General features: G+C 69.0%; 38 protein-coding genes. 18 read left to right on the top strand and 20 right to left on the bottom strand.

All coding sequences use genetic code 11. The features are described 5' to 3' along the window. On the top strand, window positions 1-651 hold a 651-nt coding region (locus IH45_RS0128835), incomplete at its 5' end, for a GntR family transcriptional regulator (RefSeq protein WP_030674826.1). Then, window positions 648-1,973, top strand: coding sequence for an MFS transporter (locus IH45_RS0128830; protein WP_030674824.1), 1,326 nt, complete (start codon window positions 648-650; stop codon window positions 1,971-1,973). The genes IH45_RS0128835 and IH45_RS0128830, both read left to right, overlap by 4 nt. A 70-nt stretch (window positions 1,974-2,043) precedes the next feature. Here the strand turns inward: IH45_RS0128830 and IH45_RS0128825 are convergent, their stop codons facing one another. Beyond that, window positions 2,044-2,868: a maleylpyruvate isomerase family mycothiol-dependent enzyme gene (locus tag IH45_RS0128825; protein WP_030674821.1), complete on the bottom strand. Its 825-nt coding sequence runs from the start codon at window positions 2,866-2,868 to the stop codon at window positions 2,044-2,046. A 143-nt stretch (window positions 2,869-3,011) separates the two neighbouring features. Between IH45_RS0128825 and IH45_RS0128820 the strand changes: the two genes are divergently transcribed. Next, window positions 3,012-3,800, top strand: a complete 789-nt coding sequence (locus IH45_RS0128820) for a carbon-nitrogen family hydrolase (RefSeq protein ID WP_030674818.1) — start codon at window positions 3,012-3,014, stop codon at window positions 3,798-3,800. A 34-nt stretch (window positions 3,801-3,834) separates the two neighbouring features. Here IH45_RS0128820 and IH45_RS0128815 read toward each other — a convergent pair whose 3' ends face one another. After that, window positions 3,835-4,329: an LURP-one-related/scramblase family protein gene (locus IH45_RS0128815; RefSeq protein ID WP_030674815.1), complete on the bottom strand. Its 495-nt coding sequence runs from the start codon at window positions 4,327-4,329 to the stop codon at window positions 3,835-3,837. Between the two features lie 146 nt (window positions 4,330-4,475). On the opposite strand from IH45_RS0128815, the gene IH45_RS0128810 reads away from it, so the two are divergent. Next, on the top strand, window positions 4,476-4,664 hold the full coding sequence (locus IH45_RS0128810; protein WP_030674812.1) for a hypothetical protein: 189 nt from the start codon (window positions 4,476-4,478) through the stop codon (window positions 4,662-4,664). Between the two features lie 118 nt (window positions 4,665-4,782). Next, the gene (locus IH45_RS0128805) at window positions 4,783-6,630 is read left to right on the top strand and encodes an NHL domain-containing thioredoxin family protein (RefSeq protein ID WP_030674809.1); all 1,848 of its coding nucleotides are present in this window, start codon (window positions 4,783-4,785) and stop codon (window positions 6,628-6,630) included. Between the two features lie 43 nt (window positions 6,631-6,673). Here the strand turns inward: IH45_RS0128805 and IH45_RS0128800 are convergent, their stop codons facing one another. From IH45_RS0128800 to IH45_RS0128795, 3 genes are all read right to left on the bottom strand, one after another. After that, window positions 6,674-7,333 carry a DUF4232 domain-containing protein gene (locus IH45_RS0128800; RefSeq protein WP_030674806.1) on the bottom strand — a complete coding sequence of 220 codons (660 nt, stop codon included), beginning with the start codon at window positions 7,331-7,333 and terminating at the stop codon, window positions 6,674-6,676. 277 nt (window positions 7,334-7,610) lie between these two features. Then, window positions 7,611-7,802: a DUF397 domain-containing protein gene (locus tag IH45_RS1000000147045; protein ID WP_078897830.1), complete on the bottom strand. Its 192-nt coding sequence runs from the start codon at window positions 7,800-7,802 to the stop codon at window positions 7,611-7,613. Between the two features lie 11 nt (window positions 7,803-7,813). Beyond that, window positions 7,814-8,665 carry a helix-turn-helix domain-containing protein gene (locus IH45_RS0128795; RefSeq protein ID WP_030674803.1) on the bottom strand — a complete coding sequence of 284 codons (852 nt, stop codon included), beginning with the start codon at window positions 8,663-8,665 and terminating at the stop codon, window positions 7,814-7,816. 272 nt (window positions 8,666-8,937) lie between these two features. Here IH45_RS0128795 and IH45_RS0128790 point away from each other — a divergent pair, with 272 nt between their 5' ends. From IH45_RS0128790 to IH45_RS0128775, 4 genes are all read left to right on the top strand, one after another. Then, window positions 8,938-9,423 (top strand): ATP-binding protein, encoded by a 486-nt coding sequence (locus IH45_RS0128790; RefSeq protein ID WP_030674800.1) that lies wholly within the window; start codon window positions 8,938-8,940, stop codon window positions 9,421-9,423. 609 nt (window positions 9,424-10,032) lie between these two features. Beyond that, on the top strand, window positions 10,033-14,697 hold the full coding sequence (locus IH45_RS0128780) for a DUF6531 domain-containing protein (protein ID WP_158813309.1): 4,665 nt from the start codon (window positions 10,033-10,035) through the stop codon (window positions 14,695-14,697). Further along, complete coding sequence (locus IH45_RS1000000147035; RefSeq protein WP_078897829.1) at window positions 14,657-15,160, top strand: Imm50 family immunity protein; 504 nt, start codon at window positions 14,657-14,659, stop codon at window positions 15,158-15,160. Before IH45_RS0128780 ends, IH45_RS1000000147035 begins: the two co-directional genes overlap by 41 nt. Beyond that, entirely contained in the window at window positions 15,147-15,560 is a 414-nt protein-coding gene (locus IH45_RS0128775) for an Imm50 family immunity protein (protein ID WP_030674795.1), read from the top strand. Before IH45_RS1000000147035 ends, IH45_RS0128775 begins: the two co-directional genes overlap by 14 nt. A gap of 136 nt (window positions 15,561-15,696) precedes the next feature. On the opposite strand, the gene IH45_RS0128770 is transcribed toward IH45_RS0128775, so the two are convergent. Continuing rightward, on the bottom strand, window positions 15,697-15,927 hold the full coding sequence (locus IH45_RS0128770) for a DUF6458 family protein (RefSeq protein ID WP_030674793.1): 231 nt from the start codon (window positions 15,925-15,927) through the stop codon (window positions 15,697-15,699). 97 nt (window positions 15,928-16,024) lie between these two features. Then, window positions 16,025-16,744, bottom strand: a complete 720-nt coding sequence (locus tag IH45_RS0128765) for a DUF4232 domain-containing protein (RefSeq protein WP_030674790.1) — start codon at window positions 16,742-16,744, stop codon at window positions 16,025-16,027. Between the two features lie 390 nt (window positions 16,745-17,134). On the opposite strand from IH45_RS0128765, the gene IH45_RS0128760 reads away from it, so the two are divergent. Beyond that, entirely contained in the window at window positions 17,135-17,617 is a 483-nt protein-coding gene (locus IH45_RS0128760) for a peptidoglycan-binding domain-containing protein (protein WP_030674788.1), read from the top strand. Between the two features lie 102 nt (window positions 17,618-17,719). Here the strand turns inward: IH45_RS0128760 and IH45_RS0128755 are convergent, their stop codons facing one another. The 4 genes from IH45_RS0128755 to IH45_RS0128740 form a co-directional block, all read right to left on the bottom strand. Beyond that, entirely contained in the window at window positions 17,720-19,651 is a 1,932-nt protein-coding gene (locus IH45_RS0128755) for an AfsR/SARP family transcriptional regulator (RefSeq protein WP_030674786.1), read from the bottom strand. A gap of 1 nt (window position 19,652) precedes the next feature. After that, on the bottom strand, window positions 19,653-20,948 hold the full coding sequence (locus IH45_RS0128750) for a M18 family aminopeptidase (RefSeq protein WP_030674784.1): 1,296 nt from the start codon (window positions 20,946-20,948) through the stop codon (window positions 19,653-19,655). 339 nt (window positions 20,949-21,287) lie between these two features. Continuing rightward, window positions 21,288-23,114: an acyl-CoA dehydrogenase gene (locus tag IH45_RS0128745; protein ID WP_030674782.1), complete on the bottom strand. Its 1,827-nt coding sequence runs from the start codon at window positions 23,112-23,114 to the stop codon at window positions 21,288-21,290. Between the two features lie 162 nt (window positions 23,115-23,276). Then, window positions 23,277-23,735 (bottom strand): hypothetical protein, encoded by a 459-nt coding sequence (locus IH45_RS0128740; protein ID WP_030674779.1) that lies wholly within the window; start codon window positions 23,733-23,735, stop codon window positions 23,277-23,279. 128 nt (window positions 23,736-23,863) lie between these two features. Here IH45_RS0128740 and IH45_RS0128735 point away from each other — a divergent pair, with 128 nt between their 5' ends. The 3 genes from IH45_RS0128735 to IH45_RS0128725 all read left to right on the top strand — a co-directional run bounded on the left by IH45_RS0128735 (window position 23,864) and on the right by IH45_RS0128725 (window position 26,768). Further along, window positions 23,864-24,334, top strand: coding sequence for an SseB family protein (locus IH45_RS0128735; protein ID WP_030674776.1), 471 nt, complete (start codon window positions 23,864-23,866; stop codon window positions 24,332-24,334). 172 nt (window positions 24,335-24,506) lie between these two features. After that, complete coding sequence (locus IH45_RS0128730; protein WP_030674775.1) at window positions 24,507-25,463, top strand: pirin family protein; 957 nt, start codon at window positions 24,507-24,509, stop codon at window positions 25,461-25,463. A 168-nt stretch (window positions 25,464-25,631) separates the two neighbouring features. Next, a complete protein-coding gene (locus tag IH45_RS0128725; protein WP_030674772.1) occupies window positions 25,632-26,768 on the top strand; it encodes an AI-2E family transporter in 1,137 nt (378 codons plus the stop codon). On the opposite strand, the gene IH45_RS0128720 is transcribed toward IH45_RS0128725, so the two are convergent. Next, window positions 26,681-28,912 (bottom strand): ATP-binding SpoIIE family protein phosphatase, encoded by a 2,232-nt coding sequence (locus tag IH45_RS0128720; protein ID WP_030674769.1) that lies wholly within the window; start codon window positions 28,910-28,912, stop codon window positions 26,681-26,683. The genes IH45_RS0128725 and IH45_RS0128720 overlap by 88 nt on opposite strands. A 173-nt stretch (window positions 28,913-29,085) precedes the next feature. Here IH45_RS0128720 and aspS point away from each other — a divergent pair, with 173 nt between their 5' ends. From aspS to IH45_RS1000000150225, 5 genes are all read left to right on the top strand, one after another. Then, complete coding sequence (gene aspS / locus IH45_RS0128715; protein WP_030674766.1) at window positions 29,086-30,849, top strand: aspartate--tRNA ligase; 1,764 nt, start codon at window positions 29,086-29,088, stop codon at window positions 30,847-30,849. A 182-nt stretch (window positions 30,850-31,031) separates the two neighbouring features. Beyond that, window positions 31,032-31,589, top strand: a complete 558-nt coding sequence (locus tag IH45_RS0128710) for a Uma2 family endonuclease (protein WP_234440715.1) — start codon at window positions 31,032-31,034, stop codon at window positions 31,587-31,589. 3 nt (window positions 31,590-31,592) lie between these two features. Next, on the top strand, window positions 31,593-31,802 hold the full coding sequence (locus IH45_RS0128705) for a type II toxin-antitoxin system VapB family antitoxin (protein ID WP_030674760.1): 210 nt from the start codon (window positions 31,593-31,595) through the stop codon (window positions 31,800-31,802). Between the two features lie 54 nt (window positions 31,803-31,856). Beyond that, window positions 31,857-32,240: a Uma2 family endonuclease gene (locus IH45_RS1000000145505; RefSeq protein WP_234440714.1), complete on the top strand. Its 384-nt coding sequence runs from the start codon at window positions 31,857-31,859 to the stop codon at window positions 32,238-32,240. Continuing rightward, a complete protein-coding gene (locus tag IH45_RS1000000150225; protein WP_234440713.1) occupies window positions 32,237-32,404 on the top strand; it encodes a hypothetical protein in 168 nt (55 codons plus the stop codon). Before IH45_RS1000000145505 ends, IH45_RS1000000150225 begins: the two co-directional genes overlap by 4 nt. A gap of 73 nt (window positions 32,405-32,477) precedes the next feature. Here the strand turns inward: IH45_RS1000000150225 and metG are convergent, their stop codons facing one another. The 8 genes from metG to IH45_RS1000000145920 form a co-directional block, all read right to left on the bottom strand. Beyond that, the gene (metG, locus tag IH45_RS0128695) at window positions 32,478-34,187 is read right to left on the bottom strand and encodes a methionine--tRNA ligase (RefSeq protein WP_030674756.1); all 1,710 of its coding nucleotides are present in this window, start codon (window positions 34,185-34,187) and stop codon (window positions 32,478-32,480) included. 42 nt (window positions 34,188-34,229) lie between these two features. Next, complete coding sequence (locus tag IH45_RS0128690; protein ID WP_078897828.1) at window positions 34,230-35,168, bottom strand: class I SAM-dependent methyltransferase; 939 nt, start codon at window positions 35,166-35,168, stop codon at window positions 34,230-34,232. A gap of 70 nt (window positions 35,169-35,238) precedes the next feature. Continuing rightward, the gene (locus IH45_RS0128685) at window positions 35,239-36,765 is read right to left on the bottom strand and encodes an MFS transporter (protein ID WP_030674750.1); all 1,527 of its coding nucleotides are present in this window, start codon (window positions 36,763-36,765) and stop codon (window positions 35,239-35,241) included. A 343-nt stretch (window positions 36,766-37,108) separates the two neighbouring features. After that, window positions 37,109-37,537 carry a hypothetical protein gene (locus IH45_RS1000000148975; RefSeq protein WP_158813307.1) on the bottom strand — a complete coding sequence of 143 codons (429 nt, stop codon included), beginning with the start codon at window positions 37,535-37,537 and terminating at the stop codon, window positions 37,109-37,111. Further along, complete coding sequence (locus tag IH45_RS0128675) at window positions 37,521-42,314, bottom strand: putative T7SS-secreted protein (protein ID WP_050515261.1); 4,794 nt, start codon at window positions 42,312-42,314, stop codon at window positions 37,521-37,523. Before IH45_RS0128675 ends, IH45_RS1000000148975 begins: the two co-directional genes overlap by 17 nt. After that, window positions 42,314-42,931, bottom strand: a complete 618-nt coding sequence (locus IH45_RS1000000145500; protein WP_050515260.1) for a hypothetical protein — start codon at window positions 42,929-42,931, stop codon at window positions 42,314-42,316. Before IH45_RS1000000145500 ends, IH45_RS0128675 begins: the two co-directional genes overlap by 1 nt. Continuing rightward, window positions 42,928-43,368, bottom strand: a complete 441-nt coding sequence (locus IH45_RS0128665; RefSeq protein WP_050515259.1) for an SseB family protein — start codon at window positions 43,366-43,368, stop codon at window positions 42,928-42,930. The genes IH45_RS1000000145500 and IH45_RS0128665 overlap by 4 nt, the downstream gene beginning before the upstream one ends. A 217-nt stretch (window positions 43,369-43,585) precedes the next feature. Beyond that, window positions 43,586-44,738, bottom strand: a 1,153-nt coding sequence (locus IH45_RS1000000145920; RefSeq protein WP_030674740.1) for a vWA domain-containing protein, incomplete at its 5' end; no start/stop codon positions are given.

The following is a 44,738-nucleotide window of genomic DNA, read 5'->3' as shown; positions in this document are numbered from 1 at the left end:
ACCCCCACCCCCGCCAAAGCCCCGCCCGCCGCCGAGCGCGTCTACGCGTACGTCAAGCAGGCCGTACTGGAACGGCGCTATGAGGGCGGCATGCTGCTCACCGAAGGCGAGCTGGCCGAGGCGGTCGGCGTATCGCGCACGCCCGTACGGGAAGCGCTGCTGCGCCTTGAGGTCGAAGGGCTGATGAAGCTCTACCCGAAGAAGGGCGCCTTGGTCCTGCCGGTCTCCGCGCAGGAGATCGCGGACGTGGTGGAGACCCGTCTGCTGGTCGAGGAGCACGCGGCCCGCAAGGCCGTGCCGGCCGCTCCGGCGCTCATCGCCGAGCTGGAGGAGCAGCTCGCGAAGATGGAGGAGCTGGCCGCCTCCGGCGACCTCGCCGCGGTCTCGGTCGCCGACCGCTGCTTCCACGCGGCGATCGTGCGCAGCGCGGGCAACCAGATCCTGGACCGGCTCTACGAGCAGCTGCGCGACCGGCAGCTGCGGATGGGCGTCGCCGTGATGCACGCCAACCCGGACCGCATCGCGAAGAACATCGCCGAGCACGGGGAGATCCTCCAGGCCCTGCGCGCCGGGGACGCCGCCGCGGCCGTGGACGCCGTGCACCGGCACGTCAGCTGGGTGCGGAACCTGGCACAGGGAGATGTCCGATGAGCGGCGGAACGACGGCCGGGTCCCGTGGCGCCCTGCTGCCCGGCGACCCGCCCGGCGGCCGCAAGGCCATGGCGGTCTGGGGCATCGGCGTCGCCGTCTACTTCGTGGCGATCACCTACCGTACGAGCCTCGGCGTGGCCGGACTGGACGCGGCGGAACGTTTCCACATCAACGCCTCCGCGCTGTCCACCTTCTCCATCCTCCAACTGCTCGTCTACGCGGGCATGCAGATACCCGTCGGCCTGCTGGTCGACCGGCTCGGCACCAAGAAGGTGCTGATCCTGGGCGTGGTGCTGTACACCGCCGGCCAGTTCGGCTTCGCGCTGTCGCAGTCGTACGCCATGGCGCTGGGCTCGCGGGCGCTGCTCGGCTGCGGCGACGCGATGACGTTCATCAGCGTGCTGCGGCTGGGCGCACGCTGGTTCCCCGCCCGGCGCGGCCCCCTGATAGCCCAGATCGCCGCCCTCATCGGGATGGCGGGCAACCTCATCTCCACCCTCGTCCTCGCCCGGCTGCTGCACACCTTCGGCTGGACCCCGACCTTCGCCGCCAGCGCGCTCGGCGGCATCGTCGTCCTCGTCCTGGTACTGGCCTTCCTCAAGGACCACCCCCAGGGTTACGAGCCCGCCCCGGCGCCCGCCACACACACCGGAGCCGCCTTCGTCCGCCGCCAGATAGCCGACGCCTGGCGCGAGCCGGGCACCCGGCTGGGCATGTGGGTGCACTTCACCACCCAGTTCCCGGCGATGGTCTTCCTGCTGCTGTGGGGCCTGCCGTTCCTCGTGGAAGCCCAGGGCCTGACGCGCGGTGAGGCAGGCGAACTGCTCACCCTCGTCGTGCTGTCCAACATGGCCGTCGGCCTGGTCTACGGGCAGGTCATCGCCCGCCACCACGCCGCCCGTACGCCGCTGGCGCTCGGCACCGTCGCCGTCACCGCGCTGCTGTGGGCGGCCACGCTGGCCTGGCCGGCCGACCACGCCCCCGTATGGCTGCTGATCGTGCTGTGCACGGTGCTCGGCTCCTGCGGCCCCGCCTCGATGATCGGCTTCGACTTCGCCCGCCCGGCCAACCCGCCGGAGCGCCAGGGCACCGCCTCCGGCATCGTCAACATGGGTGGCTTCACCGCGTCGATGACGACGCTGCTGGCGATCGGCATCCTGCTGGACGCCACCGGCGACAACTACCGCGTCGCGTTCGTCTCGGTCTTCGTCCTCCAGGCGCTCGGCGTCACGCAGATCCTGCGGCTGCGCGGCCAGGCGCACCGGCGCGAGCGGGAGCGGCTGGTGACGAGCCGGGTGGAGGCGGTGCACGTACCGGTGTGAGGGGCGCGGGGGCACCGGCCGGCGCGCACTGCCGTACGCGCGGCGGCGACCGGCTACGGAGCGCCCGTCCTCACGGCGTGATCGCGAAGTGCTCCAGAATCGCCTCCGCCAGCGCCCGTTCGCCGTCGATCTTGACCTGGTCGGCGACGGCGGCGGGCCGCACCCGCCCGCAGGCCAGCCGGAGGAAGATCTCCCAGTCCATGGAGAGCGTCACGGCCGGGCCGAGCGAGACACTCTCGTCGATCGTGCCGTTGCCCTGCGCGTCGATCCGGACCGTCCGCATGAACTCCAGCGCGCCGCTCACATCGAACACGACGGCCGAACCGGCGGGCGCGCCCGCCTTCTTGGCGACCACCATCGGCAGCGCGAGCAGCAGCAGGTCGCGGGTGAGCTGGCCACCGGGGGAGTCGAGGTTGCCGGGCAGGTGCAGCGCGTGGCGCAGGTCCTGTTCGTGGACCCATACGTCGAACGCCCGCTGCCGCAGGGCGTACGCCAGCGTGCGCTCCTCGCCGAGCGGGGTGCGCAGCACCGTCTCGGGGTCGCGGGTCTCGTTGCGCAGCGACCGCGCCCGACGGATGATCATGTACTCCAGCTCGGCGGTCATCTCCGGACCGGTGTGGTGCCGCCGCACGTCCACCTGGAGCTCCATCCGGCGGGCGAAATCCGTGCGTACGTGATAGAGGTCGCGCGGCAGAGAATGGATGGGCCGGGGGTCCCCCAGCATCTCGCTCTCCAGGCCGATGATGTGCGAGACGACGTCGCGCACGGACCACCCCGGAAGGTCCGTCGCCCGGTTCCACTCGCCTTCGACCAGTGGCTTGACCAGCTCGGATATCGCTTCGATGGAGTGCGTCCAGGCGTCGATGGAGGGCTGCAGGCTGGGATGGACGGTCACGGAACCCCTCGGACGGTCGTACGCGGGCTGCTGTCTGTGCAGTTAAGTTACGCTGCGCACGGGCACCCCGGCAGTGCTTTCGGGTGACCATCGTAGGTCGATTTTTGACGGCGAACCGGCTCGAATGCTTAGGCGGTGGTACTGTGCGCGCTTCACTGATCCAGCTTCATGTGGATACGGCGGAACCGGTCAACGCACGGCGGGAGCGGACCGGTTCACTGGTCCGCGAGCGCGCGACCAGCGATCTCGTCGTCCTCCCCGAGCTGTGGCCGGTCGGCGCCTTCGCGTTCGAGACGTTCGCCGACCAGGCGGAACCGTTCGAAGGGCCCACATATCAGGCGATGTCGGAAGCCGCCCGGGACGCCGGAGTCTGGCTGCACGCCGGCTCCTTCGTGGAGCGGGCCGCCGACGGCACCCTCTACAACACCTCCCTCGTCTTCTCCCCGGACGGCGGGCTCGCCGCCTCCTACCGGAAGATCCACCGCTTCGGCTTCGACAAGGGCGAGGCGGTCCTGATGGGCGCCGGTGACAAGCCCGTCACCGTTCCCCTCCCCGACACCACCCTCGGCCTGGCCACCTGCTACGACCTGCGCTTCCCCGAACTCTTCCGCCAGTTGGTGGACGCGGGCGCGCAGACCCTCGTCATCCCCGCCGGCTGGCCCGCCCGCCGCCGCGCGCACTGGTCGCTGCTGGCCCGCGCCCGCGCGGTGGAGAACCAGAGTTACGTACTGGCCTGCGGCACCGCGGGCACGAACGGCGGCGTCGAGCAGGCCGGCCACAGCGTCGTCGTCGACCCGTGGGGCGAGGTGCTGGCGGAGGCCGGCCCGTACGAGGAAGTGCTGACCGTGGAGCTGGATCCGGCCAAGGTGAGCAAGACCCGATCCGACTTCCCGGCGCTGCGCGACCGGGTGCTGGGTCTGGAGACCCCGTAACCGTGGGTGAGGCCGTAACCGGGGACCCCGGGCCTCAATCCTCCCCCCGCTCCCTCTCCGCCAGCCGGATGACACACACCGCGACGGCGATCAGCAGCGACGGATCGGCGTCCTCCCGCACCACCTGCACCGCGTAGGTGTCCCGTACGGACAGCCAGCGGCGCGAGATGTCCGCCAGCAGTTCGCCGTCGTACTCGACGGCGAACTCGCGGTCCAGGATCTTGCCGCTGACGTCCAGCTCGGTACCGTCCACCAGCTCCACGCGGTAGTGGTTGCGCAGCAGCGACAGCCGCTTGCGCCGGATGGTGGCCAGCGGGCGGTCGTCCCGCTCGATGGTCATGGTGTCGCGCAGGGCGAGCCACTTCTTGCGGATGGTCACCAGGACGCGGCGCTGGGGGTCCTTCAGCTCGAAGGTCTCACGCAGCCGCAGCGCCTTTCCGTCAACGAGATAGGCGTGCCGCCCATGCTCGTCATCGATCCAGTAATCGTCACCGATGCCGAAAATCCGGTCGTGCACGAGAAACCTCATGCCGGACATGTTCCCGGCCCCCACCCGGCAACGCCCCGCACCCCGCCCCGACACGCCGCCGCCCGGCCCGTACAGGCAGGTGGCCTTGCCCGCCCTCTGCGCGGGTCCTTCGCCGCCTTGAGGCACCGCGCACGGACCATGGCTTCATGGCAGACGCGGCGACCGAACGACGCTTCACCCCGGAAGCCGGCTGCGCCCGGTGCACTCAGCTGGACCGGGCCCGCCGCCGGGCAGCAGCCGCCTACGACCACAGCGCCGAGACGGACGCCCGGGTGCTGATCAGGCACCACATGCGCGCGGAACACGGAAGGGAGCTGGAGGTGGGGTGGATGTAGGGGCGGCCACGGGCTGTGGCCGTGAGGGCGGCCCGGGGCCGTGGACGTAAGAGCCTCCCGGAGCCGCGTGTCGTACACCCGTGACCGCGTGTTCATGCCCAGGTGGCACCCTTGAACCATGAACGACGCCGCCCCCGCCCCGCACACCCCGCGCCGCGCCCGTGTCCGCGCCCCCGAGCTGATCGGCAAGGGCGGCTGGCTGAACACCGGCGGCAAGGACTACACCCTTGCCGACCTGCGAGGACGCATCGTGATCCTCGATTTTTGGACCTTTTGCTGCGTGAACTGCCTGCACGTCCTCGACGAGCTGCGGAAGCTGGAGGAGCGGCACCGGGACACCGTCGTGATCATCGGGGTGCACTCGCCGAAGTTCGTGCACGAGGCCGAGCACCAGGCCGTGGTGGACGCCGTGGAGCGGTACGAGGTCGAGCACCCGGTGCTGGACGACCCCGAGCTGGCCACCTGGAAGCAGTACGCGGTACGGGCCTGGCCGACCCTCGTCGTCATCGACCCCGAAGGGTACGTCGTCGCCCAGCACGCCGGTGAGGGGCATGCGCACGCCATCGAGACGCTGGTGGCCGAGCTGGAGGCGGAGCACGAGGCGAAGGGGACGCTGCGGCGCGGGGACGGGCCGTACGTACCGCCGGAGCCGGTCGCCACCGACCTGCGCTTCCCCGGCAAGGCCCTGCGCCTGCCCGGCGGCACCTTCCTCGTCTCGGACACCACCCGGCACCAGCTCGTCGAGCTGGCCGCGGACGGCGAGACCGTACTGCGCCGGGTCGGCAGCGGTGAGCGCGGCTTCGGCGCGGACGCCTTCAGTGAGCCGCAGGGCCTGGCGCTGCTGCCGGACGGCAAGGTCGCGGTCGCCGACACGGTCAACCACGCCATCCGTACGTTCGACCCGGAGACCGGCGAGATCGCGACCGTGGCCGGGACCGGCAAGCAGTGGTGGCAGGGATCGGCGACCTCCGGCCCCGCCCTTGACGTCGATCTGTCCTCGCCCTGGGACGTGGCCTGGTGGCAGGACCGGCTGTGGATCGCGATGGCGGGCGTACACCAGCTGTGGACGTACGACCCGGCGACCGGGACCGTCGAGGCGGCCGCCGGTACGACCAACGAGGGCCTGGTGGACGGGCCGGCCGCGGAGGCGTGGTTCGCGCAGCCGTCCGGTCTCGCCGCGGCCGGTGACCGGCTGTGGATCGCGGACTCCGAGACCAGCGCGGTGCGCTGGCTGGACACGGACCTCGTCGTGCACACCGCGGTAGGCACCGGCCTGTTCGACTTCGGCCACCGCGATGGCGCGGCATCCCAGGCCCTCCTCCAGCACCCGCTGGGCGTCACCGCGCTCCCTGACGGCTCGGTCGCCGTCTCCGACACGTACAACCACGCGCTGCGCCGCTACGACCCGGCGACCGGCGAGGTCAGCACGCTCGCGACCGACCTGCGCGAGCCGTCCGACGCGGTGCTGGTGGGCGGCGAGGGCTCCGGCGACCCGGAGATCGTCGTGGTCGAGTCGGCCCGGCACCGGCTGACCCGGCTGCGGCTGCCCGAGGAGGCCGTACGGGTCGAGTCGGTCGCCCACCGCACCCAGCGCGCGGCGACCGAGGTGGGCCCCGGCAAGCTCCGCCTCGACGTCATCTTCCAGGCCCCCGCGGGCCAGAAGCTGGACCTCCGGTACGGCCCGTCCACCCGCCTGCTGGTCAGCTCCACCCCGCCCGAACTGCTGGCGTCCGGCGACGGCGCGGACACCGACCTCAGCCGCGATCTGGTGCTGGCGGACGGCGTGACGGAGGGCGTGCTGCACGTCTCCGCGATGGCGGCGTCCTGCGACGACGACCCGGCGATCGAGTACCCGGCCTGCCATGTGCACCAGCAGGACTGGGGCGTTCCGGTGCGGGTTGTCGAGGGCGGGACGGAGCGGCTGGCGCTGGTGCTGGCGGGGATGGACGAGGCGGCCGCCGAGTGACGACGGGCCGGCCCGGCATCCCCGGGCCGGCCCGCCCGCCCCCCTACCCCTTCGGCTTCGTGTAGCTCTCCGCCCGGTTCAGCGTGCTCTGCCAGTACGTGACCTGGGAGGCGCCGACCGCCACCGGCGCGTTACGGAAGTCGACGCGCTGCGGCGGCCCCTTCGGGGAGCCGTTCAGGTCACTGCCGCTGAATTCGATCGTCGCGTAGGTCTTCTTGCCGCTGCCCTTCTGGGCGGCGGTGGCGGTCGGAATGCTTGCCCAGACCGTCCCCTTGGGCCGTACGGTCTCCACGTCGCCACCCATCACATTGCTGTCCTTGAGCAGCGGCAACGGGTCCTTGGCGCCGTTGAAGCGGATCAGCGGGTGGTTGTAGACCAGGCAGGAGCGGGTGCTGCTGGTGTTCACGGCCTTGATCACGACATGATCGTTGGGCGCGTGCGAATAAATCTCGAACCGGAACATCCCGGGCCCGCACGCCCGCGCACCACGCGACCCGGCCGCCGCACCGGCGCCCGCCCCGGCTGCCGCGCCACCACCGATGATCTTTTTCTTCTTGCTCTTGGACGAGGACTTCGACGACGACTTCTTCGAGGTTTTGCTGCTCTTCGAATTCCCGGAACAGCCGGTCAGAGCGACCGACCCGGCCATCGCGACGGCGAGTGCCGCGTACGCGGCGGGGCGGCGGGAGCGGCGTGCGGTCATGGGGTCCCCCAGTGGTGTCACTGCGTTCGGTGGTGCGGGTTGGGCGGGGCGTGTGTGGGTGGCATGGCAACGACACCATAGCGAGTGGGGCGCGGGGCGCCAGCGGCGTCATGTAGCGCCCGTATGAGCCTTAATGGGTATTTCTGGGCAGGCGGACGGGGCGCACGTGGTAACAGGTAGGCCCGGTCCTTGTTCACTCGCTGTCGAACGCGGTCGATGACCAGGACATGGCCGTGTGGCTCGCCCAGGGCACTCTCGCCTTACAGGTCGCCCATCCCTATCGAGTGCCGACTACGTCGGTCTTTATGCCGATGAGTAGGCCTCGGAACGCGCTGGGGCCGGTCATGATGGTGCGGGTGCTGTCTTCGCTTTCGCGGAGCGCTATGTGGCTGTTGGTCGAGGCGATTTCGACGCAGTTATTACCGGATGCCTCGGAGAACGAGGATTTGAGCCACTGCGGTTCGTGCACGGTCGCTCCTCCTAAAGGGTAGCGGCGATGGAGAGGATGAGATCCCTCGACTTCTTCGGATTCAACGCCACTCCTTCGACACAGTCCATACGTCGACGGAAGTTGGCCAGGTGAGTCGGTGAATCGAAGAAGATGGCGCCGACGGGCGAGTCCACTTCCACGGTGTCCAGGTGAGGGTTCGCAGCCGAGGCGTAGATCAGGGAGCCCTCGGCCATGGGGAAGCCGCCGGCGTCGAAGGGAATCACCAGCATCCGGACGTTGGGGCGTTCGCTCTCCTGCAGGAGATGCCTGAGCTGTTCCTTGGCGGTCTTCCGCCCTCCGATCTGCATACGCAGGGCTGTCTCGTGGATCGTTGCCACGTAAGGAATGCCCGGCTCCCGCGCCACCACACCGTGCCGTGCCAGGCGGTGGGCCACCCGCAATTCGATCTCCAACCGGGGCAGCGCGGGGATGTAGAGGTCGAACAGCGCCCGCGCGTGATCCTCGGTCTGGAACAGGCCGGGAATGTGCACCGTCTGCAGCGTCCGCAAGCTCGTCGCGTGGTGTTCCAGTTCCGCGACGTCCAGGAAGTCCGGCGGGATCTTGCCCCGGTACTCGTCCCACCAGCCCTTCGACCGGCCGCCGGTCATCGCGGCCAGGGCGTCGACCAGTTCGGGATCGTCGCATTCGTAGATGCTGGCCAGGCGGCGCAGACGCTCTTCGCTGATGCCGAACCGGCCCGCCTCGATGTTGGAGATCATCGTGCGGTCCGCGCCCAGCCGTTCGCCGGCCACCGGGGCGGTCATGCCGACGGCCTCGCGCAGGCGCCGTAGTTCGGTGCCGAATCGGCGTTGGCGGACGGTGGGGACTTGGCGTGGGGCCATGGGGCAACTCCTTGCTCGGGTGCCACAGCGTCTCGGCAGCCGATGCAGGGTTTCCATCGAATTCGATGGAAACACTCGTTGGAGTGACAGTGGTAGCACTCGTTAAGAAGCCGCCACTACGGTGTGTCCTACGTCACCAGATCGCCCGGTGCCGGCTCCACGGAAGTGCACCGCGCCCACAGACGCGGCAATGCCACCGCCCGCCCCCGAGCGTCACGACCCGTACGGAACGTATGTCCCGTACTCCTTCGCGCCCCGCATGGAGGTGCCCCGTGAACGTCGAACCGTGGCCCCCGAACCCCGAACCCCTCGCTTTCACCGATCCGTGGGAGTACGAACTCGCCTTCCCCGGCGACCCGCGCGGCCCAGGCATCGCCCGTATGACCCTGCGCGCGGTGCTGGCCGCCCACGGAGTGCCGGAACTCATCGAACGTGCCGAGCTGTTGACCTCGGAGCTGGCTACCAACTCCGTACGGCATGCCAAGGGCGCCGCAAGTGTCCGTCTCTGCTGGACGCATCCCGTCCTGCGGGTCAGCGTCTCGGACACGGCTCCATTCCTGCCCGCCGCGCTGCGGCCGCCCTCGCTGGAGGCAGGCAGTGGACGCGGCCTGTTCATCCTCGACCGCGTGGCGGATCGGTGGGGCGGTTGCGCGCTTGGGGACACGTTGCTCGGGCCGGGCGGCAAGAGCGTGTGGTTCGAATTGGCGGTACGTACCGGACCACCGCCCCCCGAAACGTCGCCCGCGCTGGCGGTCTGACCCGTAGCGAAAGGGCCGTGAGCCGTGAACACAACTCAGGGCGACATGAGCCGCCCGCCCGTACCCGTACCAGGCTGTGAGACGTGCGCCGCCCTCGCCGCGCAGCGCGCCGAGGCCCGGTCACGATTCGACGGCAGCGCACAGACCGACGCCAACGTTCTCATGCGTCAGCATCAGCGACGGGAACACCGCCGATGACCCGGCGGACCTTCCGATACGTGCCCTTCACCATCGTCCAAGACCGAACGGCAGAGCCGGAGTACGAGGACCGTTGCGTGTCCGGAGACGAAATGGAGTGCGGTGCGGACAACGCACCGAGGCCGGTCGAGTAGTGGCAGCGGGAGCATGCGCAGGAGTCGGGTCACCGGCTATACCGCCGTAACTTCGGCAATTCCTCGGTATACGGCCTCCGCCCGGCTTTGCCGGACTCGTGCTGTCGGCCGACGTGGGCGCTCGTAAGGGCGAGCGGACTGACATGGCTCACCTTAGGTGATCGGCACACCGCTGGGTGCATACCGTCCCGCAGGTGATTCGGCGCTGTGTTTCCCAGGTGGGAGAGTGCGGTGAGAAACTCCTGCTACAGGATGTTCATTAGGGGGCGGGTTTCGCGTGGGTGTTGTGCTGCCGGGGTGGGCAGATGAGCTGCTGGACCTGATCGGTGTGTCGTGGCCGAACGTGGACGAGGACGACTATCGCGAGATGGCCACCGCCATGCGCGAGTTCGCCGGCGACATCGACGAGGGAGCCAACGAGGCGCATGACGCGATTCAGGGACTGGTGGGGTCAGCTGGCGGATCCCTGGCCGTCGAGGCCCTGAACGCGCATTGGGGAAAGGTCAACGGCAGTCACCTCAAGGGGCTCGCCGACTGCGGCCGACTCGCGGCGACGGCAATGGACGGTGTGGCCGTCCTCATCGAGGGCGCGAAGATCGGTGCGCTCGTCCAGTTGGGCATCTTGGCGGCCGAGGTGATCGCAGCGCAGGCCGCGGCTCCGTTTACCTTCGGGCTGTCGGAGCTGGGAGCTCTTGGGGCGACGCAAGCGACCCGGTTGATTTTGAAACGCCTGTTCAAAGAGGTCTGCCAGCAGGTCGCCGAACAGGTGGTCAGCATAGCCCTCACACCGGTTGAGGAAGCACTCGGTGCGATGGTCGGAGACCTGGTGGTTCAGCTGGGGGCCAATGCCCTGGGTGTCCAGGACGGTGTCGATCTCGGCCGAACGGCCAAGGCAGGAAAAGAAGGCTTCGGCCAAGGCGTACAGGACGCCAAGGATGCTGCCAAGTCAGCTGCCGACAACCCGATGTCTCTGCTCAGCGCGGGTGGCGGCACCGGCAGCGGGGGTGGTAGCGCCGGCAGCGGTGGCTTCACTTTCGACAAGGATGAGCACGACCGGGTCGTCACGAGTTTGCAGAGTGCGGGCGGTACGTTCCGTAACAAAGCCGGCGGGAAGATCGGTAAGGCCAGAGGGCACCACGGTCGGACGCGGGGCAAGGACGCCATAGCGGACGCGGCCAACGTGATGCTGGACAAAGTCATCGAGGGCATCGAGGACGGCGTAAAGAAGGCAGCCAAGCACCTCGACGACAACATGACCCGCGGCATCAAGCAGATGGCCAAGAATCATCACGAGAACGACCGGAAGCTTTCCGACCACTTCCACGGCCTCCGCAAAGGAAGCAGCGACACCACTAAAGGCCCGGGCGGAGGCGGCGAACTCAGGAAAGCTGTCCGCGGCAAGGGGCCTGGCCGGGGTAATTCGCAAGCGCGCCCTGCCTCGCTGCGCAAGGGCGCAGGTGAGCCGCGCGAACATGCCACCCCGACCCGCGGTCGTTGCCTCAACGGCGACCCGATTGACATGGTCACCGGTGAGATGGTGATGAGCCAGACCGATGTGACCCTTCTCGGTCGGATGCCCCTGCTTCTGCGCCGCACGCACCTTTCTTCCTACCGCTCGGGGCACTGGTTCGGTCGTTCCTGGGCCTCGACTCTCGACGAGCGCCTGGAGATTGACGCGGAGGGTGCAGTATTCGCCTCCGAGGACGGGATGCTGCTGGTATATCCGGTGCCGCAGCCCGGTGGGGAAGTATTCCCTGTAGAGGGGCCGCGCTGGCCCCTTGAATGGGACATCGTCCGCAGGGATCGTTTTACGATCACCGATCCGGTGACCGGAATCTCCCGCCTCTTCTCGGCTCCTGAACAAGGCTGGCCCGCTACCGGACCGGCCTATCAGCTGCCCTTGCGATCGTTGGAAGATTGCAACGGTCAGCGTATCGATCTGATACGGAGCGAGAACGGTGATCTGTGCGAGATCAGCCACAGTGGCGGCTACCGCATCAAGGTGAGCGTCCAGCAGAGCCGGATCACGGCATTCCACCTGCTGGAAGCTGATCCGTCTGGGCCCGGCACGCTGCTGCTCAACTTCGCATACGATGCGGCCGGAAACCTCACGGAGGTCTACAACTCCGCTGAGCAGCCTTTTCGCTTTACCTATGATGACGACGGAAGAGTCACCTCGTGGACCGACCGGAACGACTCCGGATATCAATTCTTCTATGACTCGCAAGGGCGCGTCAGTCGCGGACTCGGGCCCGATGGTTTCCTGTCTGCCACCCTCACGTACCACGATGCGCAGCGCACAACGATCTACACTGACTCTCTCGGGCATAAAACGACGTACGAGTACAACGAATTCGGCCAGGTAGTCCGGGAGACCGACCCGCTCGGAAACTCCGTCGTATCCGAGTGGGACCGGTACGACCGCCTGCTGAGTCGCACCGATCCGCTGGGGCGCACCACCCGCTACGAGCACGACATCGATGGCAACGTCGCAGCGGTCACGCGCGCAGACGGCACGCGGACGTCCGCGACGTTCAACGACTTCCGAAAGGTACTTACCGCCGTCGCACCCGATGGCGCCACCTGGAGGTACGCGTACGACTCCCGCGGCAACCGCACAGCAATCACTGATCCAGTCGGCGCGGAGACCACGTATTCCTACGATCAATACGGTCACATCAAGGACCGAATCGACGCTCTTGGCAATACGACGTCGGTCACCACCAATTCGGCCGGCCTCATCCTCACCCGCACCGACCCTCTCGGCAACACCACCCGGTGTGCCCGTGACTCTTTCGGCCGTGTGACCACCGTTGCCGACCCACTCGGCAACAGCACCCACACGCAATGGAGCATCGAAGGAAAACCCATCTCACGCACCGCCCCCGACGGCACGAGCGAATCCTGGGACTGGGATGCTGAGGGAAACCTCCTCACGCACGTGAACGCGTCGGGTGGCGTCACGCACCTCGAATACACCCATTTCGGCCTCATTGCGGCCCGCACCGGGCCGGACGGGGTCCGTTACGAGTTCACCTATGACTCCGAGCTACGGCTCATCCAGGTGGCCACGTCGCACGGGGGTACGTGGAGTTACGAATACGATCCGGCCGGCCGCCTTGTCGCCGAAACCGACTTCAACGGACGGGTTCTCGGTTACCGGCACGATGCAGCCGGACAACTGGTGTCGCGTGTCAATGGGGCCGGCCAGTCCATTTTTTACCATCGCGATGCGCTCGGCCGTGTGTGCGAGCGACGCCTTGAGTCCGGGGAGCGCACCACTTTCTCCTACGACGCGGCGGGCCGGCTCGTCCAGGCAGAGAACCCAGAGGCTCGGATTGGCTTCAAGCGGGACGCGCTCGGCCGGACCCTCGCAGGTACCTCCAACGGGCGCACCATTACCTACGCGTACGACCTCCTCGGCCACCGCACTGCGCGCCGTACACCCAGCGGCGTGCTCTCGGAGTGGACCTGTGACGCCGGTGCCCGTACCGCCACGCTCACCTCGGCAGCGGGCAGCATGTCCTTCGCCTACGACGCAGCCGGGCGTGAGACCAAGCGCATCCTCGGACCAGGCCTTCAGCTGACTCACAGCTGGGATGCCGTGAGTCACCTGCGCACCCAGGAACTCACCACCCCCGATGGCGAAGACCTCCTGCACCGAGCCTACGAGCGCCGCGCAGACGGCCACATCACATCGATCAACGACAGCGGCGGGCGGCGCGCCTACGAACTTGACGCCATCGGCCGCATCACCGGTGTGCATGCCGACCAGTGGAGCGAGAGCTATGCCTATGACGCCGCGGGAAACCTCATCCACGCGACCACCCCTGTCGGTGGCGAAGCGAATGGAGACCGCCTACACGCCGGAACCCTGGTGCTGCGGGCCGGCCGCGACTCCTATGAGCACGATGCGCAGGGGCGCGTCGTCAAGCGCACACGGCGAATGCTCAACGGGCAGACTCATATATGGACGTACACATGGAACGCTGACGACCGGCTTACCGACCTGACCACCCCGGACGGCGGTCGCTGGCACTACCAGTACGACCCCTTGGGCCGCCGCACGGCTAAACAGCGGCTCGCGCCCGACGGTGTGACCGTACTCGATCAGACCGAATTCACCTGGGACGGCACCACCCTGGTGGAGCAGGCCGAGGCAACAGGCCAGGTGACGACCTGGGACTACCTGCCCCGTACCAGGAAGCCGATCGCCCAGACCGAGACCCGGGCAGGGGACGGCACATCCTTTTACGCGATCATCTCCGACCTCGTTGGTACGCCCGGCGAACTGGTCACCCGCGAAGGCCGCATCGTCTGGCGGCAACGCACGACCGTATGGGGGGCTCCGCTCCCCCCGGCGGGTCATGAGGCGGTATGCCCACTGGGATTCCCGGGCCAGTACCATGATGACGAGTCCGGGCTGAGGTACAACTACTTCCGGTATTACTCGCCCGAAACCGCTTCATATCTGAGCCCGGACCCGCTCGGCCTGGCACCCGCCCCGAACCACCATGCATACGTACTCAATCCGCTGTCGTGGACCGATCCACTGGGTCTGGAGTGCCCGGACGCGGACCGCCACTACGACGAGGCGCGGCGCCAGGCATTTCGCGACGCCGGCATCCCTGAGGGTGCGGAGTGCTACGACTCGTGGATGGACCCGTACACGACTCCGGAATACGCGGGAAGCAAGCAGATCCTCGATGAGAATTATAACCCCATCTATTTTCCCGCGGAATTGCACCTGACCGAGTCTGGTGATGAAGTAATCTTCCAGGATCACTACACGGGGCACCGCAATCCGGGTGAAGAGGGGTACCAGCCCCCGCACCTTCACATCAGGCCGGCAAGTGACCCTCGAAACGGCGTGTACGAAGGATGCGAGGAGCACTATCCGTATGATCCAAAACTGGGCAGACCTCATTCACAATGGGGATAAACTCGGCGAGTTCTTCACGTCGATCCCGCCTCTGGAGCAAGTGCTGTTGCGGTCGGTTCACTTCAGCCGGTTTGGGCCCACGGTGATCCTTCGCCTGGACCTGCCGCGATTTCCCGACCGCCCGCTCCCCGAATGGGTGGAGCGCGGGTGTGACCGCCTCCAGTGTCACGTGCGGTTTCTGGCCGTGGACAACGTGTCGATGCGCCGATGGGAGCCGCCAGTGGTGGCTGACGTGCAACTGACGCCACTGGAACGGCGCCGCATCAAGGTGCGAGTCGCAAGTGACCAAACCAGCCTCGAATTCACGAGCAGCGATTCCTTGACCGTAGGGAGGGTGAGCGCATTTCGGTCACCCGGCTGCGGGCCGGATCGGGTGCGGCACTACTACGCGGGAAAAATGGACAGCCGGAAATACGAATGTGTTCCCAACGCGGAAGCGGCTACATACTATGAACAGTTCTGAAGCGGGCTGGATCGATCTTTTGGAGGATGAAGACGAGGCCAACAGGTTCTTCGACTCCGCGCCGGACCTGGGGCAGTGCGATCTTTTCTCCGTGCAGATCGACGAGCGAGACAAGGAACTCGCTATCGGCCTCGACCTCACGCGGCTCCCGGACAAGCCGTTGCCGGAGTGGGTCGAAAAAAACCTGAACGCTTTCAAGTTCTATCTGGCCTTCGGTCAACTGGAAGAACTTGCCATAGATGGCTGGCTGCACACCCCTAAAGATAGTGTTGCCATCAACGCGGCCGGGGGAGGGAGAGTGCAGGTGGAGATCCGTGGAGACGGTGAATGCATAAGGTTCACCTCCGGCTCCATCAAGATGTTCGGCAGCAGGGCCTATCGAGCGTCGTCGGTCCCTTGATGCGGGCGGACGGATGCCCGCCGGTCGACCGAATGCGGCTGCACGTCGGGCCCGGCGGGCAGCGCCTCACCTGGTGGTGGTGACGGACCGGTACGGGCTGGTGCCCGTTCCCTGGCAGTTTTCGTAATGCATCGGATCAGTCCTCGTAATGCATCCGATGCGTCTCCTCCACCACCGGTGCCGCCGGGCTCGGGGGCTGCATGCGGCGGCGTTTGAAGATGCTGACGTAGGCCGCGATGCCGATGATGCCTACGGCCATCAGGATCAGGCCGACGAGGTGGATGTTGACTCCGGCCATGTGCCAGTCCACCGCGAAGGTCAGGATGCCCCCCAGCGCGAGTAGACCGATGCACCATCCGATGCCCATGGTTTCCGCCTCCGTACGCAATTGGATGTTCCGGGCCGGTCGTTGACCGGGTACCCGGCGGCCGGGGTGCCAATCGCGTGGTGTGGGGAGGCGGTTGTCAGGGGCGGGCGGCGGTGTTCAGGGCGCGCTGCCAGGGGGTGACGCGCGCGTCGTCGGTCATGTGGGCGCCCTTCGGGAGCCGGATGCGGGTCTGGAGGCCGGGCAGGGCGCGGCCGTCGCGGTCGGTGAAGCCGAGCGAGAGGGTGCGGACCTCGCGGCCGGTGGCGGACGGCGTGATGGTGGCGTAGGCGCTGCTGCCGGGGGCGAGGGTGAGGGTGAGCGGGGTGCGGAGGGTTCGCTTGCCGCGTGGGGTGGGGGCGGAGTCCGGGCCGTCGGCCCGCAGGCGGGGGGCACCGTGCAGGTAACAGGTGTTACGGGAGGTGTTGGTGACCTGGAGGAGGACGCGGCCGGGCGGCTCCGGGAGCGGCTTGGCGGCCAGCGTCACCTTCGCCGGGTCGCAGGACGCGTGGGCCCCGGTGACGGCCTGGTCGGTGTGGGAGCCGGTCATCTCCGGGCCCAGCGGTTCGTCCGCACCGCCGGAGTCCTTGCCGAAGGGGTGGAACGGTTTGCCGTCGCTCGTCCTGAGCGCCTCCTGACCGCCGCACGCGGTGAGCAGCCCGAGGGCGGTCACCGCCAGCAGCCCGGCGGCAGCGGCCCGCAGGGTACGACGGGTGCGGGAGCGGGTGCGGGTGCGGGTGCGGGTACGGGCACGCCCGCCACCGCTGCGGCTGCGGTCGCGGCGTGCGGTGGCTGCCTCCGTAACGGTGTGGCGCGGCATGGGGTCTCCCGGGGTCGCTGCTCGTGCTGCATGCTGCGATGCCACCTTGACCTGCCGTGCTGCCGCTTGGCTAACGCTTCCCTAACGGAAGTGGCACGGAGTGGCCGCTGTGGCTGCGACGGGGACGGTACGAGACGCCGGTGGCGGTGCGTACCGGTTGGGAAGGTAGGTTTCGCGCCGAAATGCGGCCTGTCGCGTACTACCGGAAGGGTTCACCCGGCTTTCATCCTGCGGTGGGGTGCCCCGTGCGTCGACCCGTTGCACGCTCTTCCCGGGTCCGGCGGATCGGACCACGCGCCCCGGCATCGAATTCCCATCACCCATCACCCACCGCCCACCATCCACCTTCCGCCACCCACCACCCCGCACAGTCCGACACAAGGAGGACATATGCGTCGAAGAGGTGTTACGAGGACAGTTGTCAGCTTCGCCGCCGTCGCCGGCATCGCCGCCGGTGGCCTGGCGGGCGCCACATCCGTGGCCGCCCAGCCCGCCCAGCCCGCTCAGTACACCGCGCAGTACGGCATCGGGCACACCACCGGCCGCCTCGCACCGCTCGCCGTCAACAACCTCGGGCTGAACGCCAGCGAGGCCACGTGGGTCCAGTGCTTCATCAAGAGGTACTACGACTACAACGGCGCCCTGGACGGAAAGCTCGGCACCGACAGCTGGAAGGCCATGCAGCGCTTCCTCAAGCGGCACTGGGGCTACAACGACGACATCGACGGCATCGTCGGCAAGAACACCATCTCGGCACTTCAGCGCAACCTGAAGCAGTACCACGGCTACACGGGCAACATCGACGGCATCGCCGGAGCGAAGACCAAGGCCGCCTTCAAGGACTTCGCGGCCGACTCACGGCAGCACTGCTGAGGGACCGAGCGTCCGTACCCACCGGCCGAGCGGCGCCCCGAGCACATACGTACCCGAGGTGCCGTTCGGCCCGGCATCGGCCGGCCGGCGGAGATCAGGCTTTCAGTACCTCCCCCCGTCCCCCGCTCCCTCGTCCCGCGCGAACAACTGCGTCAGCGTGCTGATCGTGTAGACGTCGGTGGACTCCTCGTCCACCAGGTGCATTTCGGTGAGGCGGTCCAGGCCGTCCTGGATGTCCTCCGGGTCGGAGCCGGCGAGGGACGCCACGACGGACGCGTTCAGGTGGCCGTCGGCGTTGGCGGCGAGGGCTCTGAGCAGCCGCGCGTCGTCCGCCGAAAGGCGCGCCACGGACATCCGCAGGGCCGCCGCCACGCCGGTGTCCTCGGCGGACAGCAGGGCCAGTCGCCGCCGTTCGTCGCGCAGCGCGGCGGCGAGGCGGGTCAGCCGCCAGCGCGGGCGGGCGGTCAGCTGTGCGGCTGCCGCGCGCAGGGCGAGCGGCAGCCCGTCGCACAGGGCGACCAGTTCCCGCGCGGCGTCCGGGTCGTCGGCGACCCGTTCCGCGCCGAGCATCGCGCCGAGCAGCGCCGTACCCTCCGCCGCGCCGAGGGCCTGGACGGGCACCGGGCGGGCGACGTCGGTGGCGACCAGGCCGTCCAGGCGGCTGCGGCTGGTCACGACCGTCACACAGTGCTCCCCGCCGGGCAGCAGCGGGCGTACCTGCGCGGAACTCTGCGCGTTGTCGAGGACGACCAGCAGCCGCCGTCCGGCCACCAGCGACCGGAAGAGCGCGGACGCGGACTGCGCGGAGGTCGGCACGCGGTCCGGCGGGGTGCCGAGCGCGAGCAGGAAGTCGCGCAGGATCTCCACCGGTTCGGCCGCCGCGCCTTCGTTGAAGCCGCGCAGGTCCGCGAAGAGCTGTCCGTCGGGGAAGGCCTCGGCGTACGCGTGGGACCACTGCACGGCGCACGCGGTCTTGCCCACGCCGGCCGGGCCGGTGACGACGGCGAGCGGGCTCTCGCCGGGTACGGCGGAGCGCACCACGGCGCTCAGCGCGGCGAGCTGCTGCTCCCGCCCGAGGAAGCGGGCGGGTGGACGGGGAAGCAGGCGCGGGGCGGAGGAGCGCCCCGAAGGGGTGTCCGCGGCGGCCGGGCCGCGTACCGCCTGGGCGGGTACGCGGGGGTCCACGGGGGTGGATACGCGGGGGTCCACAGGGGCGGCGGCGCCCCCGGCCGTACGGGTGGGAGTCCGCCCGCCCCCGGCGGCCCTTGTGGTGTCCTTGGCGTTGCCCCCGGCCCCCTCGGCCCGCAGTATCTCCTCGTACGCCCTCTTGAGCCGCGCCCCCGGCCCGACGCCCAGTTCCTCGTCGAGGAGCCGCCGCGTCCGGTGGAACCACTCCATCGCGTCGGACTGCCGCCCCGTACGGAACAGCGCCTGCATCAGTTCGGCGACCATCCCCTCCCGGAGCGGGTTGTTGACCGCCGCGGTGTAGAGCACCGCGGCGGCCTGTTCGTGCTCGCCCAGCGCGCTGTGGGCCCGCGCCAGGGCCTCGGTGGCGGTCAGCCGCTGTTCCTCCAGCGCGTGCGCGGCGGCGGCGAACGGCGGGCTGGTGACGGTGCCGGTGAGCGCCGGGCCGCGCCACAGGCCCAGCGCTTCGCGGAGCAGCGGCACCGCGTCGCCGGGGGCCCCCTCCGGGCGCGCGAGCGCGACCAGTTCGCCGAAGCGGTGGGCGTCGATCAGCTCCTCCGGCAGGCGCAGCAGGTACGCCGAGCCGTGGGTGGCCAGTTCGATGCCGTACGCCTCGGCGCCGCCCCCGGCCAGCGTCGCGCGCAGCCGCGAGACGTGGCCCTGCACGACCGTACGGGCGTGCTCGGGCGGTTCGTCCTCCCACAGGGAGTCGATCAACTGCTCCAGCGGGACGGTGGTGTTGGGCTGCAGAAGCAGCAGCGCCAGCACACTGCGCCGCTTGGCGGGCCCGAGCGCCAGCTCACCGGAGCCGGTGGTGACGGATATCGGGCCCAGCAGGGAGAAGTCCAACTCAGCCCTCCAGGAAGGCCGTCAGGGCGCCGGCGAGCAGGTGCGGGTCCTCGCTGCCGCACAGCTCGCGCGCCGAGTGCATCGACAGGATGGCAACACCGATGTCGACCGTGGCGATTCCGTGCCGCGCCGCGGTGATCGGGCCGATGGTGGTGCCGCAGGGCATGGCGTTGTTCGACACGAAGGACTGCCACGGCACGCCGGCCCGCTCGCAGGCGTCGGCGAAGACGGCGCGGCCGGTGCCGTCGGTGGCGTAGCGCTGGTTGACGTTGACCTTCAGGATGGGGCCGCCGTTGGGCAGCGGGTGGTGGCCCGGGTCGTGCCGCTCGGTGTAGTTCGGGTGCAGCGCGTGGCCGGTGTCGGAGGACAGGCAGACCGTACCGGCGAAGGCGCGGGCGCGGTCCTCGTAGGTGCCGCCGCGTGCGAAGACCGAACGTTCCAGCACCGTGCCGAGCAGCGGGCCGTCGGCGCCGGTGTCGGACTGGCTGCCGTTCTCCTCGTGGTCGAAGGCGGCGAGCACGGGGATGTACGGGGGCTCGTCGTCGGCGGTGGCGACCGTCGCCAGCGCGACCGTACCGGCGTGTACGGACAGCAGGTTGTCCATCCGGGGCCCGGCCACCAGCTCGCGGTCGCGGCCCAGGTAGGCGGGCGGTTCGATGCTGTGCAGCATCAGGTCCCAGCCGCGTATGTCCCCGGCGGCCGCGCCGATCTCCTCCTCGACGAAGGCGACCAGGTCGCCCTCGCGCACCTCGCCCAGGCCCCAGATCGGCGTCATGTGGCGCTGCTTGTCGAGCTTGAGGCCGTCGGCGTTGACCGAGCGGTCCAGGTGGACGGCGAGCTGGGGGACGCGCATCAGCGCGCGGTCCACGTTGACCAGCCGGGTGCTGCCGTCGCGCAGCGTGACCCGGCCACTGAGGCCGAGGTCGCGGTCGAGCCAGGTGTTGAGCAGGGTGCCGCCGTAGACCTCCACGGCGACCTGCCGCCAGCCGCGGTGGCCGGTGTCCGGGATCGGCTTGACGCGCAGGTTGGGGGAGTCGGTGTGGGCGCCGACGATGCGGTACGGGGTGGCGGCGGTGGCGCCCTCCGGGACGTACCAGGCGATGATCGCCCCGCCGCGCAGCACGAACTTGCCGCCGCTCTCCCCGTCCCAGGCGTCGGTCTCGGCGACCTGCCGGAAGCCCGCTTTCTCCAGCCGCTCGGCGGCGTTGGCCACCGCGTGGTACGGCGAGGGAGAGGCGGCGAGGAAGGACATCAGGTCGTCGGTGTGGCCGCGGTCGAAGCGGGGGGATTGGCTCATGGTTTCAGCATAAGGACTGCGCGGTGCCCTTCCCTGGTATACGAATCCGCATGCATCACGGTATGGGAACCTCATTGCCCTTTCGGGCAGCCCTGCGGCCGGGCGCCGAGCGGTTCCGGGCACCGGCCGGCCGGGCGTTCCGGCCCGCCGCCCAGAGGCACCCGGCCCTTCCCCCCGCACGACGATGCCCGCCTCCCCGGGGGATGGGAGGCGGGCAACGCCAGTCTTGCGCGGTTGTCTGAGAACGCTGTGAGAGCGCCCCGGTGACCGTTCGTTTCCGGACGGTGCTTAAGCGGTCGTTAGAACGCCCTCAGCACGTCCCACGTCCCTCGGGACACCTCAGAACGCGGCCTCGTCCAGCTCCATCAGCGACTGGTCGACGGTCTCGGCCAGCCCACGCTGCACGGAGACGCCCGGCAGCACGTTGTGGGCGAAGAACTTCGCCGCCGCGATCTTGCCCTCGTAGAACGGCTTGTCCTTGCTGGAGGCACCCGCCAGCTTCTCGCTCGCGACCGCGGCGCCCTTCAGGAGGAGGTAGCCGATGACGACGTCGCCGGAGGCCATCAGCAGGCGGGTGGTGTTCAGGCCCACCTTGTAGATGGACTTCACGTCCTTCTCGGTGGCCGCGAGGTCGGTCAGCATCGCGCCGACGATCGCCTCCAGGTCGGCGGCGGCCTTGGCCAGCTCGCCGCGGGCGGCCTCCAGCGCCTCGCCGCCGACGGCCTCCGCGAGGAACTTCTTGATCTCCTCGGAGAGCGCGGTCATCGCCTGGCCCTGGTCGCGGACGATCTTCCGGAAGAAGTAGTCCTGGCCCTGGATGGCGGTGGTGCCCTCGTAGAGGGTGTCGATCTTGGCGTCGCGGATGTACTGCTCGATCGGGTACTCCTGGAGGTACCCGGAGCCGCCGAAGGTCTGCAGCGACTGGGCCAGCTGCTCGTAGGACTTCTCCGAGCCGTAGCCCTTGACGATCGGCAGCAGCAGGTCGTTCAGGCGGGTCGCGGCGGAGGCGTCCTCGCCGGCGGCCTCCTTGGCGATGATCTCGTCCTGGACGGTCGCGGTGTAGAGCACCAGGGCGCGCATGCCCTCGGCGTACGCCTTCTGCGTCATCAGCGAGCGGCGCACGTCGGGGTGGTGGGTGATGGTGACGCGCGGCGCGGTCTTGTCGGTGAAGGCGGCCAGGTCCGGGCCCTGCACGCGCTCCTTGGCGTACTCCAGGGCGTTGAGGTAGCCGGTGGAGAGGGTGGCGATGGCCTTCGTGCCGACCATCATCCGCGCGAACTCGATGATCTTGAACATCTGGCGGATGCCGTCGTGCTTCTCGCCCAGCAGCCAGCCCTTGGCCGGGTGGTTGGCGCCGAAGGTCATCTCGCAGGTGTTGGAGGCCTTCAGGCCCATCTTGTGCTCGACGTTGGTGGCGTAGACGCCGTTGCGCTCGCCCAGCTCGCCGGTCTCCCAGTCGAAGTCGTACTTCGGCACGATGAACAGCGACAGGCCCTTGGTGCCCGGACCGGCACCCTCGGGGCGGGCGAGCACGAAGTGCACGATGTTCTCGGACATGTCGTGCTCACCGGAGGTGATGAAGCGCTTGACGCCCTCGATGTGCCAGGAGCCGTCCGCCTGCTCGACGGCCTTGGTGCGGCCCGCGCCGACGTCCGAGCCCGCGTCGGGCTCGGTCAGCACCATGGTGGAGCCCCACTGCTTGTCCACCATCAGCTGCGCGATCTTGTGCTGCTCCTCGGTGCCCTCGTCGTGCAGCACGCCCGCGAAGGCCGGGCCGGAGGCGTACATCCAGATCGCCGGGTTGGCGCCCAGGATGGTCTCGGCGAAGGCCCACAGCAGGGAGCGGGGCGCGGTGGTGCCGCCGATCTCCTCCGGGATGCCCAGCCGCCACCACTCGGCGTCCATGTACGCCTGGTAGCTCTTCTTGAAGGTGTCGGGGACCGGCGCGGTGTTGGTGTCCGGGTCGAAGACCGGCGGGTTGCGGTCGGTGTCGGCGAAGGAGTCCGCCAGCTCGTTCTCGGAGAGCCGGGCGATCTCGCTCAGCACGCTCTTGGCGGTGTCCACGTCCATCTCCGCGAACGGTCCGGTGCCGTACACGCTGTCGCGGCCGAGGACCTCGAAGAGGTTGAACTCGATGTCGCGGAGATTCGACTTGTAGTGGCCCATGGGTACGGCTCCGTAAGGTTCGGGAGGAGACCCAGCGCTTGGAAGCGAGGGACCTCAAACGCAATACCAGCAAGTAGCTCCGATGATGCTACCCGTCGGTAATAAGAAGCAACCCCTGACCGCCCATCTGTGACGAGCGTCCCTGGACACCCCTGCGCGTACTCACGGCCGGTCCGGCCACTTCCCCGACGTGTCACTGGTGGTCACCCGGCACACAGCGGGCTTCCCCGGGCCCGGCGACTTCCCCGAGGCGACCTGGCGCTCGCCGTCGAGCAGGATCCGGCAGGACGCCGTGCCGTTCCCGGCCGGCGTCACCTCCACGCGGGCCTCCTCCCCGCCGTCCACGACGACCGTCCTGCGCCACGGCAGCCGCGTCCCGCCGGTCTCGTCCGCGCTCCGATCGCCGCCCGGGTGCGGGTCGGAGTCGTGCAGGTAGCGCACCTGGGCCGCGCGGGGCGGCCCGCCGGTGGAGGTGGCCTCGTACGTCAGCGACCAGGCGGCCCCCGCGTCCCGGAGCTGGATGGCGCCGAACAGCATCAGTCCGCAGGCGGTCAGGGCGGAGACGGTCAGCAGCACACCGCCACGGGTGAGGCGCGGTTTCCGGCGGTCATGGTCGGTCACGCGGTCGGTCATCGGTGGCGGCCCCGGTCGTCTGGGTGGTCGTCTGGGTGGTCGGCGGGTGGCGGGCTCGTTGGCGTTTCCCAACGTAGCGGCGTGGCGGGCGGTGCGGACTCAGTACGCTGTGCGGCATGTACGGCTACGACCAGAACGCGGGCGCCGGGCAGCAGCAGTACGGTGCGCCCCCGCCGCAGCAACCGGCCCCCGGCGGCTATGGCGAGCAGCCGCTGTACCCGGAGCCGTCCCCGCCCTCCCTCGCCGACGCGGTACGGGCCTTCACCACCGGTTCGATGTCCGCGGAGGACTTCCAGGGCGTCTTCTCCACGTCCAAGGTCTACTGCCCGCGCGGCGACAACCCCGGCTTCCTGGCGCTGCACAACACCCAGCAGCCGGTCATCCCCATGTTCACCTCGCTCAAGGAGCTGCGCCGGTACGCGGGCAAGGAGTCCAAGTACTTCGTCATCACCGGCGCGGAGGTCCTCGACCTGCTCCCGACGGGCTACGGCTTCGTCCTGGACATGGAGGGCGACCACCGGATGGTCTTCGACGCCAAGTCGGTGGAGCAGATGGTCGACTTCGCGATGCGGCGGATGTACGGCTGAGGCCCGTTTGCGGCGGCGGCACCGGAGGGTGCCGCCGCTTTTTTGTGCCGCCGGGCACTTACGCGCCGCCGGAACGATTCCTTCCGGCCAGAAGCCGCCGGGGAATGCCACCTGCCTTGCTAGTTGTTCAGCCTTCAACTAAATTGAACGGTGAACGACCGAGGAGGCCGTCATGCCCGCAGTGACCGTAGAGAATCCGCTGACCCTGCCGCGTGTGGCGGCGCCCGCCGGGGCCCGGCCGCGCGCCGTGCTCGCGGTGACCACCGCGCCCAGCGGCTTCGAGGGGGAGGGCTTCCCGGTACGCCGTGCCTTCGCCGGCATCGACTACACGCACCTGGACCCGTTCATCATGATGGACCAGATGGGCGAGGTGGAGTACGCGCCGGGCGAGCCCAAGGGCACCCCCTGGCACCCGCACCGCGGCTTCGAGACCGTCACGTACCTGATCGACGGCAGCTTCATCCACCGCGACTCGCACGGCGGCGGTGGCGTGATCAACGACGGCGACACCCAGTGGATGACGGCGGGCTCCGGCCTGCTGCACATCGAGGCGCCGCCGGAGGAGCTGGTCATGACCGGCGGGCTCTTCCACGGCCTCCAGCTGTGGGTGAACCTCCCCAAGAGGGACAAGATGATGGCGCCCCGCTACCAGGACATCGGCGGCGGCCAGGTCAAGCTGCTGACGTCGGCGGACGGCGGCGCGCTGCTGCGGCTGATCGCCGGTGACATCGACGGTCACCAGGGGCCCGGCATCACCCACACGCCGATCACGATGATGCACGTCTCGGTCAACCCGGGTGCCGAGGTGACCATCCCGTGGCGCTCGGACTTCAACGCGCTGGCGTACGGACTGGCCGGGCGCGGCACCGCCGGGCCGGTCGGGCGCCCGTTCCGTATGGGCCAGTCCGTCGTCTTCGGCCCCGGCGGCGACTCGCTCACCATCCGGGCGGACACCACACAGGAGTCCCGCAGCCCCAACCTGGAGGTCGTCCTCCTGGGCGGTAAGCCGATCCGCGAGCCGATGATGCACTACGGCCCGTTCGTGATGAACACCCACGCCGAACTGGCCCAGGCCTTCGAGGACTTCCAGGCCGGGCGGCTGGGGACGGTGCCGGCCGAGGGCCACTGAGGGGCGGGCGGCACGCCGCGGGAGTCGCGGAGGGCCACTGAGGCGCGGGCGGCATGCCGTGGGGAGTCGCGGAGGGCCACTGAGGCGCGGGCGGCATGCCGTGGGGAGTCGCATCCGCTCCCCGCGGAATGCCGCCGAGGAAGGGCGGCCCCGTGATCCACTGACAGGGTGCGAAACGATCTGAGATCCCCGGACCGTCAGCCGCTCCTCCCGGTCGCCGCCCGCCGCGCCGCGGCCTGGTGTGGTGTGGGCCTGCTCGTAGCCGCCGTGGCGGCTGTCGGCGTCTGGCTGTGTGTGTTGCTGAGTACCGCCGTCACCCCCGTGCTGCTGGCGCTGCTCGGCAGCGCGCTGCTGGGGCCGGTCTACCGGCGGCTGGTGGCGCTGAAGCTCAATGCTTCGCTGGCCGCCGGGCTTACCTGCGCACTGCTGGTCGTGGTGGTCGGCGGCGCCGGCTACATCGTCGTCAGCGCGCTGATCGACACCGGCGACCAGATCCTCGCCTCGCTCAAGGACGCCGCCAAGGAGGTGTCCCGGCACTTCGGCGCCGCGGGCACGTCACTGGACGACATCGTCTCGAACGCGAAGCCCCTCATAGGGAAGTTCGGCGGCACCGCGGCCAGCGGCCTTCTGGAGGGCGTAGGCGTCGTCGCGGCCACTCTCGCGGCCTCCGTGCTCGCCCTGTTCCTGACCTTCTTCTTCCTGCGCGACTCCGACAAGGCCGTGCGCGCGCTGCACGACTGGGCGCCCGGCGACTCGGGGCCGGGACTGGAGCAGATGGCCCGCCGCGGCTTCCAGGCCATCGAGGGCTTCATGCGCGGTACGACGCTGATCGCGCTGATCGACGCCCTCGGCATCACCATCGGCCTGCTGATCCTCCAGGTGCCCGGCGCGATCGGCCTGGGCGCGCTGGTCTTCGTCGGCGCCTACATCCCGTACCTGGGCTCGTTCCTGTCCGGCTCGGTGGCCGTGCTGGTCGCGTTCGCGGACGACCGCGGCCCGGCCATCGCGCTGTGGACGCTGGGGATCGTCCTGGTGGTGTTCTTCCTGGAGGGCCACATCCTCCAGCCGATCGTGCAGAGCCGTACGGTCCAGATGCACCCGGCGATCGTGATGCTGGCGATCACCGCGGGCGCCAGTGTCGCCGGGGTGATGGGCATGCTGCTGTCCGTACCGCTGACCGCGGCGGCCTTCGGCGTGCTCTCGGAGCTGCGCCGGCACTACGCCGCGGGCTCGGGCAGCGAGTCGTCGGAGAAGGCGTCCAGGTCCGGCAGCGACGGCTCCGCGCCGTCCGCCGCGTCCTCGTAGAGCTCGAACCACGTCGACTTGCCGTCGCCGCGCGGGTCCACGCCCCACGCGCCGGCCAGCAGCTCCATCAGCACCAGGCCGCGCCCCGAGGACGCCAGCTCGCCCGGGGTGCGGCGGTGCGGCAGCTCGTCGCTGCCGTCCGCCACGTCGACCCGGATACGGCGGTGGCCCGGCGCCCCGGTGATCTCCGCGACCAGCAGCGCGTCGCCGTCCGTGTGCATCAGGACGTTGGTGACCATCTCGGAGACCATCAGGACGGCGGAGTCCACCTGGTCCTCGTCGGTCCAGTCGTGCAGCACGTCGCGCACCTGGCGGCGCGCCTCCGCTATCCGCTCGGGCTCGGCCTGCCGCACGGTGAGCACCGTACGGCGTACGGGCCGGTGCGCCGCCCCGCCGCCGCTGCCCACCCCGCAGCTGCCGCCCTCGCGGCACAGCAGCAGCATCGCTATGTCGTCCTCGCGCCGGTCCACGAACGGGCCGGTGGTGTGGTACGACGACGGGCCGTGCACGGCTTGTACGAGGGCGTCGGCCAGCCGCTCCAGGCCCGCGGCGTCCTCCAGGGCCGGGGTCACCAGCGTCTCGGTGGCCTCCCCGTTCACGTCCTCGGCCCCGTACGTCTCGATCACGTGCCGCAGCCGCGCCCAGCCCGACTCCAGGTCGTGCCCGCCGGTCTCGATCAACCCGTCCGTACAGACCAGCATCGTCTCGCCGGGCTCCAGGACGAGCCGGGTGGTGGGGTAGTCGGTGTCCGGCACGATGCCCAGCGGCAGGCCGCCCGCGGTGGGCCGGACGAGGACGGTGCCGTCGGCCATCCGGATGGTCGGGTCGGGGTGGCCGGCCCGCGCGATGTCCAGCAGGCCGGTGGCCGGGTCCACCTCGATGTACAGGCAGGTGGCGAAGCGCGGGTCCTCGCCGCCGAACTCGGTGTCGTTGATCCCGGACAGGAAGCGGGAGGCGCGGGAGAGCACCGCGTCCGGGTGGTGGCCCTCGGAGGCGTAGGCGCGCAGGGCGATCCGCAGCTGCCCCATCAGGCCCGCGGCCCGTACGTCATGGCCCTGTACGTCGCCGATGACCAGCGCGATCCGGCCGGACGGCAGCGTGATCATGTCGTACCAGTCGCCGCCGACCTCCAGGCCGCCGCCGGTGGGCACGTACCGCGCCGCCACCGTCATGCCCGGGATGTCCGGCTGCACGGTCGGCATCATGCTGCGCTGGAGGCCGTCGGTCAGCTCGCGCCGGGACTCCTGGTCGCCCGCGCGGGCCAGCGCCTGGGCGAGCATCCGGGCGACGGTGGTGAGCACCGCGCGCTCGTCGGGCGTGAAGGCGACCGGCGTGCCGAAGGCCGCCATCCAGGCGCCGATCGTGCGGCCCGCGCTGACCAGCGGCAGAAAGGCCCAGGACGTGCGGTGGAAGGGCTCGGCCAGCGGCCAGGTGGCGGGGTAGCGGCGGCGGTAGTCCTCGGGGGTGGGCAGGTAGATGGCGCGGCCGGTCCGTACCACCTCGGCGGCCGGGTACTCGGTGTCCAGCGGCATGTCGACAAAGGGCTCGATGTCGCCCTGCTGATGACCGTGGTGGCCGATGACGGAGATCCGGTCGCCCTCGATGCCGAAGACCGCCAGGCCGTCCGGGCTGAAGCCGGGCATGGACAGGCCGGCGGCGACCCGCAGCACCTCGGCGGTGGAGTGCGCCTCGGCCAGCGCGCGGCCCGCGTCCAGCAGGAACGCCTCGCGGGAGCGGCGCCAGCCGCCGGCGGCCGGGGCGTGCGGGGAGGCGGTGCCGGGCTGCGCCTCGGGGATCTCCTGGACGGTGCCGACCAGCTCGTAGTCCGTATGGTCGGTCTCGCTGCGCAGGAAGGCGCGGGAGCGGCTGCGTACGACGCGCAGCACCCGGCCCTCGCTGTCCATCACGCGCAGCCGGGCCTCGGCGATGGTGCTCTCGGTGACGGCGAGGTTGACGATGCCGGTGATCTCGGCGAAGTCGGCCGGGTGGAGGTGGGAGCGCACCGCCGCCTCGGACAGCTCGACGGGCCGCGCGGGCAGCCCCAGCAGCCGGGCGGTCTCGGCGTCGAGGGTCACCTGACCCGAGACGTTGTCCCAGCGCCACAGGCCGGTCGCGGTGGCGGCCAGGAGGTCCTTGGTGCGCATTGCATCACTTTAGGTGGGTTTGACGGGAGCCGACCAGCGCGGCGGGGGCCGCGGCGGTACCTCTATCCTTGCATGCACTGTTTGACGCGTACGCGCCAAACAGTGGCCTAGGCCGACCGGTAACCTGGAGCAGTTAACTCTCACACTCCAACTTGCGACGACTTGGATGAGCGATGCATCGGTACCGGTCCCATAACTGTGGCGAGCTCCGAGCCGCGGACGTCGACACCGACGTCCGCCTCAGCGGCTGGCTGCACAATCGACGTGACCTGGGCGGCATCCTCTTCATCGATCTGCGCGACCACTACGGTCTGGTCCAGCTCGTCGCCCGCCCCGGCACCCCCGCCAACGAGGCGCTGTCGTCCCTGACCAAGGAGACCGTCGTCCGTATCGACGGCAAGGTCAGCGCGCGCGGCGCGGACAACGTCAACCCCGAGCTGCCCACCGGCGAGATCGAGGTCGAGGTCACCGAGGTCGAGGTGCTCGGCGCCGCCGAGCAGATCCCCTTCACGATCAACGCCGAGGACGGGGTCAACGAGGAGAAGCGCCTCGAATACCGCTTCCTGGACCTGCGCCGCGAGCGCATGCACCGCAACCTGATGCTGCGCACCGCCGTCATCTCCGCCATCCGGCACAAGATGACCGCGCTCGGCTTCAACGAGATGGCGACGCCGATCCTGTCCGCGACCTCCCCCGAGGGCGCCCGCGACTTCCTCGTCCCGTCCCGCCTGCACGCCGGCAAGTTCTACGCGCTGCCGCAGGCCCCGCAGCAGTTCAAGCAGCTGCTGATGATCGCGGGCTTCGACCGCTACTTCCAGATCGCGCCCTGCTTCCGCGACGAGGACGCCCGCGCGGACCGCTCGCCGGGCGAGTTCTACCAGCTCGACGTCGAGATGAGCTTCGTCGAGCAGGAGGACGTCTTCGGCCCGATCGAGCAGCTGATGACCGAGCTGTTCACCGAGTTCGGCGGCGGCCGCACGGTCACCTCGCCGTTCCCGCGCATCCCGTTCCGCGAGTCGATGCTCAAGTACGGCTCCGACAAGCCGGACCTGCGCGCCGAGCTGGAGCTCGTCGACGTCTCCTCGATCTTCGCCGGCTCCGGCTTCAAGGCGTTCGCCGACAAGCACGTCCGCGCCCTGGCCGTACCGGACACCGCCGACCAGCCGCGCAAGTTCTTCGACCAGATGGGTGACTTCGCCGTCCAGCAGGGCGCGAAGGGCCTGGCCTGGGTCCGCGTCGGCGAGTCGAACGCCCTCACCGGCCCGATCGCCAAGTTCCTCACCGAGGACGACGTGAAGGCCCTGGTCGAGGCCCTGGACCTGAAGCCCGGCTCGGCCGTCTTCTTCGGCGCCGGCGAGTTCGACGAGGTCTCCAAGATCATGGGCGCGGTCCGCGTCGAGGCCGCCAAGCGCACCGGCCACTTCGTCGAGGGCGAATTCCGCTTCTGCTGGATCGTCGACTTCCCGATGTTCGAGAAGGACGAGGACACCGGCAAGATCGAGTTCTCCCACAACCCGTTCTCCATGCCGCAGGGCGGCCTGGAAGCGCTGGAGACCAAGGACCCGCTGGACATCCTCGCCTGGCAGTACGACATCGTCTGCAACGGCGTCGAGCTGTCCTCCGGCGCCATCCGTAACCACGAGCCGGAGGTCATGTACAAGGCCTTCGCCATCGCCGGCTACGACAAGGGCACCGTCGAGGCCGAGTTCGGCGGCATGCTCCGCGCCTTCAAGTTCGGCGCCCCGCCGCACGGCGGCATCGCCCCCGGCGTCGACCGCATCGTGATGCTCCTCGCGGACGAGCCCAACATCCGCGAGACCATCGCCTTCCCCCTCAACGGCAACGCCCAGGACCTGCTCATGGGCGCGCCGACGGAGGTCGAGGAGGCGCGGCTGAAGGAGCTGCACCTGTCGATCCGGAAGCCGCAGGTCAAGTAGTTCACACGTACGAGTGATGGGCCCGCGATCTTATGATCGCGGGCCCTTTCGCGTGCCAGGCTCCGGGTATGACGACGCTCAAAGAGAATCCGGTCGTGGTGGACCGGGAAGACGTACCGTGTAAGTCACCACCGATCCCGGAGGAGACCGACGTGGGCGCTGCAGGCTCGAAGACACGTGTCTTGACCCAGAAGGGGTTCGAGGAGCTCGCGCACCGGGCGGGCCAGTTGAGCGACGCGGTACGCCTTGAGTTCATCGACGGGAAAATCGGGGAGAAGGCTTTGCCGGACGGCGATCACGACGAGGCCATCGCATGGCTGGCCAGCATGTGCATCCAGGCGGACGCGGGCTGGTGGCTCTACCCGGAACGAGGTCTGCGGGTCGAGACCTACCGCAAGGGCAACGCTCGTCCCGACGGCTGCCTCGCACCGCGTGGAACCTTTGCCGGCCAGGGCGAGTGGGCGAATGCCGACGGAGTGCTCATGGCCGTCGAGGTCACGTCCCGTGACCACGACACCAACCGCCGGGACCGCGAGGAGAAGCCGAAGGCATACGCCGAGACCGGCATCCCGGTGTACCTGCTGATCGACCGGGACACCTGCGAGGTCAAGGTGCACTCGCAGCCCGATGGCGGCCGCTACGAGATGCTTCTGACGGTGCCGTTCGGGAAGACGGTCACCCTGCCGGACCCGGTGGGCATCGACCTGGACACCGAGCCGCTGAAGGACTGGGTGCACTGAGGCATGGCGAAGCTTCGGCTGGAGGTCGACGACGAGGCGCTGGCGGAAGCCGCGAAGCTCCTCGGCACGAAGACCAAGGAGGACACCGTCAACATGGCTTTGGCGGAGGTGGTCAAGCGGCGTGGTCGAGCCATAGCGCTCGCACAGCTCAGGGAGCGGGGTGCGCGCGGCGACTTCGATCTTCTCCTCGACAAGAGGAACTACCGCGGGTGAAGAGCTCGTACCTGATCGGCACCTCCGCAGGACGGTGTCTTGAAAGGACCTCCGGTGGACAGCAACGCCCTCATCAAGAGGTGGCGCGAACTGGACGTGCCGGGCGGTCTGCGTGCCGGACTGCTCGACGGCGAAATTGTCGTGCAGGCGAACCCTGGTCACTTCCACGATCTCCCCGGACGCACCTTCGTACGCCACACCCCGGCGCCTTTCGCGGCATGGAGCGAGCGAGGGCTGCTGGTGGCCGACGACTACCGGCCGCGGGCCGATGCCGTCGTCATCCGGTCTGCTGACTGCCCAGCCGACGACGAGGCCGACCGGCCCGCGCAGATCGTCCTCGCCGTCGTCGAGACGGCCTCCATCACCCGTACGGCCATCAAGCGGACTGGGAGGACAAGCGCGAGCGCTACGCCGAGGCCGGGATCCCCGTCTACTTGATCGTCGACCCCAACGACGCCACCTGGCACATCCTCCAGCTCGACGGCCGCCATTACGTCGAGACCGCGAAGGGCATCTTCGGCCAGGAGATTCCCCTGCCGGAGCCGATGGGTTTCACCGTACGGACGGCGGACTGGCACCCCTACGGCGGTACGTCCGCGTAGGCGCCGTCCGCGCGTGCCGAGGGCCCGGAACCGGTGACCGGTTCCGGGCCCTCGCGCTATGCCGTCGGACCGCCTACTCCGCCGCGCCGAACCGCTCCCGGTACGACTCCAGGTCATCCTCCGTGATCTTCGCGAAGAGCACCGGCGGGACCGTGAACGCCGTACCGGCCGGGACCGAGGCCAGCGCGCGGGCCTCGTCCGCCGTGACCCAGGCCGCCGTGTCGCCGTCCAGCGCGAACGCGCCGCGCATCGCCTTGGCCGCCGCCGGGATGAACGGCTCGGAGACGATCGCGTACAGGCGGATCAGGTTCATCGCGGTGCGCAGCGTCAGCGCCGCCGCTTCCTGGTCGGTCTTGATCTCCAGCCAGGGGGCCTTCTCCTCCAGGTAGGAGTTGCCCGCGCTCCACAGCGCCCGCAGCGCGGCCGCCGCCTTGCGGAACTGGAGGGCCTCCATGTGGCCCTCGTACTCCGCCAGCAGCTCGGCGATCTGCTCGCCCAGCTTCCGCTCGGCCTCCCCGGCCGCGGCGCCCGCCGGCACCTCGTCGCCGAAGCGCTTGCGGGAGAAGGACAGCACCCGGTTGACGAAGTTGCCGAGGGTGTCGGCCAGGTCCTTGTTGACCGAGGAGGAGAACAGCTCCCAGGTGAAGGACGTGTCGTCGGACTCCGGCGCGTTGGCCATCAGGAAGTAGCGCCAGTAGTCGGCGGGCAGCAGCTCCAGCGCCGCGTCGGTGAAGATGCCGCGCTTCTGCGAGGTGGAGAACTTGCCGCCGTAGTACGTCAGCCAGTTGAAGGCCTTCAGGAAGTCGACCTTCTTCCACGGCTCCCGCGTGCCCAGCTCGGTGGCCGGGAACATCACCGAGTGGAACGGGACGTTGTCCTTGGCCATGAACTCGGTGTAGCGCACGTCGTCGGCCTCGTACCACCACGACTTCCAGTCGCGGCCGGCCGGGTCGGCGTCCGCCCACTCCTTCGTCGAGGCGATGTACTCGATCGGCGCGTCGAACCAGACGTAGAAGACCTTGCCCTCGGCGGCCAGCTCCGGCCACACATCGGCCGGTACCGGCACGCCCCAGTCCAGGTCACGGGTGATCGCGCGGTCGTGCAGCCCCTCGGTCAGCCACTTGCGGGCGATGGAGGAGGCGAGCGTCGGCCACTCTTCGCTGCTGGCGTCGATCCACTGCTCGACCTCGCCCTGGAGCTTGGACTGGAGCAGGAAAAGGTGCTTCGTCTCGCGCACCTCCAGGTCGCTGCTGCCGCTGATCGCCGAGCGGGCGTCGATCAGGTCGGTCGGGTCCAGGACACGGGTGCAGTTCTCGCACTGGTCGCCGCGGGCCTTGTCGTAACCGCAGTGCGGGCACGTACCGACGATGTAGCGGTCCGGCAGGAAGCGGTCGTCGGCGATCGAGAAGACCTGGCGGATGGCCCGCTCCTCGATGAAGCCGTTCTCGTGCAGCTTGCGCGCGAAGTGCTGGGTCAGCTCCACGTTCTGCTGCGAGGAGCTGCGGCCGAAGTGGTCGAACTGCAGGTGGAACCCGTCGTAGATCGCCTTCTGCGCGTCGTGCTGCTCGGCGCAGAACGCGTCGACCGACTGGCCGGCGTCCTTCGCGGCCAGCTCGGCGGGCGTGCCGTGCTCGTCCGTCGCGCAGATGTAGAGCACGTCGTGGCCGCGCTGGCGCATATACCGCCCGTACACGTCCGCCGGGAGCATGGACCCCACCATGTTGCCCAGGTGCTTGATCCCGTTGATGTACGGAAGGGCGCTGGTGATGAGGTGTCGAGCCATTGCCGGCTGCTCCCAAGTCGCTACGGTGAGTGAGGTTTTGTTCTACGGAACGTCAATATCGTACTGGACCGGTGTACGGCCACCGTGCCCGGTTTTCCGCGTCCGGTACGTCTCTTGATCGTCCCGGTGCGGTGTTCCGGGCTTACGGGCCACGACCAGCCCCCAGCCGGGGCTCCCGTCGGGCCGGCGGGCGGCACCGCGTACCGGAACGAGCTCCATGGCGAACCCGGCCGCGCGCAGGTCGGCGCGTACGGTCCCCAGCGACAAAGTCCGGTAGTACATGACGAACGGCGGACGCCACACCAGATTCCGCACGCGCATCACCGCGTCGAAACCGAGCAGCGTCCAGTACAGCGCGGAGCGGGGAGGCGGGGGCGCGGCGACGGGAAAGGCGAAGATCCCGCCGGGGCGCAGGGCCCGGTGCACGCCGGCGAAGAGCGCGGCACGCTCGGCGGGCAGGAAGTGGCCGAGGGCGCCGAAGGTGACGGCGAGGTCGAAGTGGCCGGCGAAGGGGAGGGCGCGGGCGTCGGCACGGACGTATGCCACGGCGGGGTTGCCCGTACGGCCGTCCGCCACTGCGGGGCCGTCCGTACGCCCATGCGTCACCGCGGGGCCGTCCGTACGCCCATGCGTCACCGCAGGGCCGCCCGTGCGCCCGTACGCCGTCTCCTGGGCCTCCGCGAGCATCCCCGCGCTGATGTCGATGCCGACGGCCCGCTCCCGGCACAGCGAACGCAGTACGCCGATGCCCGCGCCCGTGCCGCAGCAGACGTCGAGCCCCGACCCGAAGGGCGCGTCGGCCGGGTCGCCACCCGGCCGCCCCAGGCCGCGCAGCGCGTCCGCCGTCGCGTCGAGGATCCGGTCGGGGGTGCGGAAGGGCGTGTGATCGAACTTCGGGGCGAGCAGGTCGTAGCCGCGCTCCACGGAGGAGAGCGCCTGCACGGTCAGCTCGCGGAGCGTGGGGCCCTGGGGGGAGAACACGGGGTCAGCGTACTGAGCCGTGGGCGTCGTGGGCGCTCCCGTGGCGCGTGCCGACCGGCACGGCCGGGTGTTACGGGGCGCCCGCCCCCTCTCCGTGCTTCGGCGCCCTCCCGTTCACCAGTACGCCCGCGACGATCCCCGCCAGCAGCATGATCACCGCACCCCAGCCGATCGCCACCGTGAATCCGTGCACGACGCCGTCCCGCACGACGCCCTCCCGCACCGCCGGCGTGAGGCGTCCGCCCGCCTCCCGCGCCGCGCTCGCCAGGTGGCTTCCGGTGTACGTCGCGGTCGCCGATGTGGCGATCGTGTTCAGCAGCGCCGTACCGATGGAACCACCCACCTGCTGGGCTGTATTGACGGTGGCCGACGTGACCCCCGAATCCTGTGGCGCCACCCCCGCCGTGGCCGTGGCCATCACCGGCATGAAAATGAGCCCCATCCCGAGCCCGACCAGAATCTCGGACGGCAGCACATGCGATACGTACGCGGGCTCGGCCGTCAGTGTCGTCAGCCAGGCCAGTCCGGCCGCCGCCAGTACGGCGCCCGGCACCATCAGCGTGCGCGGCGGAATGTGGTGCAGCAGCCGTGCGGATATCTGCGTCGATCCGACGATGATCGCCGCCGTGATCGGCAGGAACGCCATGCCGGTCTTGACCGGCGAATAGCCCAGGACCATCTGCAAGTAATACGTCATGAACAGGAACATCCCGAACATGGCGATGACCGCCAGCGCCATGGTCAGAAACGCACCCGCACGGTTGCGGTCCCGCACGATGTGCAACGGCAGCAAGGGATACCGGGCCCGGCTCTGCCACCAGGCGAAAACCACCAGCAGCGCCAGGCCGCCCACCAGCAGCCCGAGAACCAGCCCGTCGTCCCATCCCCGCGGCTGCGCCTCACTGCACCCGTAAACAATGGCGACGAGCCCACCACAGCCCAGAAGTACTCCCAGTACGTCCAGCCGAGCTGCGCCCCCATGCCCCCGCCGATCGTGCAGGAACACCCAGGCACCCACGATCGCTACCACCGCGATCGGCACATTCACATACAGGCACCAACGCCAGTCCAGATACTCGGTCAGCAGCCCACCGGCTATCAGCCCGATAGCCGACCCGCCACCCGCGATGGCGCCGTAGATCCCGAACGCCTTTCCCCGCTCCTTGCCGTTCGTGAACGTCGTCGTCAGCAACGACAGTGCGGCCGGCGCCAGCAGCGCCCCGAAGGCCCCCTGCAAAGCCCGCGCCCCGAACAGCATCCCCTGCCCGGTGGCCGCACCACCCAACGCAGAAGCGACCGCAAACCCCACCAGCCCGGTGACAAAAGCCCGCTTCCGCCCCACCAGGTCGGCGATCCGCCCACCCAGCAACAACAACCCACCGAACGCGAGCGTGTACGCGGTGATGACCCACTGCCGGTTCGCATCCGACATGTGCAGCTCCCGCTGCGCGGACGGCAGGGCGATATTCACGATCGTCGCATCCAGCACAACCATCAGCTGCGCCAGCGCGATAACGACCAGCCCCCACCACCGCCGGGGATCAGGCGCCCCCGCGTCGTCCACCCGCCCCTGCGTCCGACTCTGGCTCTGGCTCATGGGGTCCTGCCTTCGCCGTGGTCAAGAGTCAGCGGCCACCCGCCGAAGGAGTGCCGCAGCCTCAATCCAGCGTAGGCGCCGTCCGGCCCCCTCGCGCGCCGGACGGCCACGCCCCGGTTGTCGCACGTTCGGTGACGTGATGTCTCCCCGTCTGGATGAATTCTCTCGCGCTACTTGACTATTGCTCGTTCCAGAACGGCCAATAGTCATCACCGTTCTCATGGCTCACCTGTCTATTCGAGTAGTTGCGGCAAGAATGAGCGACTTCCAAGTCGCCGTGACTGGGGGCGTGAAGGCGAGAGCGTGTCGACGTCGGTTAGTGGGACGCGAGGATATGCATGCACTAGGGAAGTGCACCCGCGTCGCTGATGTCTTGGACGATGTTCGCCATGTCGGCATGAGCTGCCATGCAAAATGATTGATCGGAGGCCTCTATGGTGGCGGCGGCCTCGCTGAACCTCATGCCGCTGTCCTGTTGTTCTGCAATCAAGCGTGTGGGGCAGATGAGCCAGTTCTTCCTTGAGGTGTCGAAAGTCCAGTCGACGTTCTTTGGGGAAGAGGAGCAAATAGCGACGATGATGTCCCTCTTTTCCTCCGTGCGATCATGGTAGCGCCAAGCCGCATAGGGCACTTGAAGGCGCCCTTGAGGGTTTCGTCCGCCCGAGACTTTGGACCATTCCAGGAGTCCCAGTGTGGAGATCCCCTGCAGGATCTCTTTCGGTGTGATCACGATCTGATCGAAGGTGTGTCCATGCTCACCAGAGAGGGCCATCGTAACCTCCGTCTTTCATGATTATTTTCTTTCCCGGGTTCGAGTGGCGCAGCGCTCGCTTGAAGTCGCCGAGAGGGACGGGATCGCTTCCGAGTTCCGGGTCATACACGTACTTTCCGTCTGTGTATATGTCGTGATAGATGAAGTTCTCGTGTCGAACGCCTTGGGCCCAGTTCTGTGGCACGGCGAACTCTTCCCTTGAAGGGGTCGTGAAGTTCACGATTTTCCCATGCCCTCCGGACCGTCGCAGGATGTACTCGGCGAGTTCGGAACAATCGACGTTGCCCCCCACAGGAGCAGACCTCATCGCCTCTACCGCCGGCTGGTGTGGCGGGTGATCAGGATGCGGTGGCCGGAAGTCGTAGGTGCCTCGTTCCCCGCTCGTCGGGGTACAAGACATCAGGCCGAGCGGGTCGACCCAGGAACTTGGATTGAGCACGTACCCAACTGGGTCAGGGCCGGGCTCAAGCCCGAGGGGGTCCTGGGACACATAACGGCCAGAATCCGGGTCGTAGTGGCGGTGAAAGTTGTAGTGAAGTTGGGATTCGAAGTCGAAGTACTGCCCGGGGAAACGCAATGGCGTGAACGCCGTAGCGTCTGCATTCCAGGTTGTGGTGCCCCAAAGGGTGGGACAGGACCGCCACCCGATCTCTCCCGATTCGGACACCAACTCCGTCGGAGTCCCCACCAAGTCTGTAACGATGTTGAAGAAGCGCTCGTCGATGACCTGTTGGGGTGCGGACGACAGATCGGACGTGGTGAGTTTGCGCTCCGTTTGGGTCAGGGGAGTCAAGCCCCGGTGGTCCCAAGTGAGGGTCAGGGATTGGGGAGAGCCCGGGGCTGTGGTGGATTGTTCGGTGAGGGTGGGGCCGTCCCAGGTGAAGTGGGTGGATTCGAGGATCGTGGAGCCGTCGGGGGTCAGGCGGTGTTTGGCGGTGCGGCGGCCCAGGGGGTCGTAGGTGTAGCGCCAGGGGGTGCCGTCGGGGGTGGTGACGGCGGTGAGGCGGTCTTCCGCGTTCCAGGTGTAGTGCCAGGTGTCCGGTTTGCGGGAGAGACGGGTTTTCTGGCGGAGGGTTACGCGGCCGAGGGCGTCGTGTTCGTAGCGGATGGAGCCGGCGCGGGTGATGCGGGTGCCGGTGTAGGTGCGGGGGCCTTGGGCGGAGGTGCCGGCGTGGTCGGCGGGCCAGGTTGCGTGGGTCTGGTTGCCGGACTCGTCGTAGGCGTAGGTCTCCGACCAGTCGGCGGCGCTGACGGCTGTGACGCGGCCTGCGCGGTCCAGGTCGAAGGTGCGGTGGCCTCGGGCGGAGTCGTCGATGCCGGTGAGGTTGCCGTCGGGGCGGTAGGTGTAGGTGCGGGAGAGGAGGGGGGCCGAAGGCTGGGGCGCCGTACCTGTGGTCGTGACTCCCAGGGACTGGGCGGTGAGGCGCCCCGTGGGGTCCCAGGCTTGCGTGAGGGTGAGGGCGTCGGAGAGGTGGCGGGCGGTTTCGCGGCCGGCGGCGTCGTGGTCGAAGGCGAGGGGGTGGCCGGAGGCCGACATGTGGGTGCGGTTGCCGGCGGCGTCGTAGGTGTAGGTGGTGGTGGCGCCGGTGGGTGTGGTGCGGGACGTACGGCGGCCGAGGGCGTCGTAGGTGAGGGACAGCGTGCGGCCGTCGACGGTTTCGGTGAGGACGCGGCCGAGGGGGTCACGGGTGTAGGTGATGGTCGCGTCGGGGTTGGTGGTGCGGAGGAGGCGACCGGCGGGGTCGTACGAGTAGGTGGTGACGAGGCCCGCGGCGTTTTTCTCGGCGAGGGCGCCGAGGGGGGTGTGGGTGTAGGTGGTGATCTGGCCGAGCGCGTCGGTGCGGGTGGTGAGTTGGCCGGCCGCGTCGTGGGTGTAGGTCAGGACGCGGTCGTCGAAGTCGGTTTCGGAGGTCAGGCGGCTGGCGGAGTCGTAGGCGTAGTTCCAGGTGAGGCCCTGTGGGTTGGTGACCTGGGTGAGCCGTAGCTCCGTGTCGTGGGTGAAGGTGTGGCGGGTGCCGTCCGGGTCGGTACGGGCGGCGAGCAGGTCGAAGTGGGTGTATTCGAAGCGGGTGACCTGGCCGATGGCGTCGGTGTGGGAGGTGCGGTTGCCCTCGCCGTCGTACGTCCAGTGTTCGGCGGCGCCGGTCGGGTCGATGCGGGTCGCGAGTTGGCCTTCGACGGTCCAGATGAAGTGGGTGGTCTCGCCGAGGGGGTCGGTGGTGGAGGTGATGCGGCCGTACGCGTCGCGCCGGTAGTGGGTGCGGGCGCCGAGCGGGTCGGTGGTGGAGAGCGGCAGGCCCGCTTCGTTGCAGTAGAGGTGGGTGGTGTTGCCGAGGGCATCGGTGACGGAGGAGAGGTGTCCTCGGGTGTCGTACGCGTAGTGCGTGGTGGCGCCCGCCGGGTCCGTGGAGGAGGTGCGGTTGCCGCCGAGGTCGTAGGTGTGGGACCAGGTGGCTCCGTCGGGGCCGGTCGTGGCCAGGGGCTGGCCGCGGTCGTTGTACGTGGATGTGGTGCGGCTGCCGTCGGGGAGGGTGATCTCCGTGGGGCGGCCTTCGTCGTCGTAGGCGAAGTGGGTGCTGCGGCCCAGCGGGTCGGTCACGGACAGCACGCGGTGCTTGGCGTCGCGGACCGTACGCGTCGTGGCACCGGTCGGATCGGTCGTGGCGACGATCTGGTGGCGGTCGTTGACCAGGTGACGGGTCACCTGGTCATGGGAGTTGTGGTGGAGGTTGGTCCGCAGGCCGGTTTCCGGATCGGGGTCGCCCCAGCTGAAGTGGGCGCGCAAGTGGCCTTCGGTGCCGCTCTGCCAGATGCAGCGGTGCCGGTCGTCGTAGGCGTAGCTGTACGAGCTGTTGTTGGTGTCCGTCCACGAGGTGACCCGGTCCGCGGTGTCGTAGGTGAAGCGGAGCGGGAGGCCGGTGGAGTTGATGACCGTGGTGAGGTTGCCGGACTCGTCGTAGCCGTAGCGGCGGATGAGCTGGTCGCCGCCGTCGGGCGCCGCTCCCGCCAGGTGGAGGGCGGTGATGCGGCCGGCTTCGGTGGTGAGGAGGAGGCGGTAACCCGCGCTGTGGGTGATGGCGGTCGGCGTACCGGACTCGTCGTAGTCGAAGGTGTGGCGGTTGCCGCGGCGGTCGGATATCTCGTCGAGGACGGCGATGTCGTCGGTGTACGTGGTGAAGTACCAGCGCATGCCGTCGGCCGGGTCGGTGAGGACGTAGTCGCCGTCCGGGGTGCGTTCGAGTGGGTGGCCTTCTCCCTCGATGGGGAGGGTGGGGACGCCGACGGCCGGGTGCGGGTAGGCGAGGAGGTTGCCTTCCTCGCCTATGAGGACCACACCTTCGGCGTCGATCTCCAGGCGCTGGTCGACGGTGCTCATCCACGTGGGCCCGAACCAGCGGCCGGTCCGGTAGGACGACTCGAACGTACGGGAGAAGGTGAGCGGGAAGCTGCCGGGCAGGGTGATGTCGGTCTGCGGCAGGATCATGCGGCCGGTGGCCATGTCGATCGGGTCGCTGCCGAAGGTCTTGCACCAGGCGCGGCGGGCGCGGTCGCGCAGGGCGGTCTTCCCGCCGTCCTTCAGGGCGGCGCGCGCGGTGTCCTTGGCGGCGCCCTTCGCGCCGGCCTTCAACGCCCCCTTGGCCAGGCCCCCGGCCCCCTTGCCACCCACAAGGTTGACGATCAGCGATCCGGCCGCGTCCGCCGGGTCGCTTCCCCACCCGGTGCCCAGCAGGGCCTTGGGCAGCCGTTCGGGGTGCGCCACCGTGGTGCTGAGCCCCATGAGCGTCGTGGTGACGTTGGACGCGTACTGCCAGGGGTGGGTGAGGTTGTACGGGTCGTACGGATTGACCGTCCGGACCAGCTTCACCGTTTCGGACGCGGCCCGGAGCGCGCCGCCTGCCAGGTGGGTCAGCTGGATGCCACCGGACACCACACCGTCCGACAGGTCGGAAAGGGCCCGGTCGGTGAACCTGGGCTCCTTCGGGGCGTGCGCCAGGGCCTGGCTGATGGCGTGCTGGGCGCGCTCCGCGGCTTCGTCGCGCTGGTGGCGGGCGCTTTTGAGCAGCTCTTCGGCGGCCTTGCGTCCTTCGGCGCCGGGGTCGGTGAAGGCGCCTGGTTTCCGGGGCTTCTGGCCCGGATCGGTGTTGTTCTCCAAGGCGGCGTTGTACGCGTCCGCTTTGGCGTTGTACGAGTCGACCTGGGCCTGGTAGGCGTCGACGGCCTTCTTCGTGGCGTCCTGGGCGGCCTTGTACTTGTGGATGGCCGTCTCGGCCTTGCTCTGCGCCCAGGAAACCGTCTCCCCGTAGGCGTGCAGGGCTTTGCCGGCCGCCTCGCAGGCGTCCGCCGCCTGCATCCACTGCTTCGGGTGGGCGTCGAACTCTTCGTGGAAGCTGTCCGCCGCCTTGCCCTCCCAGCCGCCCGAGTCCAGCTTGCGCAGGCCCTGGCCGACCCGTTCGAAGGCGGCGGAGAAGTCCTTGAGGTGCGAAGACGTTTCGTTGATCGCTCCGGCGTCACCGTGGATCAGGTCCTTGGGGTTCTCGGACTCCCCCAGGTTGCGTTCGTCGACGTGGGCTCCGAGGTTGTCGGCGATATCCTCACCCGCGGAGCGGACCTTGTCGGCCATGCCGTCCGCACCGACCGAGTCCAGCGCGTCGGCGGTCTTGTCGGTGACGAACTCGACCCCTTCGCCGAACTTCTCCGCGGCGCCGTCCATGACGTCACCGGCCTTGTCGGCCACCGTGTTGACGGTGTTCACCAGCCCGTCGAACAGGCCCCCCATCAGCCCTCACCCCCGGCTTCCTGCGCTTCCTGCGGCTTGCTCTTGCCGATGCCCGCCGCCCTGAAGGCCAGGTTGTGCTCGGCGTCACCCGCCCAACGGGACGTCGACCAGTCCTCCTTCGTCTGCTCCCATGTTCGGAGCACCCGCTCTTGGGCCGCCTTCGAGTCGGCCGAGTTCGGGTTGTAGTCGGCGTCCCTGATCTGTGTGAGGGGGTTGTCGGAGAGAACCTGGCCCCAGGTCTTGTCCTTGAGTTCTTCGGCGGTCAGGGTCGGGTTTCCCAGCGCCGCGTTGGTCGCGACCTTGAGTTGTCCCGAAACGTACTGTTCCTGTTCGTGGTAAAGGCCGGCCGACAGGTCGAGACGGCGGGCGAAGGAATTGGCTTCGTGCACCAGGGCGCGTACGCCCCAGGTCCAGCGTTCACAGAAGGATTCGAAAGTCGACGCAAGTTCGGCATGTCCGGCTTCCATTCCGGTCAGCTGGATCTTCTCGAAGCCGTGGCCGAGTTGTGCCTGGCTGTCGAATCCCAGCTCTTTGAGTTCCGAGATGGTGTCGTTGATGCCTTTACTGACCTGCTGGAGTGCCTGCTCGTCGAGCTTGTAGCCGTCTCCGGCGCTCATATCCGTTCACCACCGGAGCGGGGCGCGGCCGTGGAGCCGGGAACCGGCGCCTGCCCGTTGTCGTCGGTGCGTACGGCCACGGCGTCCGGCACGATGCCGGGAGCCGGCGGGAACAGCATGCCCTGCTCGCTGCCCGCGTCCAGGGCGACACCGGCCGGTCCGTCGATGGCCGGTACGACGACGTCCAGCAGGCGGGCGCCGAGGGCGGAGACGTACTGCCACTCGCTCTGTGGGGAGCTTCCTCTGGCGAGTGCGAAGCGGCTCAGCGCTTCCTCGTCCGTGAATGCATACAGCCAACGGATACCGCCCATTTCAGCGGCCATGAGTCCGTCGTCCGATACGGGTACCAAGACACTGGTGCGGCGGAATTCTCCTACGAGGGCCGCCGGATCGCCTTCGTACGCATACACGTCGGCGATCTCGTCGATCAAAGGCATAGTTGTCCCCCCAGCCCCGCGTGGTCAATGCCGTAACACTCTTACACATGGCACTGACAATGGGCCTGAGTCCCGGAAGAACCGTTTGCCCCGGCGGTGTGATGAAGAATTCAACAATTGGGGCTGGATACGGCGACGGCCGCGGCGGGCCGGGTCGGCCCGGCCGCGGCCGGTGGGTGGGGATGGGCGTGGGGGTGGGGGTGGAGGTGAGGCGAGGTCAGTCGGGGAGGATGCCGGCTTTGCGGGCCTCGGTGAGCCAGGTGGGGAACTCGGTCATGAGCTGCTGGTAGAGGTCCGCGTCGGCGAGGGAGCGGGGGTCGCGGCCGGCGTGGAAGAAGCCCGCGTTGTCGATGACGCGCTTTTCCGGTACGGCCAGTTCGTCCAGCTTGCGGAGGAAGTCGAAGCCCTTGGCGTCCGGGTCGCCGAAGCCGACGAACTGCCAGAAGATGGGCAGCTTCGCGGCCTCGCAGAGGGCCTTTTCGGCGGCGGGCTTCGAGGTGGGGGCACCGTCGGTCTGGAAGATGACGAAGGCGGGGTCGGTCGCGCCGGACTTCTCGTAGTGCTCGATGACGGCGTTGATGGCCCAGTGGTAGTTCGTACGGCCCATGTGGCCGAGGCCCGCGTGCAACTCCTCGATGCGGCCCTCGTAGTTGGCCAGGTCGAGGTCGGCGGTGCCGTCGACGTCGGTGGAGAAGAAGACCACCGGTACGGTGCCGTCGTCGTCGAGGTTGGCGGACAGGCCGAGGGCCTGTTCGGCGAGGTGCTGGACCGTGCCGTCCTTGTAGTAGTTGCGCATCGAACCGGAGCGGTCGAGTACGAGGTAGACGGCCGCGCGCTGTGTGGCCAGCCCCTGCTTTTCGAGGGAGACCCGGGCTGCCTTGTAGAGGCTGACGAGACCGGGGGCCTGGGACTCGACCTTGGTGAGGGAGGTGGGGGAGGTGGGGGAGGAAGGGGTCTCTGGGGCTTCAGGGGCTTCGGATACGGGTTCCGGGTTCGGCTCCGTCTTGGCCGCAGCCTCCGTCTTGACCGCAGCCTCCGGCGTGGTCAGCGGCTTCGGTTCCGCCTCGGCTTCTGCTTCAGCCTCCGCCTCAGCTTCCTCCTTGGCTACCGGCGCCGGCACCGGCTCCGCCTCCACCTCGGCCACGGCTTCCGCCTCGGCCTTCGGCACGGCCTCCCCCTCAGCCTTGGGCGCAGCCTCCGCCTCAGCCTTCGGCACGGCCTCCACCTCAGCCTTCGGAGCAACCTCCCCCTCAGCCCCAGCCCCCGGCGTCTTCGGATTGTCGAACGCCTGGGAGACGAGGTCGGACGCCGAGTCCTTGGGGGAAGGGGCGGCGTCCGGGGTGGTGGCCTGGGTGGGGACAGTGGGGGGT

Source organism: Streptomyces rimosus subsp. rimosus (assembly GCF_000720725.1).
Lineage (GTDB): Bacteria > Actinomycetota > Actinomycetes > Streptomycetales > Streptomycetaceae > Streptomyces > Streptomyces rimosus_A.
This window is presented reverse-complemented; position numbering and strand designations above follow the sequence as displayed.

Bases quoted from the DNA above. Each gene is read 5' to 3' on its own strand.
- IH45_RS0128815 (WP_030674815.1), bottom strand. From the start codon at position 4,329: ATGAGGTTTCTCGTGCACGACCGGATTTTCGGCATCGGTGACGATTAC.
- IH45_RS0128810 (WP_030674812.1), top strand. From the start codon at position 4,476: ATGGCAGACGCGGCGACCGAACGACGCTTCACCCCGGAAGCCGGCTGC.
- IH45_RS0128705 (WP_030674760.1), top strand. From the start codon at position 31,593: ATGGCGAAGCTTCGGCTGGAGGTCGACGACGAGGCGCTGGCGGAAGCC.
- IH45_RS0128685 (WP_030674750.1), bottom strand. From the start codon at position 36,765: ATGAGCCAGAGCCAGAGTCGGACGCAGGGGCGGGTGGACGACGCGGGG.
- IH45_RS0128770 (WP_030674793.1), bottom strand. From the start codon at position 15,927: ATGGGCATCGGATGGTGCATCGGTCTACTCGCGCTGGGGGGCATCCTG.
- IH45_RS0128750 (WP_030674784.1), bottom strand. From the start codon at position 20,948: ATGAGCCAATCCCCCCGCTTCGACCGCGGCCACACCGACGACCTGATG.
- IH45_RS0128735 (WP_030674776.1), top strand. From the start codon at position 23,864: ATGTACGGCTACGACCAGAACGCGGGCGCCGGGCAGCAGCAGTACGGT.
- IH45_RS0128830 (WP_030674824.1), top strand. From the start codon at position 648: ATGAGCGGCGGAACGACGGCCGGGTCCCGTGGCGCCCTGCTGCCCGGC.
- IH45_RS0128800 (WP_030674806.1), bottom strand. From the start codon at position 7,333: ATGACCGCACGCCGCTCCCGCCGCCCCGCCGCGTACGCGGCACTCGCC.
- IH45_RS0128760 (WP_030674788.1), top strand. From the start codon at position 17,135: ATGCGTCGAAGAGGTGTTACGAGGACAGTTGTCAGCTTCGCCGCCGTC.
- IH45_RS0128745 (WP_030674782.1), bottom strand. From the start codon at position 23,114: ATGGGCCACTACAAGTCGAATCTCCGCGACATCGAGTTCAACCTCTTC.
- IH45_RS1000000145500 (WP_050515260.1), bottom strand. From the start codon at position 42,931: ATGAGCGCCGGAGACGGCTACAAGCTCGACGAGCAGGCACTCCAGCAG.
- IH45_RS0128805 (WP_030674809.1), top strand. From the start codon at position 4,783: ATGAACGACGCCGCCCCCGCCCCGCACACCCCGCGCCGCGCCCGTGTC.
- aspS (WP_030674766.1), top strand. From the start codon at position 29,086: ATGCATCGGTACCGGTCCCATAACTGTGGCGAGCTCCGAGCCGCGGAC.
- IH45_RS0128665 (WP_050515259.1), bottom strand. From the start codon at position 43,368: ATGCCTTTGATCGACGAGATCGCCGACGTGTATGCGTACGAAGGCGAT.
- IH45_RS0128795 (WP_030674803.1), bottom strand. From the start codon at position 8,665: ATGGCCCCACGCCAAGTCCCCACCGTCCGCCAACGCCGATTCGGCACC.
- IH45_RS0128765 (WP_030674790.1), bottom strand. From the start codon at position 16,744: ATGCCGCGCCACACCGTTACGGAGGCAGCCACCGCACGCCGCGACCGC.
- IH45_RS0128720 (WP_030674769.1), bottom strand. From the start codon at position 28,912: ATGCGCACCAAGGACCTCCTGGCCGCCACCGCGACCGGCCTGTGGCGC.
- IH45_RS0128775 (WP_030674795.1), top strand. From the start codon at position 15,147: ATGAACAGTTCTGAAGCGGGCTGGATCGATCTTTTGGAGGATGAAGAC.
- IH45_RS0128730 (WP_030674775.1), top strand. From the start codon at position 24,507: ATGCCCGCAGTGACCGTAGAGAATCCGCTGACCCTGCCGCGTGTGGCG.
- metG (WP_030674756.1), bottom strand. From the start codon at position 34,187: ATGGCTCGACACCTCATCACCAGCGCCCTTCCGTACATCAACGGGATC.
- IH45_RS1000000147035 (WP_078897829.1), top strand. From the start codon at position 14,657: ATGATCCAAAACTGGGCAGACCTCATTCACAATGGGGATAAACTCGGC.
- IH45_RS0128675 (WP_050515261.1), bottom strand. From the start codon at position 42,314: ATGGGGGGCCTGTTCGACGGGCTGGTGAACACCGTCAACACGGTGGCC.
- IH45_RS1000000148975 (WP_158813307.1), bottom strand. From the start codon at position 37,537: ATGGCCCTCTCTGGTGAGCATGGACACACCTTCGATCAGATCGTGATC.